The following is a 43,723-nucleotide window of genomic DNA, read 5'->3' as shown; positions in this document are numbered from 1 at the left end:
TTTTTTCTGTCGCCTTTGTCGGTTGTAAAAGATCTCTATGTATTCGGTATATCTCGTATAGCTTCCTGCCGGGTTGAGTACTGTCGATGAAATACGAGCTCTGTTTTCAAAGTGCCCCAGAAACTCTCCATGGGGGCAAGCTGTACTGGTTCAGCGGGTCAACTTGACAATTTCATCTTCAATTTCCTGCGTCAGCCGTTCCAGGATAAAGGAGTTCATGCTGTAGGGAGTATGGTCGGCAATATATTTCAATTTCATATAGAGAGGTTCCGGGATCCTGAGAGGTATATTCTTTTTTACATCCTCCCGGACATGATCCTCATTCCAGGGAAAAACTGTACCGGTTGCCTTTTCCAACGAGTCGGCACCCGCAGCAAATGCATCAAGATCGAGATCTTTTTTCCTTGCCGGGGTTGAACGGAGCGGGGTTTTCTTTTTATCAGCCACCATACACCTCTTCAAACAACTGGTTCATTTCTCGAGCCGCTTTTTTGTCCTGTTTCCACTCAACAACAGATAAACCGTCCCGGGCAGACTTGCGAAAAGCTATGCGGTCACGGACGATTGCTCCGGCAAGGGACAGGTACTGAAAATCTTCTTTCCTGAAAAAATCCCTGACCTCCTGGTCCTCATGGACTGCAGGGTTGGTGGACACCCTGTTCAAAACGACAAAGGCCTGCAGGTTTTCATTCAGACTCCGGGCCATTTGCACCAGCTCGTCCATTTGCCTGATGGTCCAAATATCAAACTGAAACGGCTGCACAGGTATATATGCTCGGTCACAGACACCAAGGGAATAACGCAGTTCCATGGAATCGCGTCCCCCGGCATCGATAATGATCTCATCGTAGCGCCGGGCAAGGTCACGGATCTGCGCTGCCAGGCCTTTGCCGAATTTCTGCACACAGGCTATCCTGGGCTCAACCTCTGTATCCTCGCGAACAGTAGCCCAGAAAGAGGCTGTTCCCTGACGATCTGTATCCAGTAAGAGCACATCCCTACCCTGCAGGGCCAACATGGCAGCCATATTGGTTGCCATGGTTGTCTTGCCTGTGCCTCCTTTTTCTCCACCGAAGAGTACCACGCTCATAAAACCATCCCGTTTCAAACTATATCATACCATATTAATCCAAATCAGATTATACTATATCATATCATATAACATAAATGTTTCAACCAGAGATGCAGGGAAAAAACGGCGCTCAACCTGTGCAGACGTACCATTCTCACAAAACGACCAGTCATCGTTTTATGCGGACACAACGATGCAAGTGTTCTATGGCACAGCAGACTTGCGCAGGTGTGTCTGACTGCTGCAGCTTACCCGGGCGGACAGGAACGACCGCTTAGACGGTGATGACGAAGCACACATGACGAGCGCGAAGCGAAACAAATACTACGAAGGCGGGGTTCCTGTGAGCTTACGTTGAGATCTGAGGCGACCAGGACGCGCCTTTCCTGATGCCAACGCGGGGACAAGGAAACCCGGGCCGTCACTGGCCGGAGTTAAAAAACAGAATAATCATCAGGGTCAGCAGGGCAACTGCCAGTGAACGCAGACCGGACCAGAGCCAAAACGTCCGGCTCACCTGACCGAGAAAAACTCCGAGCAGAAAGATAACTGCCAGCGCGATAATAATGGCTGTGACAAGAGGGGGGAAGTATAAGGAAAATCCCAGGCGGGCAAACCACAGGGGCGAGATAATGATCAGAGAGATAAGCAGCGGCGACAGGCCGTTGACCAGGGCTACCATCACCGGAACGTAGCGGCTGGCCAGACCGTAATCGCTCTCATCCAAATCCGTTAATACGGCCAGCTCCAGCTCTTTCAGCTCTTTTTTTCGTTCCGCCGATTCGCTGAGGTAGGCACTGGAAACACCGCTCACAAACAGGGCAATGGCAGCCCCCAGACAACCGCTTATGGCGACTGAAACGGGCACCGTATCACTGCTGTAAAATCCGGTCAGCATTCCCAGCATGGTCAGTGCGCCATCAAATCCATTGGTGATGAAATACCGCCTGGCAATGCCCCGCGCACGATAGAGGTGGAGCAGCAGGTGACGGGATCCTTTTCTGTTCATGCCACCACTGACTTCTAACCGGAAGCAGGACCGGTACCGCAGACCTCCACTTCATCGATGCTGTGGACCGAAGCACCCATCTGTTTGATAGCTGCCAGAATGGCCTCAAACTCTATGTCCTGACCTGTGATGACCAGCACAGTGCTCTCGGTTTTTTCATCCATTTCTGTGACAGTGAGTCGAACCCGGTAATCGGTTCCCTGTTCAGCCAGGGCAAGAGCGAACTCCAGGGCATTGGGTTGGTGGGGCTTTAACACGTCAAGAACAAGCCTGCGTATGACCGCCATGAGCTCTCCTGAAATTGGAAGTTACCACGCGTCCGCACAGACAAGACAGCCTTGCACCGGAAAAGCAGGAGTTATGTATCTGACCTGCGTTGACATAAAGGGAATCCAGTTCTCACCATCCGGCACAGGATGTTTAACCTGAACCCGTGACGGATCTGTGCTGTCTTATACGTACCGGTCTTATTTTTCGTGAGTTTTTTACAAAAAAACGCCTGAGGAACATTCACCCCGCCGCCCTGCGGGGTGCTCGATTTCCAGGCAGCTTGAATGTCATATTATGTCAATTTCCGACAACAATCAACGCAAAAAGAAAAGGCCGAAAACCCGCTACCAGCGGGCCATCGGCCTGTTTTTTCGTGGTGCCCCCGGCAGGATTCGAACCTGCGGCACCAGGATTAGGAATCCTGTGCTCTATCCTACTGAGCTACGGGGGCGCAAGAGATGTGAAAGAAATTGAAAGAGATCTGTTTTCCGGCCAGAGATATTACCCAAATCACCGTGGAAAGCAAGTGGTTATTTTTCCCCTGCTCCCTCACCCAGGGTCTCTCCGTCGGCCAGCCGTGAGATACCCTGCCATTGCTGCTCACCCGAGTCGGGCCTTATGATGCAGTTTCGCCCCACCCGGACGTTTTCCGGGACCAGGGCCTTCTTGCCCACCAGGGTAATCCCGGTATAGAGATGGGTAGGGTAGTCAACATTGGGACATCCCTTGTTGTCCCCATCACCCACCCGGGCTCCGGCTCCGATACGAACCCTCTTGTCACAGATACACAGGTCCACCACTGCGTTTCGTTCGATAACCGAATCCTGGAAGATTACCGAATCGCGGATCACAGCCCCCTTTTCCACTCGGACACCGGGCGAGATTATGGAGTTAATCACCGTGCCCTCGATAACACTGCCAGCGCAGACCATGGAGGACTCCGCCCGACAGCCGCTCAGAAAACGGGCAGGAGCCCGGTCCATGGGCAGTCCGTCGGCCTCGACGTTTGAGCGGATCCCCCAGGCTTCAGGTGTTATGTCGGAATCGGACCTGATTATGTCCATATTGGCCTCCCAGTAGGCCTGGATGGTTCCCACATCGCGCCAGTAGCCATAAAAAGGATAGGCAAACACCCGGTCCTCCTCAATGGCGCGGGGGATGATGTGCATACCGAAATCTATTTCCTTCCGGTCACGCTCAAGCACACGGAGCAGATACTCGGTATCAAAGATATAGATACCCATGGAAGCAAGATTGGTCTTGGGCTCTCTGGGTTTTTCCTCCCAGTCGATAATTCGGTTCTTCTGATCAACGATACCTGCTCCGAACTGATGTATATCGCTTTTGGGCACCACCATCATGCCGATGGTCACATCGGCCTTTTTGACCTGGTGATAGACCTGCATGGCAGCGAAATCCATCTGGTATATATGATCCCCGGACAGAATCAGGACCTGTTGAGATGGATTGGCACGAATAAAATCAATGTTCTGACGGATGGCATCGGCCGTGCCCTTGTACCAGTCAGAATCACGCTCGCCGGTGCGCGGCGGGAGGATTTTAACCCCGCGGGTCCGGCCGATAAAATCCCAGGCCTCACCGGTGCCGATATGCCGCATCAGGGAAAGGGGCTTGTACTGGGTCAGGACCCCTACCCGGGTCAGGCCGGAATTCATCACATTGGAAAGGCTGAAATCAATTATCCGGTACAGACCGCCAAACGGCACCGCCGGCTTGGCCCGGTGACCGACCAGGATGTTGAGCCGGCTACCGATTCCACCGGCAAGCAGGAGTACCAGAGCGTCGGGAACATCTCTCACTGCAGCACCTCCTTATGCTCTACCCGCCGGTTTGACGGCCATTTTACCGGATCCAGCCGGGGATAGACAGTACAGCCCCGGCCAATGACCATGGTATCGGGCACCTGATTATTCCATCCGATCACGGTGATCTCCCCGTTACCGGCATATTCATCCAGGCTGCCCACCCGGACGTCGCGGCCAAACACGGTATTCACATCACTGACCACCCGGCCGAGCCTGGCGCCCGAGCGTACCGTGTTGTTGAAAAAGAGCACGCTGTCACGCACCTCGGCACCATCCTCCACCCGGACCCCTGGGAAGAGAATGGAGTTGACCACCCGTCCCTCGATGACGCAGCCGTTATATACCATGGAGTTATCCAGCACCCCCCGGACCCCCACCTTGAGCGGCTGGCAATCGCGGATACCGCGATGTTCAAGATTGCTTCGCAATCCCCACTTCTCCATGTCAATCTTCGGCTCCGACCCGAGCAGGTCCATGGAGGTCTGCCAGTACTCATCAATGGTCCGGGTATACCCCCAGTAGCCGCGGAACTTGTAGCCGTACACCTTGTACTTCTCCCGCATCATCATGGGGATGATATCGCGGCCGAACTCATAGGAGGTTCCTTTCTGATTTTCCTCAAGCACCTCGTACATCACTTCTGGCCGGAAACAGAGTACGGTGAGCGAGGCCCAGCCGCTCCTGGGTCTGGCAGGTTTTTCCTCGTAGGAGAGCAGCCGGCCGCCCACTTCATCCCGGCCTTCGATCTCCGCCACCCCGAACCGGTGGGCCGACTCGATGGGGAGCTTGATGAAGGCCGCGGTCAGGTCGGCACCCTTGCTGTAATGGTAACGGATCATGTTTCGGTAATCCATCTGATAGATGTGATCACCGGAGAGAACGAGGATCTCAGAGGGATTATGATAGCGGACAAAGTCCAGATTCTGGTAGACCGCATCGGCGGAGCCCCGGTACCAGTGCGGGTTTTCATAATCCTTGAACGGCGGCAGGATGGAAATCCCGCGGTAGCGGCCGATCATGTCCCAGGCCGCGCCGGTACCGATATGGTTGATCAGGGAATAGGATCGGTACTGGCTGAGAATGGCCACCAGTTCGATCCCGGAGCACATCAGGTTGGAGAGCGGGAAATCGATCACCCGGGCAAAACCGCCAAAGGGAACCGCTGACTTGGGTCGATAATGGGTAAGCACACCCAGTTCATCAACCCGACCGCCCGCCAGAATCATTGCCAGAGTGGAGGGTTTATACATGCGCGCACCTTTCTGTGCTGAAGAAACAGGATTGGTACCTGTTATTCTATTGTATAACCACCTGACGCTGCAACATATTTAACCGAAAAACTCCGGCGCCAACACGAAGATAAAGCCCCTGTTGTCTCCGGGCGCTCAGCACGGCACCCGTGTATCTCTGGAAGAAAAGAGACGCGCAGATACTGATGGTGGAAGGTCCGCTACCCGGCACCGGGCGGGACCGGCAGGCCGCGACAGAGATAAAGTCCGCCGGGTGATCAGCGCATGTGGCGGGTGGCCAGGCGCATGAGAGTATGGGTGGAAAACTCGTGGTTCTCGCGCAGGGGCAGATTTTTGAGCGGCACCTCGGCCCGGGCCGCCTCCTTGTGGCCGCCGGCCGAGCCGAACTCGCCAAAGGTCTTCTGGGCGAGCTTACCGGCATTCTTGCGGTACCCGTCGCAGCGGAAAATGACGATCAGTTTCTCGCCGTGGATACCCGAGACCAGCACCCAGTCGATCTTGTCGACCCGGTTGAAAAAATCGGCTATGATCACTTGAATATCCGGGGTACCCACCCGGCCGAGATGGATGTAGGCCCTCCCCTTTGAGACCTTGAGCTCGTTCAGGGCGATCTTGAAATACTTGAGCTCCGAACGGCGCAACTCTGTGAGCTCGAACTTGCGCACCAGGTTGCGGTTGGCAAACTTGAAAACATAACGAAAGGCAATGCCGTCGGCCAGAAGCGAACTCTTTTCGAAGTTCTGGGTATCGACCTTGATCCCGTAAAACAGTGCCGTGGCCAGGGCCACCGAAGGTTTGATTCCGGCCGCGCGCAGGTACTCCACCATCATGGTCGAAACCGCGCCGTATTCGGGCCGGATATCGATAAATTTCGCGTCCCAGCCTTCGGTGACCGGATGATGGTCGATGACCGCATCAAACTCCAGTTTTTCAAAACAGGGCTGATGGGTGGGCTGGGAATCGATCAGGATGCGCTTGGAATAGTCCTTGACCGGCAGGGTATGAAGTCGCTCAATGGGGATCTTGAGCCTCTCCACCATGGTCAGGTTGTTCAGCCGCCGTATTTCATTGGGATAGCCGATAGTCACCGAACCGACGCGGTAGCTCAGCAGCCGTTTCATGGCCATGGCACTGGCCAGGGCATCGGGATCGGCGCTGATGACAATCAGCACCTCGTCGTCCCGGTCAAACAGTTCCCACAGGCCGCTCAACCGATCCCGGGCCGAGTTACGGCTGGCGCTGCGGGTAATGGTATCGGCTATCTTTTCAAGTCGTTTCTGCTGCAAATGTGTACCTGCAAAAAAAAACCACTGCAACCGCACATGCGGTCTGCAATGGCACTTGGTGTCTATCAGCCGGAGATAACAGCAGTGCCGGCCGGGATCACCCCCCGTACTCTGTTGTGGCTACCGGCATCAAAAGCGGATGAATTCTTCATGGCTGACATTTTATCCAGTTGCCTGGGAAATCGGACACGGACACAGGCAGGCAATGATTCAGGCGACTATACCATACCCCTTCCCAAAAAAGCAAGCCGGGACCCCTTGACATCTCACTCGCAGTTAAATACCGGGACTGACGGAAAAAGTGATGGATCTGTATGGGGAATAAACCGGGAGCCGGAAAAACATATCATGAAATCCTGGTTCACATTGAGTTCGATATAGGTGATCTTCTGACCGATCTCGAGGCTCCGCTGCCGCGCGCTCTCCTGAAGCAGAACCAACTCAGCCCCCTTAAGAGAACTGTTACCGATCCCCTGGTAGGTCTCCAGCGGAAGATCAGGCAGCATACCCAGGACAATGGCCTGACGGGGGTTGATGTGCTTACCAAAGGCTCCTGCCACGTAAATCCGCTCCAGATCCCCGAACCGTACCCCCACCTGGCCTGTCAGGGTGGTCAGAATGGCATACATGGCCGCTTTGGAGCGCATCATCGCATCCAGATCCACCTGGCTCAGAACCACCGGCTCACCTGTACCCGACTCGACCGCCGGGGCAATGACAAAGCAGGTCTCCCCTTTCATGGTCGTCAGGTGTTTTTCGACAAAACCGTGAAATCCGGCAGGATCCGACGGACCGCCCCGGCGGAATTTTCCGCGCAGGTCAATGACCCGGGCCAGATAGAGCTCGGCTACCAGGTCGATCATGCCGGAGCCACAGATGCCCAGTGGCGGAGCATTGTCAATGGTCCGATAGCTGAGTTCCCAGATGTCGGTATCGATATGGACATGCTCCACCGCTCCCGGACCGGCCCGCATACCCATTTTCGCCACTCCGCCCTCCAGGGCCGGACCCGCGGCCCCGGCACAGGCGATGAGCCACTCCCGGTTGCCAAGAACCACCTCGGCATTGGTACCCACATCGATAAGCATGCAGACCCGGTCCGCCTGGTCAAGGCCGGAGGCCAGAATACCGGAAATCAGGTCACCACCGAAATAGGAACCGATGCTGGGCAGGATCCAGACCGGGGCCCGGGGAGCCAGCCCGAGGCCAAGATCTTCGGCAAAAAGCGGGTCCGGAGCATTGATAAGCGGTATATAAGGCTCGCGGCAGATATGATAGGGACTGAGCCTCAGCAGCAGATGAATCATGGTGGTATTGCCGGATACCGACAGGGCCCGGATGTCACTGGTCCCAAGCCCGGCCTTGCGGGCCAGATCCGCGGCCAGGGAGGTGATGGAGCGGATCACGGCCTCCTGCAGCTCCCCAAGCCCGTTCCTGCCGTCGGGCGCGGACGAGGTGGCATAATGAATCCGGCTGAGAATGTCGGCCCCGTACCGGATCTGCCGGTTTTCCGCATGACCGTGACCAAGCCGCTCACCGGTCAGCAGGTCGATGAGGGTGGCCTCCAGGTGGGTGGTCCCCAAGTCCAGGGCCATACCAGGCAGAACCTGTGGCCGTGACGGGAGAAAATCCACCAGCTCCACCCCGTGGGGCAGGACATTGACCGCCGCGGTACCCCTGAACCCGCTCTGCCTGAACCCGGCCGCCACCGCGGCGCAGCGACCATAGGGCACGAGCAGCGGCCGCTCCCGGCAGGAGGGCGGCAGCACCAGGCTCCGGCGCAGACGGTCGATATCAGCGGTATTATCCTGCAGGCTCGGCGCCTCGGCCGTCACATCCACACATGTAACAAGGGCCTGATCATCCATGATTTGAGCGTTAATCAGTTATTCTGAAGCCGTTTTGCGGACCGGTTCTACTTGACGCAGACCGATTGAATTGATACTACATGCGCACAAACCAGACAACAAAAACCACCCAGCTTTCCAGCCCGGAACAGTTCCCCTGTACACACAGATTCAGTGAAACTCCTTGACCGGTACATACTGGCACAGTTCGCCAGAAACCTGGTAACCATCACGGCCAGCTTTATTGCCATCTATATCCTGATCGATTTTTTCGAAAAGATCGACAACTTCATGGAAAAGGGCAAACCCTTGCTCCTGGCGGTCCGGTTCTTCCTCCTCAACATTCCCTTTATCATCGAACAGCTCGGGCCGGTCTGCATTCTCCTGGCCGGAGTGGTGACCCTTGGCATCCTCAATCACTCCAACGAGCTGATAGCCCTCAAGGCCAGCGGTATTCCGCTGAAAAAAATCACAGCTCCCATTATTGCCGGCGGCCTGGCCTGTACTCTCCTCTTTCTGGCCATGTCGCAATTCATCCTGCCGCTCACCGTCGCCACCACAAACGCCATCTGGAACAAGGAGGTCCGCGACCGGGTGGCCACCGGCATCTACCGTAACGGCCGCTACTACCACCGGGGCATGGAGGGATTCTATTCCTTTGGGAGACCCGACCTGAAGGCCAACGAATTCCTGGACTTCTCCTACTCTTCCTGGAACGACTCCTATCAGCTTACCAGGCTGATCGCCGCGGAGCGGGCCCTGTGGCGGGACAAGACCTGGACTCTTTTCAATGGCCAGATTCAGACCCTGAAAGATGACGGCAGCTACCAGAGCCGTCTTTTCACCAGCCAGCGCTTCGAGTTCCCCGAGAAACCAGCGGATTTCTTTGTTCCGGAGGATCGCAATCTGGAACTTTCCCTCACCGGACTGTACCGGGAAGCGAAACAGAAGATATCGCCCGAGGAAAAAGCCCGGGCCTGGGCCGAATTTTATGGCCGCATTTCCTACACCCTGCTCGGGTTGCCCCTTCTCCTCCTGGGATTGCCGCTGCTGCTCATGGTCTACCGGAAATGGGGCCGGGACCTGTCCCTGGCCATTCCGGTATCCTGCGGCCTGGCCTTTGCCTGCTGGGGAACCTGGGGCATCCTCCAGTCCCTGGCCAGGGCCGCTTACGTGAATCCGGTACTGGCAGCCACGGTAATCCATGTCGTGGTAGGTACTGCCGGCATTGTTCTGCTTTTGCGGGAGGATGCGTAATGAAGGAGAAACGGGCGGGAATCGTCGGAGTACCACCACTTTCTGTTATTCACAATCTCCACAAAGAGCGCTTCAAGATCTTTGATCTGGACGAACCACAGGTGCGAGTCTCCCTGGACCTGACATCGCGCTACCTGCCCAGGGTTTACTGCGCCATCCTGCGCACCGTGGTGCTCAATGCCATTCACCTGAAACTCGACGTGGTCTACATCGACGTGGGCCCGGGGAAATGTGACTGCGCCCTGCACGTGGCCACCATTCTTGATGATATTCTTGACTGTCCGGTAATCCAGACCCGCAACATCGACACCACCGGCTTTGGCACTCCTGTCTGCCGGGCCCGAATGAAACTGGTGGACAAGTTCCTGGCCATCACCCGCAGTGTCCAGTCGCCCCTGCCCCATGATGATATCCCGGCCTGCACTCCTACGGCCGGTTTCTGGGGGGTGCCGCCACGGGATTTCTCCATCCTCGAACTCTTTCCCGACACCACGCATGTCTATGGCTGGACCCGGTGCATGGAAAACAAGACCCCGGCCGACCTGGAGATGGAACATCATACCAACCCCGAGGTACCCACCGTGTTCTTTGCCCAGTCGTTCTGTGCCAAAAACGCTCTGGCCCATCACCTGGCTGACCACCATCCCCGGGCCCTGTACCTGGACTGCGACGTAACGGCCTCCAGTTCGGTGCGGGCCAAGATCGAGGCCTTTCTGGAACTTTCCGGTGTCAAACCGGCAGGGAGCAGGTGAACGACATGCTACTGGCTGATTTTGGCACCTCATACTGCAAGATTCTCGATACCGAGTCCGGGAAACCGCCGACCATCCTGGCAACCCGGGACCTGGACCGGAATTTTCTCGCCGACCTGGCCACCGGCCATAATGCCCGCCGCCGGAGCCGGCGCCACGTCAACGAGCTGACCGCCCTGGCCCGGGGCGGAGAAACCCTGATCAGGGAAAAGGACTATGTTCTCCTGGACTGCGGCAGCCGTGACATCAAATTTGTCCGCTACGAGGACGGTTCGGTAACCGACATGGGCTGGAACGCCGAATGTGGTGCATCCATGGGCTTTACAATCGAGCTGCTGGCCAGCTATTATGATATCGACTACGCCACCGTACCGGTGCCGGAGAAGGGTTTTTCCATCACCTGCGGCGTGCTTGGCATGAGCCATATCTTCGATGCCGTGGTCTCGGGTTCGTCCGAGACCGAAGCCGTGGCCCGCTTTGTCCGTGGTATCGCCCTGAACGGATACCGCTTTGCCGGATCCCCCGCTCACCTCTACCTCTCGGGCGGGCTCTGTAACAACCCCCTTTTTGTCGCCAGTTTTCCCTGCTCGGTCACCCCTCTGGGCAGGTTCGTTCTCCTGGACGGCCTCAGGGCCATTGCCTCGTCATGACATGGAACGAAAAAAAAACAAAAGAGGCCGAGTCTGGACCACCGAATTTTCCGACTGGGACAAAAGCCTGTCCCTACTCCTTGAGCAGACCGGCCTGGACGAACATCTGGCTGAAACCGATCCGCCCTGTATTCTGATCAAGCCCAACCTGGTCGAAGCCATACCTCCACCGGTCACCACCCCGGTCGGCCTGGTATCCACCCTGATCGATTTTCTGCGCCAGGTAACAGGGAGGGATATCATCATCGGTGAAGGAACCGGTTCGCTCCGCTACGATACCTTCCACTGTTTCAGTGAACTTGGCTACACACGACTGGCCAGCGAGAAAAACATCCCCCTGCTCGATCTCAACAGGGAAAAGCCCATCCGCCTCACCAATCCCGACTGCCGCCGCTGGCCTGAAATATACCTGCCGGCCATTGCCCTTGAGAGTTATCTGATCTCGGTTCCGGTACTCAAAGCCCATAGCCTGGCCGGTGTGACCCTGACCATGAAGAACATGATGGGCCTGGCTCCGCCCGACCACTACTGTCAGGGTGGTTCCTGGAAAAAAGCCGCCTTCCATGAGGATATCCAGGGGGCCATTGCCGATCTGAACCGATACCGGACCCCGGATTTCACCATCCTCGACGCCACCGTCGGTATGTGCGAGGCTCATCTCTGGGGCCGCCACTGCGAGCCGCCCCCCAACCTGCTGGCCGGGGGATATGATCCCGTGGCCCTGGACAGTTTCGGCGCCGGGCTGCTGGGGCGCCACTGGCAGGACATAGGTCATATCCGGGCCGTGGATCGAGAACTCGGCCAGGCCACCCCGCTGGAGTGCCTGAAGGTGGCGCCCAGGCAGCAGAAAACGGGCTGACACCAAACAAAAAAGGCGCCCCCGAAGAGAACGCCTTTTCTTATCCACTTTCCCGGCCGTCATGCCGACCCGGCGGAAAGCTGATTATTTTTTCTTCTTTTTCTTCGTATCCTTGTTTTTCTTTTTCTTCTTCTTGTTCTTCTTGTTCAGAAAAACAGGGCAGTGCTTGCAGTGCTTACCTTTCTTGATAAACTTGCCGCAGCATTTTTTTTTGCTCTTTTTGCCTTTGGTACCCACGCTACAGCCCTCAGCCGTTATTTTTTGTCGGTAGCCGGATTTTCGATTCCCATGAGCTCCACCTGGAAGATCAGCAGCGAACCAGGCTCAATCACCGGAGGGGCACCCTGGTCACCATAGGCCAGATCAGGTGGCAGATAGACCTCATAGGTGGATCCCACATTCATCAGCCCCAAGGCTTCCTGCCATCCGGGGATGACCTGGTTGAGCTGAAAGACCATGGGCTCGTTGCGCTTGTAGGAGCTGTCGAATTCGGAGCCGTTGAGCAGCCTGCCACGGTAATGGACCTTGACTGTATCAGTGGGTTTGGGCCTGGGACCGGTGCCTTTTTCAATCACCTTGTACTGCAGCCCGGAGCTGGTGGTTTGAACGCCTTCTTTCTTTTTGTTTTCCGCTAGAAATTTTTCGGCTGCGGCCCGATTTTTCTTCGCCATTTCCATGACAAGCTTCACCTGCTTTTCCCGCTGCCTGGCTGCAAACTGATCCTGAATGGCAGCGATTTCTTCGGCAGTCAGCAGGGGTTTGTTACCATTGAAGGCATCCTCAAGTCCCTTTTTGACAAACTCCAGCTGCAGGTCTTCACCCAGGCTCTTGAAATAGGACCCCAACTCCAATCCCATGGAATAACTTAACTTCTCACTGTCGCTCTTGAGTTCAACCTTTTTCTCTCCAGCCACAGCCACTCCGACTGTCAACAGAAGGACAACAAGGCCATACACTATGTATTTCATCTGTACCGCTCCTCTGGCTATACAAAAATAAATCTGATTACCATCAGAATTCAGAAAATGGCTGCGCCAGGAGATAACATACCACTTCTCACGGAGACCGGTAACTGGCCCCTTCCTGTCTTCCCTGACAAATCGTTTCGCAAGGACAAAGCGATGTTATCTTTTACCGCACCGATACCGAGTTTCGGTGGTAATCAAACTATAAAAAATGACCCCTGCCGTGCCAACGGGGCCATCACCTGTAAGCCAGTACTGTATCCTATTTTCAAAAAAAGAAAAGCGGAAAGCGGCCCGACCACACTGCCGGGCCGGTAATCAGAGAACCACCAGGGTAATGCCTGGATTGGACCGCCCGAGATCACGATGGCGGCTGAGGGAGGGAAACCGGCGAACAAGTTGGCTGCCGGACCCGGTCCGCCGGCTGAACTCCTCCCCTTCCAGAACATCGTTGATGGCCCCGCGAATCTTGAGATACCGGAGCCGCTGACGGACCTCCTCGCGGATGACTCCTCCCTGACCGCTGGAACCGTATCCGTGGATCAGGGTCAGAACCCGGATTCCCTGCAACCTTGCTGCCTCAAGTTCCCGCTCCATCCGCACCAGGGCTTCTCTGACGGGAGGCCTGCCGCGTTCCAGGTTGACGATGCGGTGAACAGGAGACTGAGATCCAGGGAGAAGCGGAGTGCAGGCTGCCCCGCAGTAGGGACAACGCGACCCGTAACCATCAAGCTCATTGCCGCATACTTCGCAGACAAGGGAAGGTCCCATAAGATATTAATCCTGTCCGTCTTACCGGCGCCGGACCTCGATAACCACCGGCATCTGCTGCAGATGCTGTTGCAGGGTCTGGAGATGGTTAAGGTCGCGGACCTGGACCACCACTTCCATTTCCACCAGATTCTCCGCTGTGATCCGCGAGCTGAACTCAACGATCTCGGCATCATAGGCGTTGATAGTGGAAGAAATTTCGACAAGGAGATCTTTCTGGTTTTCAGCCCGGATAAGGAGGGCAGACCGATGGGTAACTTTCGGACTTCCCGACCACCGCACCGCGATCCAGCGCCGGGGATCGGTGGTTCTCAGATTGGCACAATCCGCCTTGTGGATCGAGATACCCCGACCGGTGGTGATAAAACCGACAATCTCGTCGCCGGGGACCGGTTTACAGCACTGACTCACCCGGACAAGCATGTCGTCGAGACCATCGATATCAACAATCTCGCCATCAGCGGCCGCCCCCTTGCCTGATTCCGCCTTTTTGTTCTTTTCCAGCAGTTCCTGCCGGACACGCTGTTCTTTTTCCTTCCTGGTTTCAGGCGGTTCCAGAACCTCGGTCAGGTGAGCCACGGTGATTGCCCCGGAGCCCACCTTGACAAGCATGTCATCAAGCGAATTGCAGCGCAGCTTTTTCAGAAGCATCTTGATATGGCCGCTCTTAATCAGTTTTTTCAAGGCCACATCATGTTTGCGCAGTTCCCGCTCGCAGATCTCCCGGCCCAGACGCAGAGCCTTTTCCTTTTCCTCGCGCCTCAGGTAATGACGGATACAGGTCCGGGCACGGCTGGTTTTGACATACTGAAGCCAGGCCCGCCGGGGATGCTGGTTCTTGGAGGTAATGATCTCGACGATATCGCCGTTTTGCAGCTCTTGTTTCAGGGGTACGATCTGGCCATTGACCCTGGCTCCGCTGCACTTGTCACCCACCGCACTGTGGATGGAATAGGCAAAATCGATCGGGGTCGAGCCGCGGGGCAGTTCCCGGACCTCGCCGGTGGGGGTCAGGACATAGATATCCGGATCATAGAGTTCGCCGCGGACCGACTCGAGAAACTCGCTGGGGTCTTCGACCTTTTGCAGGGCCTGGACCAGTTTTTTGAGATCCTTGAACAGTCGGGCATCGGACTGGCTGATATTCTGACCTTCCTTGTAAGCCCAGTGGGCGGCGATACCCTCCTGAGCGATCCGGTCCATCTCTTCGGTACGAATCTGTATCTCGATGAAATGATCCCGGGGACCAATGACCGTAGTGTGCAGGGACTGGTAGTTATTGGACTTGGGAGCGGAAATAAAATCCTTGATCCTCCCGTGCACCGGCGACCAGTCAGCGTGTACCGTACCCAGGGCCTCGTAACATTCCTTGACCGACTTGACGATAATCCGGAAAGCCACCTTGTCGTACACCTTGTCCAGGGGGATATTCTGGGCCACAAGCTTCTTGTAGATGGAATAGAGATGCTTGGGGCGCCCGATTATGCGAATGGGCCGGATATTGTTTTTGTGCAGTTTCTTGTACAGGGTATGGATAACCTCTTCCACATACTCCTGACGCTGGGACAGGGTACTCTCCAGCCGCCGGGTCAGATCGGCGTACTCGGCAGGAAAGAGATACTGAAAAGACAGGTCCTCCAGCTCCCGTTTCATCCAGTCGATACCCAGTCGGCTGGCCAGGGGCGCGTAGAGATCCATGGTTTCCCGGGCCACCTGTCGGCGGCGTTCAGGATCGGCCGAACCCAGGGTGATCATATCCTGAAGCCGATCGGCCAGCTTGACCAGCAGAACCCGGATATCGGCCCCCATGGCCAGGAAGAGCTTGCGGATATTTTCAGCCTGGTGGGCAAGCCGTGAACTGTAGTGGACGTTGGTTATCCGGGTGGTGCCGTCAACGATATTGGCCACATCACGACCAAAGCTTTTTTCCAGCTCCTTGAAGGTAGCCACCTCTTCCTTGAGCACCCCGTGAAGCAGACCGGCGACAATGGTATCCAAGTCCAGTTTCATTGTTGCCAGGGTAGTGGCCACCTCCAGCAGATGCTGAATGTACGGCTCACCAGAAACGTGGGTGTGATCTCTGTGCCGCTCACAGACAAACTCGTACGCCCGGGTGAGCGGTTCCAGATCCACATCGTGCAGGTAGCTCGATGCTATGGCGATAAGACCCTGAATATCAGACATGGACAGCGTATCGTGGTGTTCTGTTGAAGATAACGGCCCCCCGGTGTTCCGGCATATCCCTCCTCCACGGCCCGGGCAACAGCCCGCCCGGTTACCGGAGTCGGTTCAGTTCGTCCTCGATGAGGGAAGCAACATGGTCGGCGGCCCCGTCATAGTCGATGATAGTGGTTTTTCCGTCCCGGCGGAGTCTCAGTTCCACCCGGCCCTCCTTCTCATAGGTCTTGCCCACAGTGATCCGGTAGGGGATGCCGATCAGGTCCGCATCCTTGAACTTGGAGCCGGGGCGCTCGTCCCGATCATCATAGAGGACCTCGATACCCCGGGCCAGGAGATCCTTATAGAGGCCCTCCGCAGCCCGGGTGGTCTCCTCGTTGTTCAAGCCCAGATTGAGAAGTATCACCTGGAACGGGGCCAGGGGCAGGGGAAAGATCATTCCGTTTTTGTCATGGTTCTGCTCGATGGCCGCCGCCACCACCCGGCTGACGCCGATGCCATAACAGCCCATGACAAAGGGCTTTTCACCACCCTCCCGATCCTGGAAGGTGGCGTTCATGGCCTGGGAATAGCTGGTGCCAAGCTTGAAAATATGGCCCACCTCGATCCCGCGGGTGAGCTGCAGCCGACCACCGCAGGAAGGACAGGGATCCTCGGGGGTAATCTGGCGCAGATCGCCCACCAGGTCGGGGGTGAAATCCCGGCCCGGATTGACCCCGGTGAAGTGATACCCCTTTTCATTGGCGCCGGTGACCGCGTTGACCATGCGCATCACCTCATGGTCGGCTACGGTCCTGATCGGGATCTCCCGGGGACCGATATAGCCCACCGGCAGCCTGGTCAGCTTCCAGACCGTATCGTCATCGGCCAGCTCCACCTCGGTGGTTCCAAGGATGTTTCCGAGTTTTACCTCCTGGACTTCACGATCGCCACGCACAAGGACAGCCACAGGCTCGCCGTCCGCCAGATAGACCATGGTCTTGATGATGTCGGCCGGACTTACCCCGAGAAACTCAGCCAACCGGTCCACCTTTTTCATCCCTGGAGTTTCAACCATGGTCAGTGCGGACAGCTCTCTGTGCTCTGGAATATCGTCGGGAAAAACCACGGAAGCTTTCTCCACGTTGGCAGCGTAAGAGCACGCTTTACATATAACCAGGGTGTCCTCACCGGTATCGGCCAGGACCATGAACTCGTGCGAGAAGCTGCCGCCAATGGAGCCGGTGTCCGCCTCCACGGCGCGGAACTCCAGACCACAGCGGGCAAATATCCGCTGATAGGCATCATGCATCTTCTGGTAGGACTCGTTGGCGGCCTCGTCGCTGACATCAAAGGAATAGGCATCTTTCATGACGAATTCACGGCCACGCATGAGACCGAACCGGGGGCGGATCTCATCCCGAAACTTGGTCTGGATCTGGTACAGATTGACCGGAAGTTGCCGATAGGACTGCAACTCCCGCCGGGCAAGGTCCGTGATCACCTCCTCATGGGTCGGTCCCAGACAGTAATCACGATCGTGACGATCCTTGAAGCGAAGCAGCTCGGCCCCGTATTTCTGCCAGCGGCCGGTTTCCCGCCACAGATCCCCGGGCTGAACCATGGGCATGAGCAACTCCTGGGCTCCGGCCCGGTTCATCTCCTCCCGGACGATCCGGGAGACCTTCTGCAGGGTCATGAGTCCCAGAGGCAGGTACGTGTAGAGGCCTGAGGTCAGTTTGCGGATAAAACCAGCCCGCAGCAGCAGCTGATGACTTATCACTTCGGCCTCGGCCGGCGTTTCCTTGGTGGTCGGCAGTAATAGTTTTGAATAGCGCATGAATATTTGAAAAAAAAATGAATGGTAAATGTGAATAATGAAAAAAACGCCAGCGGCATGAATGATCAATCCCTGTTATCCCGCCGCTCCTGTTCCATCTTGTTGAGCTCGTAGAGAAAGACCGGCAGCAGCTCCTCCTCGGGCAGTTTTTTGAAGATCTCACCTTTTTTGAAGATAATCCCCACCCCGTGGCCTCCGGCGATACCGATATCGGCCTCCCGGGCTTCGCCCGGACCATTGACCACACAGCCCATGACCGCAACCTTGAGGTTGGTCTCCATGGTCTGCAGGTGTTTTTCCACAGCCTCGGCCAAAGGAAAGAGATCGATCCGGGTCCGGCCGCAGGTGGGACAGGATATCATCTCCGGACCCCGTTGGCGGATATGCAGTGAACGCAGGAGCTCGAATCCCACCCGAATCTCCTCTTCCGGATCGCGGGTGAGCGAAATACGGAAAGTATCGCCGATACCATCGAACAAAAGAATTCCCAGGGCCACACTGGACTTCACAGTGCCGGCGATCAGGCCACCGGCCTCGGTCACCCCGATATGGAGGGGATAATCTGTCTTTTCAGACAGCTTCCGATAGCTGGAGATGGTGGTGAGGGTGTCCGAAGACTTGATGGAAATTTTTATCTCGTAAAACGAGAGTTTCTCCAGTAAAGCCACATTCCGCAACGCGCTTTCGATGAGCGCGGTGGGCATTTCCGGAGTCGGATAACCATATTTCTTCAGGAGATCTTTCTCAATGGATCCAGAATTGACCCCAACACGGATGGGAACCCGGTGCTGCCGGGCCGCATCCACCACCCTGACCAGTTTATCCTCACCGCCCAGGTTGCCCGGATTGATGCGGATGGCCTGGGCGCCGTGTTCCATGGCCGCCACGGCCAGGCGTGAATCGAAATGGATATCAGCGATCAGGGGAATGGTGATCTGCTCACGGATACCACGAATGGCCACAGCTGCCTCCATGTCCGGAACCGCCACCCTGATCAGTTCACAACCCGCCTTTTCCAGGCGCCGAATCTGGGCCACAGTGGCCTCGATGTCCCGGGTATCGGTATTGGTCATGGACTGGACCGAAATCGGGGCTCCCCCGCCAATGGCCACCGAGCCAATATGAATCTGTCGTGTCTCTCTGCGCTTGATCATTGTCCCATGGAATTACGAACTGTTCCCGCACCGAAGTTGACGATGGAGGAGAAACAGATGTTTATTGCTTTCCTGAGCGGGGCCTGGCAATGCCGGCCGATGCTTTCCGCCTGGCGTTGAAATTGAGCTCCGCATCAGAGGCCCGGATATAAAGAGGAGCTGCCGCAGCCGGCTCAAGTACATCCCCCAGGGCCAGCATCCGCCCCCCCAGCAGACCGACCAAAGCCGCCCTGGGCTGACAGAGGGAGGAAGGCAGGATTTCAATCAGACCGGATCGGGAAAATACCTCGTGGTAAGCGGCGACCCCGGGTCCGGCACACACCGTGGGTCCGGTAAGTTTTGCCACCAGTTGTTCCGGACCAAGTGCCACAGGGTCCTGATTCCGAACCGGCAACCCGTCTTCTCCGGAACGGTAGATAGCCGCATACACCTCGTTTTTGCGGGCATCGAGCAGGCAGCACAAATCTTTTTCTCTGGCCACCCCCGGGGCCGAACATGCCAGGGCATCCAGGGTTGGCACACCCAGCAGAGGCACCCCGGACGCCATGGCAAGGCCCTTGGCCGCCGCCATGCCGATTCGTAAACCGGTGAAGGATCCAGGCCCAAGACTGACAGCGATACCATCCAACTGCTCCCAACTCACCCCGCCAGCACCCAGGACCCACTCCACGGAGCCAAGCAGTCGCCGGGCATGGGTCACCCTGGGCTGGGCCGTGGCCTCGGCCAGGAGTGAACCGGAGAGAGGGTCGCCGCAGGTCAGGGCCACGCTGCCGCATCCGGTGGCGGTTTCAATAGCAAGAATCAGGGGCTTGTCCACCGCTGTATAATCCTGAGTATATCATTATAAAAGACGAAAAGCATGAGTGTGCCAAGGAGCATGATACCGATCTTCTGGCTCCACTCCATGGCCTGCTCGCTGAGCGGTCGGCGGCGTATGCCCTCCAGAGTGAGAAAAACAAGGTGACCGCCGTCCAGCACCGGCACCGGCAGCAGGTTGAGGATGCCCAGATTCACGCTGAGAAGCCCCATGAAGTAGAGCAGGTTCATCCAGCCCGCCTCCAGCTGCTGACCGGCTATTTCTGCGATACGGATGGGCCCGCCGAGCTCTGTGGCCGGTACCACCCTCTGAAAGATCTTGATGATGCCCAGGACTGTGAGATAGATAAGATTCCAGGTCTGAATAAAGGCCGCCTTGATCGATTCCACCAGACCGGACTTCTTGTATACCACCTGGTCATCACGCGTGATACCGAGCATGTAGCGTTCCCCCACCTCTTCGCCAAACAGGTTTTTCACCTTTTCCATGGCCGGGACGGCAGTAATAGTCAGTTCCTCGCTGCCCCGCTTGATCCGCAGCACCACCTCCCTGCCACCACTTTCACGGATGAGCCGGGAAACATCCTGCCAGGAGGTGGTCTGCTGACCATTGATAGCAAGGACCTCGTCACCCGGCAGAATCCCTGCCCGCTCGGCAGCCGAGCCGGACGCCACCTGACCGATCCTCGTGGTATCCACGGATTCGGGCAAACCCACTGCCACAAACATGACGGCAAAGAGCAAAACCGCAAAAAGCAGATTGAAAAGCGGGCCGCCAAAGACTATGCCAAAGCGCTGCCACACGGGCTTGTGGGAAAAAGAGCGGGCGCGGTCTTCAGGTGAGATCTCTTCCCCGGGTTGTTCGCCATACATCTTGACATAGCCGCCCAGGGGAAAAGCGGAGATCAGGTATTCGGTCTCACCCCATTTTTTCCCTATGACCTTGTTACCGAAACCAAGGGAAAATTTAAGAACCCGGACCCCGAAGAGTTTGGCAAAGAGAAAATGACCCAGCTCATGGACAAAGATCAAAACACCAAGAACCAGTATAAAAGAAATCAGGGAATTCATAGATTATCAAGCGTAGCTGTTAGCGGTTGACAGGGCCTTCCGTGGCCCCGCAGCAGAATATCCCTTGCGGGATTGGCAATGTGGCTTTATACCGAACCGGCACCGATCAGACACACCTCTTTTTCGGCCACAATCCGGGCCTGTCGGTCCGCAGCCAGTATGGCATCCAGATTTCGGTCATCACCATGTTCGACCTTGCGGGTTGTCTGGGAGACAACGCGCGCAATATCGGTAAAACCGATACGCCCCTCCAGAAAGGCATCGACGGCGATCTCATTTGCGGCATTAAGGACCGCCGGCCAGGTGCCCCCCTGTTCGAGACAGTCAAAGGCCAGGCGCAGGGCTGGAAAACGATCATAATCAGGTTTTTCAAAATCCAGCCGGCCGCACTCGGAAAGGCTCAGGCGAGAGAGTCCAAGTCCGATCCTTTCAGGATAGGAAAGCGCGTAGGCAATGGGAATACGCATATCGGGAATACCGAGCTGGGCCACCACCGAGCCATCGATATATTCCACCAGTGAATGAACCACAGACTGAGGATGGACCACCACCCCTATCTGCTCGCTGGAGACATCAAAAAGCCAGCGCGCTTCAATTACTTCCAGTCCTTTGTTCATCAGGGTTGCGGAATCAATGGATATCTTACGCCCCATGTCCCAGTTTGGATGGGCCAGGGCCTGGGCCGGGGTGACGCGAACCAGCTCTTCAGGCGCCATGGCCCGGAAGGGACCGCCAGAGGCAGTAAGAATGATCCTTCCCACGTCCTGACGCCGACCGGCTTCCAGGGCCTGAAAGATGGCCGAGTGTTCGGAATCGATGGGCAGCAGCCGCACCCGGTGTTCCCGTACCGCTTCCATGATCAACCGACCGGCCATAACCAGGGTTTCCTTGTTGGCCAGACCGATATCCTTGCCGGCCATGATGGCGTCCAGGGTGGGCAGCAAACCCACGGCACCAACCACGGCAGAAACAACCATCTGGGCCTGGGGCATGGTAGCGACACGACGGTTTCCCTCCGTCCCGCAAAAAATACGGCGGCGATAACTGTCCGGCAGCAGAACGGCCAGTTCATCGACCAGCTCGGGCCGACCAATGGAAACCAGTTCGGGCTCGAATTCAAGCACCTGCCTTGCCAGCTCCCGGACACTGGACCCTGCCGACAGGCCGACGATGCGGAACCTGTCGCTGAACTGGCGCACCACAGCCAGGACATTCTGCCCGATGGAACCGGTGGAGCCAAGCAGACTGATGCACTTCATGTCAGCATACCGAAGGAAAGAAGGAGGTAAAAGACCGGCGCGGTCAACAACAGGCTGTCTATTCGATCCAGCAAGCCGCCGTGTCCGGCCAGTAGGGTGCCGGAATCCTTGACCCCGGAGCTTCGCTTGATTACCGACTCGATCAAGTCGCCCATGATACCCACCACCACCAGAACAGGCCCAAACAGAGCCAGCCGGACCAGAGATCCATCGGGAAAAATCAAACTCCCAACCAGTACCGCGGCCAGAGATCCGGAAAGGATACCACCCAGAGCCCCGACAACGGTCTTGCCGGGACTGATGGAGGGGCAGAGTTTGCGGCGACCAAAAGTCCGACCGGCATAATAGGCCCCGGTGTCGGAACCGGCAGTGATAGCGACCAGAAGCAGCAGCCAGCCGGCGCCGTTATCCAGAAATCGAATCAGAACCAGGTGAGCGCCGCAAAAAGAAATATAGGCAAGCCCCAGGACGGACAGGCTGAAAAAAGCCAGCACATCGTCGAGGCGGGAGTAACGGTGCAGTACGAGCAGAATTGTCCCGAGAAGAGCACCGACCAGACCGCTAAGGAGGGCCGCAGGGGTAGCGATAACCGTGGCCAGGACCGGGAGACCTGCCACAGTCAAGGACCCCAGGAGATCGCCTCTGGTCTGACCTGGCAGGACCATACGAAAATATTCATAGAGGCCGGTGAAAACCAGGCCAACCATAACAAGGTAAAATAGGGTCCCGGGCACACCAAAGAGCAGCAGGACCCAGACGACCAGCATACCGAGACCGGGAAGGACTCGCCCCATGGCCTACTCCTGACGCAGTTGGGCCCCGGTGCGGCCAAAACGACGCTGGCGGGTCCCATAGGTGGAAATGGCCTCGAGAAACTGTTCCTTGCGGAAGTCGGGCCACTTGATTTCAGTAAAGTAGAGTTCAGCGTAGGACAGTTGCCACAGCAGAAAGTTGGACAGTCGTTGCTCGCCACCGGTGCGGATCAACAGGTCGGGATCCGGCTGACCGGCGGTATAGAGGACATTGCTCATCTGCTCCTCATCCAGGTTCCTCCAGTCAACCCCCTCTTCCACACAGCGTCTGGCAAGCTCCCGAACGCCCTGCATGATTTCACTGCGGCTGCCATAGGAAAGGGCCAGATTGAGATACATGGTCTTGCAGCGGGCGGTTTCCTTCATCACCTCGGCCAGGACATCCTGGACGTCCGGGGGAAGCCGGCGTTGCTGACCCAGGCAGGAGAGCCTGATATCATTTTCCAGCATGCTGGACAGCTCGGCCCGGAGATAATTTTTAAGAAGCCCCATCAGCCCCTTGACTTCAAAGGAGGGGCGGCGCCAGTTTTCCGTGGAAAAGGCATACAGGGTCAGGTGACGGACCCCGATTTCCCGGGCAGCCCGAACCACAATCCGGACCGAATCAACCCCGGCCTTGTGCCCAAAGAGGCGTGGCCGACGCCGACTTTCGGCCCACCGGCCATTTCCATCCATGATAATGGCCACATGACGGGGAACCCGAAGAATTTCTGACGATTGCGAAGAAGGCATGGCATCGAAGGCGGTCAGACCTCCATGACCTCTTTTTCTTTACCGGCAGCGATCTCGTCGATCTGCTTGATAAAGGAATCGGTGGCCTTCTGCGCTTCCTCCTGAAGGCGGAACATCTCGTCCTCGGAGATCTCCTTGTCCTTTTTCATCTTTTTGAAAGTGTCGTTGGCTTCACGACGGACATTGCGGATGGCCACCCGGAACTCCTCGGCCACTTTCTTGACCTGCTTGACAAGCTCCCGGCGCCGTTCCTCGGTGAGCTGCGGGATATTGAGGCGAATAACTTTGCCGTCATTGACCGGGGTCAGTCCCAGATCCGAGGCCATGATCGCCTTTTCGATATGGGGCAGCATCTGCGGATCCCACGGCTGGATCACGATCTGCCGACTTTCGGGAATGGTGATGGTTCCCACCTGGTTAAGCGGCAGGGTGGAACCGTAGGCATCCACCTTGACATCATCCAGCAGAGACAGGGAGGCACGTCCGGTGCGGATTTTTGTCAGTTCCCGCTTAAAGGCCTCGACACTGGATTCCATCTTTGCCTTGAGTTGCTCGATAACCTCCATCTCTCCCTCCTGACCGCCGGTGGCGGAATCTTTATTTGAAACCAAGAAGCTTCAGTGCATCTCCAGCCGGTAGAAAAAACCTTTGTGATTACCTTCAAAATTCAGAAAATAGCCGAGCAGGGAGATAACATCGCCATTCTCACGGAGACCGTGAAAAAAATGGCCTCTCATTGGTACTCCCTGACAGATAGTTTTTCCAGGGCAAAGCGATGTTATCCCTTACCGAACCGGTGCTCAGTTTCAGTGGCAATAAAAAAAAACCTTTGGAACAAACAGGTCCGGTTACCGGCGTGACAACCGGTGATCAGACCGTTGAAAAACTACTGCATTTGACGATACTGCGTCAAAATTCGGCCCTGGTAAGCGAGCCCGAAGTCTGTACTTATCTGCGAGACTCTGAAATGCTCATGTACTCCACGTACACAGCGCTTTTTCGCCTCATTTTTCCTTGTCTTATCTTCGCTCGTCACGGTTTTCAACTGGCCTGTTCCTGTCGAGTAATCAGGGTGCCGATATTCTCTCCGGCGGCTGCCCGGACAATATTACCCTGTTTTTTCATATTGAAGACAAAAACAGGCAGGTCGCTGTCGCGGGCCAGAGAGATGCCGGCCGCATCCATGACCCTGAGGTTTTCCTTCAGCACCCTGGTATAACTCAGGGTGTCAAAACGCACGGCCCGGGGATCTTTTTCCGGATCCCGGTCATAGACACCATCCACCCTGGTTGCTTTCATCATCACTTCGGCATTGATTTCAAGCGCACGCAGGACGGCGGCGGTATCGGTGGTAAAATAGGGATTACCGGTTCCGGCGGCAAAAATCACCACCCGGCCCTTTTCAAGATGCCTCAAGGCCCGACGGCGGATATAAGGTTCACAAACCGTCTGCATGGGAATAGCCGACATGACCCGGGCCGGCACCGACTGCTGTTCCAGACCATCCTGCATGGCCAGGGCATTCATAACCGTGGCCAGCATGCCCATGTTATCGGCATTGGCCCGGTCCATGCCAGAAGCCGCACCGGCCATTCCACGAAAAATATTGCCGGCGCCAATGACCAGACCAAATTGAACCCCCCGGGCGTGGACCTGCTTGATTTCCGAAGCCACGAACTGGATCATTTCCGGTGAAATACCGTAACGGTCATCACCCATAAGAGCCTCACCGCTGATCTTCAACAGGATACGGCTGTATTTCATTCTGAATGCCTCCGAAATGTGCAGGGACCCAGTGGTGAACAGTCCCGGACTGTCTGGGCAGAGAAAAAAAATCAGGCGCCGATCTGGAAACGGGCAAAGCGCTTGATGGAGATGTTCTCCCCAAGCTTGGCAATAACTTCGTTGAGCAGATCCTGAATGCTGAGATCCGGGTTCTTGACGAACTTCTGATCCATCAGGCAGATTTCGGAGATATATTTCTCAATCTTGCCGGAGACAATCTTCTCGACGATGTTCTCGGGCTTACCGGACTCCAGTGCCTGCTTGGTGTAGATTTCCTTCTCGCGTTCGACGAGCTCGGCGGGAATCTCTTCCCGGCGGACTGCCACAGGATTCACCGCTGCGATATGCATGGCGATATCCTTGGCAAAATTTTTAAAATCATCGGTCTTGGCCACGAAATCGGTTTCACAGCCCACCTCAACCATGACGCCGAGTTTCCCGCCACCATGGATGTAGCATTCGATAACCCCCTCGGATGTGGCCCTGTCAGCGCGTTTGGCCGCCACTGCCAGGCCTTTTTGACGCAGCAGGTCAACGGCCTTGGCCATGTCGCCCCCTGTTTCGGTGAGGGCCCGCTTGCAGTCCATCATGCCGGCATTGGTCTTGTCACGCAGTTCCTTGACCATCTGGCTTGTAATCTTCACGGCTTGTTCTCCTCTATATCAAAACTTATCCAGACCCTGAGCCAGGTCCGGGTGTTCAAAATACCTGGTCGTCCATCACGGAAGAAGGGGACAACAGGTCCCCTTCATACCAGAAAATAAAAATCGATTCGTTACTGGGCAGCAGGCGTGGACTCTGATGCACCCTCAGCTGCCGGCTCTGCTGCGGCTTCGGTCATCGCGGCCTCCATTCCTTCAACATTGCCTTCACTGACCTCAGCTTCCTCTCCACGGCGGGCCTTACCTTCGAGTACCGCATCCGCCATCAGCGATGTGATCAACCGAATGGCTCGGATAGCGTCATCGTTACCGGGAATGACATAATCGATGGGGTCAGGATCACAGTTGGTATCAGTAAGAGCTACCACCGGGATCCCGAGCTTCCTGGACTCAGAAACCGCAATCTCCTCTTTCTTTGGATCAATCACAAAAAGGACATCGGGCAGGGTACGCATATTCTTGATGCCGCCAAGATTCCTGGTCAGCTTGACCCGCTCCTTCTCCATTTTGAGAATCTCTTTCTTGGGGAAACGGTTGATAGTCCCGTCTTCCTGCATGGCCTCGATCTTCTTCAGCCGGTCCACCGAGCGCTTGATAGTCTGAAAGTTGGTCATCATCCCGCCCAGCCAACGATGATCGACATAGAACATGCCGCAACGCGCAGCCTCTTCAGCAATAATTTCCTGGGCCTGACGCTTGGTGCCCACGAACATGACCGATCCTCCATCGGCGACGACATCGACCAGATAGGCATACGCCTTGCGAAAGAGCTTCATGGTCGCATCAAGATTGATGATGTAGATGCCGTTGCGCGGACCGTAGATGTAGGGTTTCATCTTGGGGTTCCAGCGCCGGGTCTGGTGGCCGAAGTGGAGCCCTGCTTCCAGCATCTGTCGCATGGTTACCTTAGTCATAATTCCTCCAGTACATTCAGGTTTAACCTCCATCCCATGTCTCATCCGCCAGCAGGCGGACACCTGAAGACCTGTGCGGGATGTGTGTGATACCTGGCCGGTTCATTCCGGACCAGTTGCAAACTTAGAACCTCTTTTGTTACCATGAACAAACCATATTTTCAAGATTTTATATCCAGAAACACTGCCGGCACTGGCTCGTGATTTAAGACGGTAAAACAGGAGCTTTACCTTGGTGACAATGTATTTCTGCCCCCTAGAACAACAGGCAGCCACTGAAAACCGAATTTAAGCAGCTCAACGTCGTCGCGCTCCATGCGCCGACGACGGTCACGATCAATGCGATACCTGTCAAGAAGATTGTGTCGCAACACGTAGTCACGGAAGCCGTCAATATCGTAGCAGACCATGAACGACAGCTGCTGGCGGGGACCGGCGGCTCCTTCCCCCTCCCAGGGATTAGTGGCAAAAAACGCGTCCAGTTCAGCCCACAGATCGTTCATCAGATTGTACTCAAGAAGTTTCTGGTCCCGCTCCCACTGTTTAACTGTAAAATAAGTACCTTCTTCTTCATGTCCCTTGCAGTAGGGATGCCGCACCAGGGAATAATGGGCCCTGAGCTGTGCACGCAGGCCGCACTTCTCGACGCCACGTTCCAGTGGATAGGTACGGCAGGCTGAAGGACGATCCGGATAGACCAAGCAGCCGTCTCTGGTCAGAAAGGGACAGGGATAGTTTTCCTTCTCGGCCATGTTGAGCATGAGCGAGGGGAAATAAGGATGACTGCCTTCACCAATCCGGCAGTAGGTATGGATGAACTTTGCAGAATGCATACCCAGACATTTTTTAAGCCTGACCACATCGTAGGGAAAGAGACAAAGCTCCACCTTGTGACAGCAGGTCAGATAACAGGAAACGCCTGGATGACACCGGAAAGAAAAGGTATCGTCCCCTTTGAGTGATATCCTGGGCGTGGCTTCAGGTGATGTTATTTTGTTTTCTTTCATGGGACACACAAAAAAAAAGCTGATATGACGAGCATATCAGCTTGATCGAACATTTCAGGCAATGGTCAACGGTTGATTTATTCTTCCTCGGCAGCCTCAAGCTCGGCTTCTTCGTAGGATTCTTCAAAATCAACAAGTTCGAGAATGGCCATGGGTGCTGCATCACCGTTCCTGGTACCAGTGCGGATGATACGGGTATATCCGCCCTTGCGATCCTGGTACTGGACACTGATCTCATCAAAGAGCTTGGCAACGATATCCTTGCTGCGGATATAGGCCAGAGCCTGACGCCTGGCATGCAGATCGCCCCGCTTGCCAAGGGTAATCATTTTTTCAGCAACTCTCCGGGCCTCTTTAGCCTTGGGCACAGTTGTAACGATACGCTCGTGCTCCAGAAGTGAAGTTACCATGTTGCGGAGCATGGCCTTACGATGAGCGGTAGTGCGGCCAAGTTTTCTGCCAGCTTTTCTATGTCTCATTGTCCTGTCCTTTTATCGTGATCCTGGTGACACCGTGCCGACGGGAGTTTATTTATCCTCGCCGCTATCTTCACGTTCATCCGGAGGAACCCAACCTTCGAGCTTCATCCCGAGGGTCAGATTGTGCTCGGCTAGCAGTGTCTTTATTTCATTAAGAGATTTGCGTCCAAAATTCTTGGTCTTGAGCATCTCGGCATCTGTACGCTGCACCAACTGGCCGATATACTGTATTTTGGCATTTTTAAGACAGTTGGCCGATCTGACCGAAAGCTCCAGATCTTCGACATTCTTGTCGAGGAACGGATGAAACTCCGTCACATCGCCTTCTCCTTCGGGTGCCTCGGGCGCCTTGGCAGCATCCTCATCGAAATTGACAAAAATGGTCATCTGTTCCTTGAGTATTTTGGCTGCATAGGCCAAGGCATCCTCAGGACGAACAGAGCCGTCTGTTTCTATCTCAATGGTCAGCTTGTCATAATCTGTCTGCTGACCAACCCGAGCCTGACTGACCACAAACTGACTCCGCCGAATCGGAGAGAAGGCAGCATCAACAGGGATGACCCCGATAGGTTGATCCTCTTTCTTGTTCAGCTCGGCAGGAACATAGCCCTTACCCCAGCATACCTCAAGTTCAGCCCGGAAGGTGGTATCGCTGGTAATGGTACAGATGGGCGCCTCGGGATTCATCACTTCGACATATCCCTGACCGTTGATATCACCGGCCGTAACCTCGGCCGGTCCCTTCTTCTCTATGGTTACCGTGCGCGAGTCAGGACCGTTGAGCTTCAAACGGATCTGTTTGAGGTTGAGAATAATATCGGCAACGTCCTCATGAATACCGTCGATGGTTGTAAATTCGTGCTGGGCACCATCAATCCTGACCGAAGTGATGGCAGCACCCCTGATCGACGAGAGCAGAATCCGGCGCAGTGAATTACCGATGGTGGTCGCGAAACCACGCTCAAACGGCTGGCATTCGAACTTGCCGTACCTGTCTGTATGTGTCTCGGACCTGACTTCCAGACGATCGGGAGTAATAAGATCGTGCCAATTTTTGTAAAAGGGATTGTCGTCCCTGATTTCCTGTGCCATGCAATACCTGACTTCTTAAATTTACTTGGAGTACAGCTCGACGATCAGCTGTTCCTGGATCGGCATGGTGATCTCGTCCCGGTTGGGCAGCGCCTTCACCGTACCCTTGAAATTCGCCTGATCCAATTCAAGCCAGCTTGGAATTCCACGACGTGCCGCACCCTCGATATTGTCGGTTATTACTTCATTCTTGCGGCTCTTCTCTCGCAGAACTATCTCGTCGCCCGTAGAAACCTGGAAAGAAGGAATATTGACCTTCTTGCCATTGACGAGAAAATGATTATGACGAATCAGCTGTCGCGCCTGATCACGCGAACAGGCAAACCCAAGCCTGTAGACAGTGTTGTCGAGTCGACGCTCAAGCATCACAAGCAGGTTTTCGCCGGTGACACCCTTTGCCCGGTCCGCCATGTAAAAATACCGGCGAAACTGCCCTTCAAGCATGCCGTACATGTGTTTGACCTTCTGCTTCTCGCGCAGCTGAATAGCATAGTTGGACTGTTTTCGAAACCTTGCCTGACCATGCTGACCCGGCGCGTAAGAGCGGCGCTCGAAAGAACACTTATCCGAATAACACCGGTCTCCTTTCAGAAACATCTTCAGGTTCTCACGCCTGCACATCCTGCAGGAAGCTCCTGTATATCTGGCCACCTTAATCCTCCATAAAATATACTTACGGTCTGCATTCCAGAATGGTAATCCGGAAAGGCAAACCGCTTATCCACACGCCAAGCGGAAGTATTCAGACCCTTCTGCGTTTGGGCGGCTTGCAGCCGTTGTGCGGAATAGGTGTCACATCGCTGATCTTACTGACATCAAGATCTGCGGTTGTCAGGGCACGCAGGGCAGCCTCACGACCAGGACCAGGACCCTTCACACGCACCTCGACTTTACGGATGCCATGTTCCTTGGCCTTTTTCACAGCATCACTGAGCGCATTCTGAGCTGCAAAGGGCGTCGACTTACGAGACCCCTTAAAGCCAATAACACCGGCGCTGGACCAGGAAATCACATTGCCCTGGCGGTCTGAGATAGTTATGATCGTGTTGTTAAACGTGGAGTAGATAAAGACTATCCCCTCGGGGATGTTCTTTTTCTCGCGGCGCTTGCTTCTGACAGCACCTTTCTTTGCCTTAGCCATGTCTGCTCCGTTTTGTATCATCCGGCTTATTACCGGATATCTCATAAGAACTTATTTTTTCCGTACTGCTGCCCCGCGCCGCGGTCCTTTCCTGGTCCTGGCGTTGGTCTTTGTACGCTGTCCACGACAAGGCAGGCTCATACGATGCCTGCGCCCTCGGTAGCAGCCGATGTCCATAAGGCGCTTGATGTCCATGGACACCTTGCGCCGGCGATCACCTTCGACCTCGTAATCCGCCTCAATGATCTTCCTGATCCGGGTAACGTCGTCTCCGGAAAGATCATCCGAATTCATCTGGTAGGGCAGATCCGCCTTGTCCAGAATCTCACGTGCCGTGCTGAGGCCAATCCCATAAATATAGGTCAGCGCCCGATCCATATGCTTGTTTCGTGGTAAGTCTACACCTGCTATACGTGCCAAGATCCTACTCCTCTCGTGATGCCTTTAGCGCGGATGAACTTAACCCTGCCGCTGCTTATGCTTCTTGTTCTTGCAGGTTACCCGTACAATTCCGTTACGCTTAATGACTTTACAGTCTGCGCACATCTTTTTTACCGATGCCCGAACCTTCATGCTCAGATCTCCTCAATCAGTACCTGGCTACTTTTTATTCCTTCCGCCCTTTGAGCGAAAAGTTACCCTGCCCCGGGTCAAATCGTACGGCGAAAGCTCTACTGTTACCCGATCGCCAGGTAGAATCTTGATGTAATGCATCCGCATTTTACCCGAAATATGGGCAAGAACCTTGTGACCGTTATCCAGTTCCACACGAAACATGGCGTTCGGCAACGGCTCTATGATAGTTCCTTCTACTTCAATGGCGTCTTCTTTGGCCATACTACCTTCCTGTGATTAAATAATCAGCGCAAAAAAGATTAATATATCGCACTCTTTGTTTTTTTCAAGATATTTTCACGGTTACTGCCAAAAGGTTCCGATAAATTTTATCTTTCTGTCTTTTCACGTGCACTGAGCACCAGCGGACCTTCTTTGGTCGCAGCCACCGAGTGCTCGAAATGGGCCGAAGGCTTGTGGTCAGCGGTCACCACTGTCCAACGGTCTTTAAGAACCTTTACCTTGTGGGTACCGACATTGACCATGGGCTCAATGGCAAGCACCATACCTTCAAGGATCCGAGGAGATGGCTGTTTCTGCACATAGTTCGGAACCTCAGGCCCCTCATGCAGACTGGTACCAATACCGTGACCAACAAAGTGACGAACCACTGAAAACCCATGCTTTTCCGCATGCACCTGGACTGCCCTGGAGATATCGGTAATCCGCTTGCCGACCTTGACCTGGGCAATGGCCTTTTCAAGGGACTCCCTGGTCACCTCGAGCAGTTTTCTCTTAAGCTGACCGATTTCTCCAACTGGGATGGTCACGGCTGAATCGCCATAAAATCCCTGATAAAGAACCCCGAAATCAACTGAAACAATATCTCCCTCGCGTACAACAACCTTCCGGGAGGGTATACCGTGAACAACCTGTTCGTTGATGGAGACACAAAGGCTGCCCGGGAAACCACGATACCCTTTGAAGGCCGGTACAGCGCCCAGATCACGACAATACTCTTCGGCCCAACGATCAAGCTTGAGTGTAGTCAATCCAGGTCGTATGCGTTCCTCAAGCAGGCTCAGTACTCCGGCAACAATCTGATTCGCCCGGTACATGATCTCGATCTCTTCGGGCGTCTTGACGATAATCGTCTTGCTCTGATCTGTCTCGCTCACAGCTTGTTAACGGCGTCCCTTGATCCGGCCAGCCTTCATGAATCCTTCATAGTTTCGCATGACCAGATGTGACTCGATCTGCGATATGGTGTCAATGGAGACGCCGACGACGATGAGCAATGCAGTGCCGCCAAAGAAAAACGGTACATTGAACTTGTTGATCAACAATGTCGGCATAACACATACCGCGCTGAGATAGATGGCTCCGATCACGGTCAGTCGTGTCAGAACCTTGTCGATGAATTCCGCTGTCTTTCTCCCGGGTCGAATTCCAGGAATAAACCCGCCGTTCTTCTTAAGATTTTCCGCTACATCATCAGGATTAAAGGTGACCGCAGTATAAAAAAAGCAGAAAAAGACGATCATTCCAATGTACATCAGATAGTACCAGACTGTTCCCGGAGAAAGGGCTGCCGAGACCTGCTGGACCCAGTCGATCTTGACAAAACTCCCTATGGTGGCGGGAAACATCATGATCGACGAGGCAAATATCGGTGGAATGACGCCGGATATATTAATTTTCAGTGGCAGATGAGACGCCTGCCCTCCATAGACCCGTCTTCCGACCACCCGTTTAGCATACTGGATGGGAATTCGACGCTGAGCAGTCTCCACGAAAATGATAAAGGCGACCACCCCTAGCATCAGCACGATAAGAAACGGTATAAATATGACCTGGAGTTCTCCGGCCTTGACCAGTTGAATGGTATTTACGGCTGCTGCGGGCATCCTGGCAACAATACCTGCGAAAATGATCAGCGAAATACCGTTCCCTATCCCTCGCTCGGTCATCTGCTCACCAAGCCACATGATAAAGGCGGTTCCAGAAGTCAGGGTCAGGATAGTCATCAGCTTGAATCCCCAACCAGGATCCATGACAATAGCCTCGCCCCCTGGCCCGGCCATACCTTCGAGACCACTGGCGATAAACAGACTCTGAACCAGTGCCAGGGCCACGGTGCCGTAGCGGGTATACTGGGTGATCTTGCGTCGTCCGGCTTCGCCTTCCTTGGAGAGCGCTTCGAGCTGGGGAATGACTACAGTCAGCAGCTGGATAATGATGGAAGCACTGATGTAGGGCATGATTCCAAGAGCAAAAATGGAAAAATTCTCAAGTGCTCCACCAGAAAACATATTGAACATGCCAAAGAGTGTGGAGGCATTCTTGGCAAAGAAGGCGGAAAGTGCCTCCCCATTGATCCCTGGCGTTGGAATCTGTACACCCATCCTGTACACCAGGAGCATGAGCAGCGTAAAGACAATCCGCCGTCTCAGTTCAGGTATGTTCGCTGCGCTGGCCAGTCCGCTCATTTAGTCTACCTTTACCGTACCACCGGCAGCTTCGATTTTAGCCCGGGCCGAACCACTGATCTTGTCCACTTCAAGAGTGATGGATTTGGTAATCTCGCCATTGGCAAGCACCTTGACCAAATTGTCCTTTTTCTTGATCACTCCTGCTTCCAGCAAGGCCTGACGGTTAACCACACTGCCTGCCTCGAAACGGTCCAGGTCGGACAACGACACCAAGGCATATTCTTTCTTGAATATATTGGTGAAGCCACGTTTGGGCAACCGCCGATGCAGTGGCATCTGGCCGCCCTCGAAACCTGGCTTTGCAGTGTAGCCTGAACGGGAACGGGCTCCCTTGTGCCCACGGCCGGCGGTTTTGCCAAGACCTGATCCCTGGCCGCGACCAACTCGCTTTTTGTTCTTCCTGGCTCCCTCACTGGGGGAGAGCGTATTGAGTTTCAGCATCGTCTATTCCTCCACCCGGATCAGATGGCGTACTTTGTTAACCATGCCACGAATCTCAGGTGTGTTCTTTCTGGTTACAGTCTTGTGCATCTTTGTCAATCCCAGACCAACCAGGGTAGCGCGAATTTTTCTCGTTGAACCAATCTCGCTTTTTATCTGGGTAATGGTAATGGTATCACTCATCTCTACAGTCCCTCGTTATCACATTTCTATCAGACAGATTCTGCGTAACGAATAATGAAAGGTTCGCTCCAGCCCGCAATGGCGGAAAGTTGCGCTATTCTAACCAAAATCAGGCAACCATGTCTTCGACTTTCAAACCGCGCAACCGGGCAATCTGCTCTGCACTGCGAAGCCGTACCAGTCCGTCGATAGTGGCCTTGACCAGGTTGTGAGGATTATTGGATCCAAGGCACTTGGTCAAAATATTCTGAACCCCGGCTGCTTCCAGAACCGCACGTACAGCGCCACCTGCGATAACACCGGTACCGTCGGATGCAGGCTTGAGCATCACCGAACCGGATTTAAACTTACCGTAGATCTCATGCGGGATCGACACGTCGGTCAGAGCAACAGTTCGCATATCTTTGCGTGCACGCTCGATACCCTTACGGATAGCTTCCGGTACCTGGTTAGCCTTACCCAGACCGTATCCGACCTTGCCCTTTCCGTCGCCGACAACGACAATAGCGGAGAAGCTGAAGCGACGGCCACCCTTGACAACCTTGGCAACCCTGTTGATATAGACGATCTTCTCTATGAGCTCTTCCTGGTTGCCGTCTTTAGCCCGTTTATAATCAGCCAAGAAACACCCCCGTAGCTAAATGTATTTCCACGTTTTCAGTTGTGATACGAATCATTAAAATTTCAAACCGCCCTCTCGGGCCCCCTCAGATAAAGCCTTGACCCGACCGTGGTACAGATTGCCACCACGGTCAAAGACAACCCTGGTGATTCCTGCGTTTCTGGCCCGCTCGGCAACCAGTTGTCCGACCCTCTTTGCCTGGGCACATTTGCCTTTCAGGTCTTCACCATTGAATTCCTTGTCCTTGGTGGACATGGCGACAATGGTCGCATGCCTGGTGTCATCAATGATCTGCACATAGATGTGTTTGTTACTGCGAAATACTCGCATCCGCGGTTTCTCTGCAGTACCGAATATCCGTTTCCTTATACGGCGTATCCGTTTCTTGCGTGCAGTAAGTTTCTGACTTGTCTTTGCCATAATGCCACCCGTTTGTATTAGCTCACACCGCCGGCTTTGCCGACCTTGCGAACAATATGCTCGTCGAAATAACGTATACCCTTACCCTTGTACGGTTCCGGCTTACGCACGGCCCTTATCCTGGCAGCAGTCAGTCCGACCAGTTCCTTGTCAACACCTTCAAGGGTAATGGAGTTGTCCTTGCCGACCTCTGCCTTGATACCTTCGGGTAGCTGAAATTCAACAGGATTGGAGTAACCGACGTTGAGAGTCAGCACGGAGCCACTCACACTGGCCCGATATCCGACCCCTTCGACAATCAGTTTCTTCTGAAATCCCTTGTCCACACCAACAACCATGTTGTTGACCAGTGAGCGGAACAGTCCCCAGAATGCCAGCACCCTTTTTGATCGGCCTTTAGGAGTGACGACGATATGATCACCGTCCATCTTCAGCTCGATTTCCGGCCGGATATTTCTTTCAAGCGTACCCCTGGGACCACTCACCACAACGTGGGTTCCATTTATCTGAACCTTGACCCCGCTTGGTACTGGAATCGGTTCTTTACCAATTCTGGACATACTTACCTCCTCTCCTCAGACCGCTAGCGGTTACCAGACTTCACACAGAAGCTCGCCACCGATGTTCCGCCTGCGGGCCTCACGATCGGTAATGATTCCCTGGGACGTTGTGAGAATTCCAATTCCCAGACCACTCATGACCTTGGGAATACGGTCTGCTTTTTTGTACTGTCGAAGTCCAGGTTTGGAAACCCGGCGCAGTCCGGTGATGATTTTCTCGTTGTTAGGACCGTATTTAAGGTCGATCCTCAAGGTACCCTGCACATCAGCTTCAATGATGTGATAATCCCTGATGTATCCTTCCTGCTTCAGTACCCTGGCAACACCGACCTTGAGTTTTGACAGCGGTATATCGACTGAATCAAAACCAGCCATATTGCCGTTTCTGATTCTTGTCAGCATATCCGCCAGCGGATCACTCATAGACATCGAATTCTTCCTCTTTGTAATAGATAAAGTGACCGGTAGCGCCTGACGCTGGCCTTTTATCCTTTATTTGGTGACCGCAGTATTCCCTCTCGAGGGAACGCTCTATCTCCAAAGTAGTTCAGCAACACTATTGGTTGCTGAACTGGTGCACATCTTTTCTACCAGCTCGACTTGGTTACACCGGTAATCTCGCCCTGGGATGCGAGTTTCCTGAAACAGAGCCTGCAACAGCCGAATTTTCTGAAAAAGGCTCTCGGACGTCCGCAGAGCGGGCATCGATTGTAGGCACGAACCTTGAACTTAGGCTTCCGTTTTGCCTTGGCAATGAGTGATTTTTTTGCCACTGCTTCCTCCTGATAATCAGTTCGCAATTCTTAACCTTTGCGGGGTCAAGAAGTTATTTCTTTTTAAAAGGCATGCCCAGGTTCTTGAGCAGAGCCCTCCCTTCGTCATCACTTTCCGCAGTGGTGACAATGGTGATATTAAGTCCGCGGATCTTGTCGATCTTGTCGTAATCGATCTCAGGAAAAATTATGTGTTCCCTGATCCCAAGCGAGTAGTTACCGCGGCCATCAAAGCCTTTGGGAGAAACACCCCGGAAATCGCGGACCCGCGGCAGAGCCACATTGATGAGCTTGGATAGAAAATCGTACATCTTATCCTTGCGGAGAGTGACCCTGGCACCAATGGGCATTCCTTCACGGAGTTTGAATCCGGCAATGGACTTTTTGGCCCTGGTGACCACGGCCTTCTGGCCGGCAATCAGGGTGAGCTCCTGGGCTGCCTTTTCGATAATTTTTGGATTCTGCACAGCTTCCCCGAGCCCCATGTTCAAGACCACTTTTTCAACGCGGGGAATCTCCATGACATTTCTATAATCGAACTCTTTCTGGAGCTGCGGTCTGCACTCGCGCTCATATATATCTTTCAGCGTTCCCATTCTGTACTCCTAAAGCCCAGACAGTAACTATTTCTTCTGGTTTTCTATGGTGGCACCGCAGCTCTTGCAGAAGCGAACCTTGGTTCCATCTTCAAGAAACTTCTTTCCAATACGCACGGTCTTGGCACATTCAGGGCAGACCAGCATGAGATTGGAAATGTGAATAGGTGCTTCCCGTTCGATTATCTGACCTGGTTGGGTGGCGTCCACCGGTTTCTGGTGTTTCTTGATCATGTTGATCCGTTCCACCACAGCCCGGTTTTTCTTTCTGTCAATTTTAAGAATCTTGCCGACACGACCCTTGTCCCTGCCGGCGATTACCTCAACCTGATCGTTTGTCCGCAGACTTGTTGTTCCCTGCCGCATTATTCTGTCCTCGTATCGCTCTTTGGTCTGTAGTTCTCACTGCCTGGCAATGGCTACAGAACCTCCGGTGCGAGAGAAATAATCTTCATAAAACCAAGGGAGCGCAACTCCCGGGCAACAGGCCCGAAAATACGCGTGCCGATAGGTTCACCGGAGTTGGCCAGGAGCACAGCAGCATTCTCGTCAAACCGCACAGTGGTATCCTCGGGACGCTTGATTTCCTTGGCCGTCCGAACGACAACAGCATCGAGCACGTCGCCCTTCTTAACCTTGGCATGGGGAATTGCCTCCTTGACCGTTACAACAATAACATCACCGATGGAAGCGTATCGACGCCTGGTGCCGCCAAGTACTCTTATACAGAGCACCTTTTTGGCGCCGGAATTATCGGCAACATTGAGTATAGTTTCAGTTTGAATCATGGCCTCACCTGATATATTTGCCTGTTTTCGACCCGGTCATAAGCCGCCTGGCAGCGATTACACAGCCCGCTCAACAATGGAGCGTACCCGCCAGCGTTTATTTTTCGATAGCGGCCGACACTCCTCAATGAGCACGGTATCACCAATGTTGCAGGCATTTTCCGGATCATGGGCCATGTATTTCACCCGGCGCCGGATATATTTGCCATACAGCTTATGGCGAACTTTTCGCTCGACAAGGACAACAATGCTCTTATCCATCTTATTGGAAATAACAGAACCCTGTTGCGTCTTTCTGGTCTTGTTTGTATCACTCATTCTTACAGTCCAGTACAATTTGTAATTTCGCCAAGCCCTGTCAGCTCCGGGCCATCTCGTTCATCACGGTTTTCACCCTCGCAATATCCTTGCGGAGCTGGGCTAACCGGTCCGGATTTTCAAGCCGGCGGATACCGTGCTGGAATTGCAGCTTGAAGAGATCTTCACGAAGGTCCATTTCCTTCTTGCGAAGATCTTCCAGGCTCATATCACGAAGTTCTTTCGCCTTCATATCGTTGTGCTCCTGGTGATCACCTTGGTCGGGAACGGTAACTTGTAGCCGGCAAGCTTAAGCGCCTCAACTGCGAGATCTTCGGGTACTCCGGAAAGCTCGTAGAGGACCTTACCCGGCTTGATGGTTGCAACCCAGTATTCCGGTGAACCCTTACCTTTACCCATCCTGGTTTCCGCTGGTTTCTTGGTGATGGGTTTGTCAGGGAAAACCCGGATCCACATCTTACCACCACGCTTAATCTTACGGTTGATGGTAATACGTGCAGCTTCAATCTGCTGCGCGGTCATACGCCCACAGCCTACAGCCTTGAGAGCATAGTCACCAAAGCTGATGGACGATCCGCGATGGGCGGTTCCCTTCATCCTGCCCTTGTGCTGTTTCCTGTGCTTTACCTTGCGTGGACTTAACATTGTACTAACTCCTGCTCACGACTGTATATTGAAATGCCTGTGGGCACATTCAACGTGTTTATCACATGTTTATCCTTACTGAGCGACAACGGTCAGATCGGATTCCTGAAGAACTTCGCCTTTGAAGATCCAGACCTTGACTCCGATAATACCATAGGTTGTTTTAGCCTCGGCCGTACCATAATCGATGTCGGCTCTCAGGGTGTGCAGAGGCACGCGTCCTTCCTTAAACCATTCTGTACGCGACATCTCCGCCCCTCCAAGGCGACCGGCACAGGAAATTTTGATACCCTTGACGCCAAAACGCAGCGCAGAGTTGATCGATTTTTTCATGGCCCGTCGGAAGGCGATACGCCGCTCGAGCTGTGTGGCGATATTTTCTGCTACCAGTTGGGCATCAGCCTCAGGACGGCGCACTTCCTGAATATCAATCAGACAGGGATGGCTGAACTTCTTCTCAAGGTCCTTTTTCAGGACTTCGATCTCTGACCCCTTCTTGCCGATGACAATACCCGGTCGGGCTGTGAACAGCTTGATCCTGATCTTAGCACCGGTCCGTTCGATAACGATACGGGAAATACCTGCGTGATACAGACGTTTTTTCAGATACTTCCGAATTTCCTGATCCTCATGCAGGTTGCGGGCATATTCCTTATCCGCATACCAGATTGATTCCCATGTGCGGGTTATTCCCAGCCGCAGTCCTATGGGATTGACTTTCTGCCCCAAGGTTATCCTCCGTTGCCTCTTGAACTTTTAATTAGGGATATGACCAGACCCTCAGGCCTCGTCTACAACCACGGTGATGTGGCTTGTCCGTTTTAAAATCCTGGTTGCCCGACCCATGGCCCTGGGGCGATATCTTTTCAGCATCGGCCCGCCATTGATCTGAATCGACTTGATGTACAGAGTGTCGACATCAATTGTTTCGGTCTGCTCGGCATTGGCCACAGCAGACTCGATTACCTTGCGAAGAATGCGCGCTGCCTTTTTGGGCATGAACTTCAGGGTGGTAATGGCTGTTTCCACATCCTTTCCCCGGACCACGTCAGCAACCAGTCGCGCCTTCTGCGGCGAGATACGAATATATTTTGCGACGGCTTTCGTTTCCATCTTTCAACTCCTATCGCGTGTCAGCCAGGCGGTCTTTTTATTAATTAAGGTTCCGTCCGGCCAACCAGAAAATACGTAGCTTCTATGGTTCATTACAGAACCAGGCAAAGCGTTTTGGTTATCGCTTCTTGCCTTTTTTATCGGCAGCGTGACCATAGTAGGTTCGAGTGGGAGAAAATTCGCCAAGCTTGTGACCCACCATGTTCTCGGTGACATATACCGGGATAAACTTTTTTCCGTTATGCACGGCAAAGGTCAGACCTACCATTTCAGGAATGATATCGGATCGACGTGACCAGGTTTTTATTACCCTGCGATCACCCGATTCCTGGGCCCTGACCACCTTTTTCAAGAGATGATCATCAACGAAAGGACCCTTTTTGACAGAACGAGCCATATCAAAATACTCCAGATTGTTCTTTGAAAGTCATGCCTCAGTTGCACTGAAACCGGCTTTACATCATTTCCAGGCAGGCCTGCTTGTCCTGCTTGATCTTACTTGCGTTTGGTGACAATATCTCGATCAGAGGCTTTGCGCTTCCGGGTCTTATATCCCTTGGTTGGGACGCCCCAGGGTGTACAGGGATGCCGACCACCGGAACTCTTACCCTCACCGCCACCCATGGGATGATCGATGGGATTCATGGCCACACCACGGACATGGGGTCTGCGACCTTTCCACCGGTTTCGCCCTGCCTTGCCAAGTTTTTCGCTGCCATGTTCGGTATTACCAACCTGACCTATGCAGGCCCGGCAGAGTTTGTTGAACTTGCGGACTTCACCTGAAGGCAGTTTGACAAGGACATAGTTCCCTTCCTTGGCCATCAGCTGCGCCGCTGCACCGGCAGAGCGCACCATCTGCGCTCCCTTGCCAATCTTCATCTCCACATTATGGATGATGGTCCCAAGGGGAATTTTGACCATGGGCAGACAGTTGCCCGGCTTAATATCCACATCGTCACCAGCTATAACCACATCACCTACCGAGATGCCATTGGGAGCAAGTATGTAACTCTTCTCTCCATCCGTATAGACAATCAGCGCGATGTTTGCGGAACGGTTGGGATCATATTCAATGGCCACAACCTTTGCTGCCACCCCGGTTTTATTCCTTTTCCAATCGATAACACGGTATTTGCGTTTATGCCCTCCGCCCCGGTGCCGTGATGTAATTCTACCGTACGCGTTGCGCCCACCACTCTTTTTGAGCGGGCGGAGCAAACTCTTTTCGGGGGCTTTATTCGAAAGCTCGGGCTGCAGAACAGATACCTGATGCCGCTTACCCGGTGATGTCGGTTTATGGGTCTTTATTGCCATTGCTCTTCCTGCTACTTAAGCCTTAGGATACTTTCTTCCTCTGCCAGTTACTGTGTCAGGTCAATCTCCAGCCTACAGCTCATCGAGGAAATTGATCTCACCCTCTGACAAGGTTATATAGGCCTTTTTCCAGTCACTGGTACGCCCGACGGATTTGATGCCGACCCTTTTCTTTTTGCCGCGCATCTTAGCTGTCCGGACACTTGATACCTTGACGCCAAACAACTGTTCGACAGCACGTTTGATCTCGATCTTGTTGGCCTCAGGATGGACCTTAAAAACCACCTTGCCATGCAGTTCCTGAGCGAGGCTTGCTTTCTCGGTCAGGCAGGGGCTCTTGACTACATCATAGAGAACCTTCATACCATCAACCTCTCTTCAAGCTGCGCCAGGGTGGACTGCTCCAGCATCAGCTTGGAATATTTCAATATGTCATAGACGTTGAGTCCGGCAACCGGAAGTACCTTGTAGCCAACGGCATTGCGGGCCGAAAGCCTGACATTGGCATTCTCCTCCTGAGCGACGACGAGACAATCATCAAACTTGAAATTGTTCATCACCTTGACAAACTCCCTGGTTTTGGGAACCTCCATCTTGAAGTCGTCCACAACCACGAGGTTGCCCTCACTCAGCCTGGCACTCAATGCCATACGGAGAGCAAGACGACGGACCTTTTTCGGGAGCTTGTAGCTGTAATCCCTTGGTTTAGGCCCGAAAGTTGTGCCCCCCCCTCGCCAGATCGGCGAACGCCTGGATCCGGCACGTGCGCGACCTGTGCCCTTCTGCCGCCAGGGCTTCGCCCCCCCTCCGCGCACCTCTCCACGGGTTTTGGTACATGCAGTACCAGCCCGCCTGTTGGCACGCTGCATACAGACGACCTCGTGCAGGACCCCTGGATTGACCTCGACGCTGAACAGTTTGTCGCTCAGCTCGACTTCTCCGACTTTTTCACCGGAGGTATTGACAACATCACAAACTGCCATGAGTTTCTCCTATAAAGCAGCCCAGACGCTTACACTGCAGTAAAGATACTGATCAGACCATTTTTTGCTCCGGGCACTGCGCCCTTGAGCAAAACAACATTCTCGTCTTCGCGAATGTCCACGACGGTCAGATTCTTCATCGTAACTTTATTGGTTCCCATATGCCCGGGCAGTTTTTTCCCTTTGATGACACGGCTTGGCCAGGCACTGCAGCCAATGGACCCTGGTGCGCGGTGAAACATGGAACCATGAGTGGCACGTCCACCTGCAAATCCGTGCCTCTTCACAACACCCTGGAAGCCGCGTCCCTTACTTCTTCCTGTAACATGAACAGTGTCGCCAATCTTCAGAATCTCACTCACGGAAATGTTCTGTCCAAGCTCGAAGGCTTCGGGATCAGCTACCCGGAATTCACGGATATGGTAAAACCCCTTGCCGCCAGAACGCTTGAAATGGCCGCTCAGTGGCTTGTTAATCCTTGATTCCTTTTTCTCAAGAAACCCGACCTGGATGGCATTGTATCCATCCTTGTCCTCTGTTTTTTTCTGCAGTACCGTACAGGGGCCCGCCTCGATGACGGTCACAGGAATCGAACGACCATGCTCGTTGTATACCCTGGTCATTCCGATTTTCCTCCCCAGTATTCCCATTGTTTTCGGCATTTCTCTACCCATCAGGTGTTTAAGTCGAATATATGAACCAAACCGTCAGAACTTATCTGATCTGTGCCTAGGGAAGCTTGATTTCCACATCCACCCCGGCCGAAAGCTCCAGCTTCATCAACGAATCAATGGTCTGCTGGGTAGGTTCCAGGATGTCAAGCAACCGGCGATGGGTCCGCATTTCAAACTGCTCCCGCGACTTTTTGTCCACGTGGGGTGAACGGAGCACCGTATACTTGTTGATCGTGGTCGGCAGCGGTATAGGGCCCGCAACCGTCGCGCCAGTCCGTCGTGCCGTCTCAACTATCTCACGGGTAGACTGATCAAGCAGTTTGTGGTCGTACCCCTTGAGGCGGATACGAATCTTGTCTGTCGGGATCATTGTATTCCTCTTACTCGATAATTTCGCTGACCACGCCGGCACCTACGGTCCGCCCACCCTCGCGAATTGCAAAACGAAGTCCCTCTTCCATTGCAATCGGGGTAATCAGCTCCGCTGTAATGTGCACATTGTCACCAG

At 54.3% G+C, this 43,723-nt stretch carries 58 protein-coding genes, 1 tRNA gene and 1 pseudogene; 4 read left to right on the top strand and 56 right to left on the bottom strand.

The window, feature by feature from the left end; all coding sequences use genetic code 11:
• From ACXJJY_RS04985 to ACXJJY_RS04940, 10 genes and pseudogenes are all read right to left on the bottom strand, one after another.
• Positions 1-137 (bottom strand): annotated as a pseudogene (locus ACXJJY_RS04985) (IS3 family transposase); the annotation flags it as partial.
• Between the two features lie 13 nt (positions 138-150).
• Positions 151-450 (bottom strand): hypothetical protein, encoded by a 300-nt coding sequence (locus tag ACXJJY_RS04980; protein WP_456385622.1) that lies wholly within the window; start codon positions 448-450, stop codon positions 151-153.
• Complete coding sequence (locus ACXJJY_RS04975; protein WP_456385620.1) at positions 440-1,090, bottom strand: nucleotide-binding protein; 651 nt, start codon at positions 1,088-1,090, stop codon at positions 440-442. Before ACXJJY_RS04975 ends, ACXJJY_RS04980 begins: the two co-directional genes overlap by 11 nt.
• 403 nt (positions 1,091-1,493) lie before the next feature.
• The gene (locus tag ACXJJY_RS04970; RefSeq protein WP_456385618.1) at positions 1,494-2,081 is read right to left on the bottom strand and encodes a VIT1/CCC1 transporter family protein; all 588 of its coding nucleotides are present in this window, start codon (positions 2,079-2,081) and stop codon (positions 1,494-1,496) included.
• 14 nt (positions 2,082-2,095) lie between these two features.
• The gene (locus tag ACXJJY_RS04965) at positions 2,096-2,368 is read right to left on the bottom strand and encodes a DUF211 domain-containing protein (RefSeq protein ID WP_456385616.1); all 273 of its coding nucleotides are present in this window, start codon (positions 2,366-2,368) and stop codon (positions 2,096-2,098) included.
• 357 nt (positions 2,369-2,725) lie between these two features.
• Positions 2,726-2,802: transfer RNA gene (locus ACXJJY_RS04960), tRNA-Arg, on the bottom strand.
• A 79-nt stretch (positions 2,803-2,881) separates the two neighbouring features.
• A complete protein-coding gene (locus tag ACXJJY_RS04955; protein ID WP_456385614.1) occupies positions 2,882-4,171 on the bottom strand; it encodes a glucose-1-phosphate adenylyltransferase family protein in 1,290 nt (429 codons plus the stop codon).
• The gene (locus ACXJJY_RS04950; RefSeq protein WP_456385612.1) at positions 4,168-5,427 is read right to left on the bottom strand and encodes a glucose-1-phosphate adenylyltransferase family protein; all 1,260 of its coding nucleotides are present in this window, start codon (positions 5,425-5,427) and stop codon (positions 4,168-4,170) included. The genes ACXJJY_RS04955 and ACXJJY_RS04950 overlap by 4 nt, the downstream gene beginning before the upstream one ends.
• Before the next feature lie 257 nt (positions 5,428-5,684).
• Complete coding sequence (locus ACXJJY_RS04945; RefSeq protein WP_456385610.1) at positions 5,685-6,713, bottom strand: DHH family phosphoesterase; 1,029 nt, start codon at positions 6,711-6,713, stop codon at positions 5,685-5,687.
• Positions 6,714-6,979: 266 nt separating this feature from the next.
• Positions 6,980-8,581, bottom strand: coding sequence for an ASKHA domain-containing protein (locus ACXJJY_RS04940; protein WP_456385608.1), 1,602 nt, complete (start codon positions 8,579-8,581; stop codon positions 6,980-6,982).
• Positions 8,582-8,734: 153 nt separating this feature from the next.
• Between ACXJJY_RS04940 and ACXJJY_RS04935 the strand changes: the two genes are divergently transcribed.
• From ACXJJY_RS04935 to ACXJJY_RS04920, 4 genes are read left to right on the top strand one after another with little or no spacing between them, the layout of a single operon-like run.
• A complete protein-coding gene (locus tag ACXJJY_RS04935) occupies positions 8,735-9,817 on the top strand; it encodes an LptF/LptG family permease (RefSeq protein WP_456385606.1) in 1,083 nt (360 codons plus the stop codon).
• Complete coding sequence (locus tag ACXJJY_RS04930; RefSeq protein ID WP_456385604.1) at positions 9,817-10,569, top strand: hypothetical protein; 753 nt, start codon at positions 9,817-9,819, stop codon at positions 10,567-10,569. Before ACXJJY_RS04935 ends, ACXJJY_RS04930 begins: the two co-directional genes overlap by 1 nt.
• A gap of 5 nt (positions 10,570-10,574) precedes the next feature.
• Complete coding sequence (locus ACXJJY_RS04925; RefSeq protein ID WP_456385632.1) at positions 10,575-11,219, top strand: ATPase; 645 nt, start codon at positions 10,575-10,577, stop codon at positions 11,217-11,219.
• Between the two features lies 1 nt (position 11,220).
• The gene (locus tag ACXJJY_RS04920) at positions 11,221-12,078 is read left to right on the top strand and encodes a DUF362 domain-containing protein (protein ID WP_456385602.1); all 858 of its coding nucleotides are present in this window, start codon (positions 11,221-11,223) and stop codon (positions 12,076-12,078) included.
• Positions 12,079-12,332: 254 nt separating this feature from the next.
• Here ACXJJY_RS04920 and bamJ read toward each other — a convergent pair whose 3' ends face one another.
• The 46 genes from bamJ to ACXJJY_RS04690 form a co-directional block, all read right to left on the bottom strand.
• Positions 12,333-13,046 carry a BamJ family beta-barrel-assembly machinery protein gene (gene bamJ, locus ACXJJY_RS04915; RefSeq protein WP_456385600.1) on the bottom strand — a complete coding sequence of 238 codons (714 nt, stop codon included), beginning with the start codon at positions 13,044-13,046 and terminating at the stop codon, positions 12,333-12,335.
• Between the two features lie 315 nt (positions 13,047-13,361).
• The gene (locus ACXJJY_RS04910; protein ID WP_456385598.1) at positions 13,362-13,814 is read right to left on the bottom strand and encodes a Smr/MutS family protein; all 453 of its coding nucleotides are present in this window, start codon (positions 13,812-13,814) and stop codon (positions 13,362-13,364) included.
• Positions 13,815-13,835: 21 nt separating this feature from the next.
• Complete coding sequence (locus ACXJJY_RS04905; protein ID WP_456385596.1) at positions 13,836-15,998, bottom strand: RelA/SpoT family protein; 2,163 nt, start codon at positions 15,996-15,998, stop codon at positions 13,836-13,838.
• 91 nt (positions 15,999-16,089) lie between these two features.
• Entirely contained in the window at positions 16,090-17,811 is a 1,722-nt protein-coding gene (locus ACXJJY_RS04900) for a proline--tRNA ligase (RefSeq protein WP_456385594.1), read from the bottom strand.
• 65 nt (positions 17,812-17,876) lie between these two features.
• Positions 17,877-18,965 carry a flavodoxin-dependent (E)-4-hydroxy-3-methylbut-2-enyl-diphosphate synthase gene (gene ispG, locus ACXJJY_RS04895; RefSeq protein WP_456385592.1) on the bottom strand — a complete coding sequence of 363 codons (1,089 nt, stop codon included), beginning with the start codon at positions 18,963-18,965 and terminating at the stop codon, positions 17,877-17,879.
• Between the two features lie 61 nt (positions 18,966-19,026).
• On the bottom strand, positions 19,027-19,782 hold the full coding sequence (tsaB, locus tag ACXJJY_RS04890; protein ID WP_456385590.1) for a tRNA (adenosine(37)-N6)-threonylcarbamoyltransferase complex dimerization subunit type 1 TsaB: 756 nt from the start codon (positions 19,780-19,782) through the stop codon (positions 19,027-19,029).
• A complete protein-coding gene (gene rseP, locus ACXJJY_RS04885; protein ID WP_456385588.1) occupies positions 19,767-20,852 on the bottom strand; it encodes an RIP metalloprotease RseP in 1,086 nt (361 codons plus the stop codon). The genes tsaB and rseP overlap by 16 nt, the downstream gene beginning before the upstream one ends.
• Before the next feature lie 86 nt (positions 20,853-20,938).
• Positions 20,939-22,111 (bottom strand): 1-deoxy-D-xylulose-5-phosphate reductoisomerase, encoded by a 1,173-nt coding sequence (locus tag ACXJJY_RS04880; protein ID WP_456385586.1) that lies wholly within the window; start codon positions 22,109-22,111, stop codon positions 20,939-20,941.
• Positions 22,108-22,905: a phosphatidate cytidylyltransferase gene (locus tag ACXJJY_RS04875; protein WP_456385584.1), complete on the bottom strand. Its 798-nt coding sequence runs from the start codon at positions 22,903-22,905 to the stop codon at positions 22,108-22,110. The genes ACXJJY_RS04880 and ACXJJY_RS04875 overlap by 4 nt, the downstream gene beginning before the upstream one ends.
• A 3-nt stretch (positions 22,906-22,908) precedes the next feature.
• On the bottom strand, positions 22,909-23,655 hold the full coding sequence (gene uppS / locus ACXJJY_RS04870) for an undecaprenyl pyrophosphate synthase (RefSeq protein WP_456385582.1): 747 nt from the start codon (positions 23,653-23,655) through the stop codon (positions 22,909-22,911).
• A 14-nt stretch (positions 23,656-23,669) separates the two neighbouring features.
• Positions 23,670-24,221, bottom strand: a complete 552-nt coding sequence (gene frr, locus ACXJJY_RS04865; RefSeq protein WP_456385630.1) for a ribosome recycling factor — start codon at positions 24,219-24,221, stop codon at positions 23,670-23,672.
• Positions 24,222-24,696: 475 nt separating this feature from the next.
• Entirely contained in the window at positions 24,697-25,419 is a 723-nt protein-coding gene (gene pyrH, locus ACXJJY_RS04860; protein ID WP_456385580.1) for a UMP kinase, read from the bottom strand.
• 71 nt (positions 25,420-25,490) lie between these two features.
• Positions 25,491-26,084, bottom strand: a complete 594-nt coding sequence (gene tsf, locus ACXJJY_RS04855; protein ID WP_456385578.1) for a translation elongation factor Ts — start codon at positions 26,082-26,084, stop codon at positions 25,491-25,493.
• Positions 26,085-26,215: 131 nt separating this feature from the next.
• A complete protein-coding gene (gene rpsB, locus ACXJJY_RS04850; protein ID WP_456385576.1) occupies positions 26,216-27,016 on the bottom strand; it encodes a 30S ribosomal protein S2 in 801 nt (266 codons plus the stop codon).
• Positions 27,017-27,243: 227 nt separating this feature from the next.
• Entirely contained in the window at positions 27,244-28,023 is a 780-nt protein-coding gene (locus ACXJJY_RS04845; RefSeq protein ID WP_456385574.1) for a YkgJ family cysteine cluster protein, read from the bottom strand.
• 77 nt (positions 28,024-28,100) lie between these two features.
• Positions 28,101-28,502: a 50S ribosomal protein L17 gene (rplQ, locus tag ACXJJY_RS04840; RefSeq protein WP_456385572.1), complete on the bottom strand. Its 402-nt coding sequence runs from the start codon at positions 28,500-28,502 to the stop codon at positions 28,101-28,103.
• A 48-nt stretch (positions 28,503-28,550) separates the two neighbouring features.
• Positions 28,551-29,594 (bottom strand): DNA-directed RNA polymerase subunit alpha, encoded by a 1,044-nt coding sequence (locus ACXJJY_RS04835; protein ID WP_456385570.1) that lies wholly within the window; start codon positions 29,592-29,594, stop codon positions 28,551-28,553.
• 21 nt (positions 29,595-29,615) lie between these two features.
• Entirely contained in the window at positions 29,616-30,245 is a 630-nt protein-coding gene (gene rpsD / locus ACXJJY_RS04830; RefSeq protein WP_456385568.1) for a 30S ribosomal protein S4, read from the bottom strand.
• Positions 30,246-30,336: 91 nt separating this feature from the next.
• Entirely contained in the window at positions 30,337-30,735 is a 399-nt protein-coding gene (rpsK, locus tag ACXJJY_RS04825; protein WP_456385567.1) for a 30S ribosomal protein S11, read from the bottom strand.
• A 51-nt stretch (positions 30,736-30,786) separates the two neighbouring features.
• Entirely contained in the window at positions 30,787-31,155 is a 369-nt protein-coding gene (rpsM, locus tag ACXJJY_RS04820; protein WP_267926688.1) for a 30S ribosomal protein S13, read from the bottom strand.
• Between the two features lie 39 nt (positions 31,156-31,194).
• Complete coding sequence (gene rpmJ, locus ACXJJY_RS04815; protein ID WP_267926689.1) at positions 31,195-31,308, bottom strand: 50S ribosomal protein L36; 114 nt, start codon at positions 31,306-31,308, stop codon at positions 31,195-31,197.
• 27 nt (positions 31,309-31,335) lie between these two features.
• A complete protein-coding gene (gene infA, locus ACXJJY_RS04810) occupies positions 31,336-31,572 on the bottom strand; it encodes a translation initiation factor IF-1 (protein ID WP_267926690.1) in 237 nt (78 codons plus the stop codon).
• 107 nt (positions 31,573-31,679) lie between these two features.
• Complete coding sequence (gene map / locus ACXJJY_RS04805; protein WP_456385566.1) at positions 31,680-32,468, bottom strand: type I methionyl aminopeptidase; 789 nt, start codon at positions 32,466-32,468, stop codon at positions 31,680-31,682.
• 6 nt (positions 32,469-32,474) lie between these two features.
• The gene (secY, locus tag ACXJJY_RS04800) at positions 32,475-33,779 is read right to left on the bottom strand and encodes a preprotein translocase subunit SecY (RefSeq protein WP_456385565.1); all 1,305 of its coding nucleotides are present in this window, start codon (positions 33,777-33,779) and stop codon (positions 32,475-32,477) included.
• Positions 33,780-34,220, bottom strand: a complete 441-nt coding sequence (gene rplO, locus ACXJJY_RS04795; protein ID WP_456385628.1) for a 50S ribosomal protein L15 — start codon at positions 34,218-34,220, stop codon at positions 33,780-33,782.
• Positions 34,221-34,226: 6 nt separating this feature from the next.
• Positions 34,227-34,406 (bottom strand): 50S ribosomal protein L30, encoded by a 180-nt coding sequence (rpmD, locus tag ACXJJY_RS04790; protein WP_456385564.1) that lies wholly within the window; start codon positions 34,404-34,406, stop codon positions 34,227-34,229.
• A 109-nt stretch (positions 34,407-34,515) separates the two neighbouring features.
• Positions 34,516-35,028 (bottom strand): 30S ribosomal protein S5, encoded by a 513-nt coding sequence (gene rpsE, locus ACXJJY_RS04785; RefSeq protein WP_267926697.1) that lies wholly within the window; start codon positions 35,026-35,028, stop codon positions 34,516-34,518.
• A gap of 54 nt (positions 35,029-35,082) precedes the next feature.
• The gene (rplR, locus tag ACXJJY_RS04780) at positions 35,083-35,448 is read right to left on the bottom strand and encodes a 50S ribosomal protein L18 (RefSeq protein WP_456385563.1); all 366 of its coding nucleotides are present in this window, start codon (positions 35,446-35,448) and stop codon (positions 35,083-35,085) included.
• Between the two features lie 17 nt (positions 35,449-35,465).
• The gene (gene rplF / locus ACXJJY_RS04775) at positions 35,466-36,008 is read right to left on the bottom strand and encodes a 50S ribosomal protein L6 (RefSeq protein WP_456385562.1); all 543 of its coding nucleotides are present in this window, start codon (positions 36,006-36,008) and stop codon (positions 35,466-35,468) included.
• A 30-nt stretch (positions 36,009-36,038) separates the two neighbouring features.
• Positions 36,039-36,437 carry a 30S ribosomal protein S8 gene (gene rpsH, locus ACXJJY_RS04770; protein ID WP_456385561.1) on the bottom strand — a complete coding sequence of 133 codons (399 nt, stop codon included), beginning with the start codon at positions 36,435-36,437 and terminating at the stop codon, positions 36,039-36,041.
• Positions 36,438-36,595: 158 nt separating this feature from the next.
• The gene (locus ACXJJY_RS04765) at positions 36,596-36,781 is read right to left on the bottom strand and encodes a type Z 30S ribosomal protein S14 (RefSeq protein WP_267926701.1); all 186 of its coding nucleotides are present in this window, start codon (positions 36,779-36,781) and stop codon (positions 36,596-36,598) included.
• Between the two features lie 53 nt (positions 36,782-36,834).
• Positions 36,835-37,377, bottom strand: a complete 543-nt coding sequence (gene rplE / locus ACXJJY_RS04760; RefSeq protein ID WP_456385560.1) for a 50S ribosomal protein L5 — start codon at positions 37,375-37,377, stop codon at positions 36,835-36,837.
• A gap of 27 nt (positions 37,378-37,404) precedes the next feature.
• Positions 37,405-37,743, bottom strand: coding sequence for a 50S ribosomal protein L24 (gene rplX, locus ACXJJY_RS04755; RefSeq protein ID WP_456385559.1), 339 nt, complete (start codon positions 37,741-37,743; stop codon positions 37,405-37,407).
• A 53-nt stretch (positions 37,744-37,796) separates the two neighbouring features.
• Positions 37,797-38,165 (bottom strand): 50S ribosomal protein L14, encoded by a 369-nt coding sequence (gene rplN / locus ACXJJY_RS04750; RefSeq protein WP_267926704.1) that lies wholly within the window; start codon positions 38,163-38,165, stop codon positions 37,797-37,799.
• Between the two features lie 57 nt (positions 38,166-38,222).
• Complete coding sequence (gene rpsQ / locus ACXJJY_RS04745; RefSeq protein ID WP_267926705.1) at positions 38,223-38,483, bottom strand: 30S ribosomal protein S17; 261 nt, start codon at positions 38,481-38,483, stop codon at positions 38,223-38,225.
• 40 nt (positions 38,484-38,523) lie between these two features.
• Positions 38,524-38,715: a 50S ribosomal protein L29 gene (gene rpmC, locus ACXJJY_RS04740; protein WP_456385558.1), complete on the bottom strand. Its 192-nt coding sequence runs from the start codon at positions 38,713-38,715 to the stop codon at positions 38,524-38,526.
• Complete coding sequence (gene rplP / locus ACXJJY_RS04735) at positions 38,712-39,128, bottom strand: 50S ribosomal protein L16 (protein ID WP_456385557.1); 417 nt, start codon at positions 39,126-39,128, stop codon at positions 38,712-38,714. Before rplP ends, rpmC begins: the two co-directional genes overlap by 4 nt.
• A 75-nt stretch (positions 39,129-39,203) precedes the next feature.
• Complete coding sequence (gene rpsC / locus ACXJJY_RS04730; protein ID WP_456385556.1) at positions 39,204-39,857, bottom strand: 30S ribosomal protein S3; 654 nt, start codon at positions 39,855-39,857, stop codon at positions 39,204-39,206.
• Positions 39,858-39,908: 51 nt separating this feature from the next.
• A complete protein-coding gene (gene rplV / locus ACXJJY_RS04725) occupies positions 39,909-40,241 on the bottom strand; it encodes a 50S ribosomal protein L22 (protein WP_456385555.1) in 333 nt (110 codons plus the stop codon).
• Positions 40,242-40,359: 118 nt separating this feature from the next.
• On the bottom strand, positions 40,360-40,638 hold the full coding sequence (rpsS, locus tag ACXJJY_RS04720; RefSeq protein WP_456385554.1) for a 30S ribosomal protein S19: 279 nt from the start codon (positions 40,636-40,638) through the stop codon (positions 40,360-40,362).
• A 98-nt stretch (positions 40,639-40,736) separates the two neighbouring features.
• A complete protein-coding gene (rplB, locus tag ACXJJY_RS04715) occupies positions 40,737-41,558 on the bottom strand; it encodes a 50S ribosomal protein L2 (RefSeq protein WP_456385553.1) in 822 nt (273 codons plus the stop codon).
• Positions 41,559-41,630: 72 nt separating this feature from the next.
• Positions 41,631-41,921, bottom strand: a complete 291-nt coding sequence (locus ACXJJY_RS04710; RefSeq protein WP_456385552.1) for a 50S ribosomal protein L23 — start codon at positions 41,919-41,921, stop codon at positions 41,631-41,633.
• Positions 41,918-42,541 carry a 50S ribosomal protein L4 gene (gene rplD / locus ACXJJY_RS04705; protein WP_456385551.1) on the bottom strand — a complete coding sequence of 208 codons (624 nt, stop codon included), beginning with the start codon at positions 42,539-42,541 and terminating at the stop codon, positions 41,918-41,920. The genes ACXJJY_RS04710 and rplD overlap by 4 nt, the downstream gene beginning before the upstream one ends.
• Positions 42,542-42,570: 29 nt before the next feature.
• Positions 42,571-43,203 carry a 50S ribosomal protein L3 gene (rplC, locus tag ACXJJY_RS04700; protein ID WP_456385550.1) on the bottom strand — a complete coding sequence of 211 codons (633 nt, stop codon included), beginning with the start codon at positions 43,201-43,203 and terminating at the stop codon, positions 42,571-42,573.
• Between the two features lie 67 nt (positions 43,204-43,270).
• Entirely contained in the window at positions 43,271-43,582 is a 312-nt protein-coding gene (gene rpsJ / locus ACXJJY_RS04695) for a 30S ribosomal protein S10 (protein ID WP_456385626.1), read from the bottom strand.
• Positions 43,583-43,595: 13 nt separating this feature from the next.
• On the bottom strand, positions 43,596-43,723 hold a 128-nt coding region (locus ACXJJY_RS04690), incomplete at its 5' end, for an EF-Tu C-terminal domain-related protein (protein ID WP_456385624.1).

Source organism: Desulfolithobacter sp., assembly GCF_054025815.1.
The sequence above is the reverse complement of the archived record's forward strand: the minus strand, read 5'-3'. Positions and strand labels throughout refer to the sequence as shown.

Excerpts from the sequence above, each read along its gene's own strand:
- pyrH (WP_456385580.1), bottom strand. The coding sequence starts at position 25,419 with ATGAAATACAGCCGTATCCTGTTGAAGATCAGCGGTGAGGCTCTTATG.
- rplV (WP_456385555.1), bottom strand. The coding sequence starts at position 40,241 with ATGGAAACGAAAGCCGTCGCAAAATATATTCGTATCTCGCCGCAGAAG.
- ACXJJY_RS04905 (WP_456385596.1), bottom strand. The coding sequence starts at position 15,998 with ATGTCTGATATTCAGGGTCTTATCGCCATAGCATCGAGCTACCTGCAC.
- frr (WP_456385630.1), bottom strand. The coding sequence starts at position 24,221 with ATGGAGGTTATCGAGCAACTCAAGGCAAAGATGGAATCCAGTGTCGAG.
- rpsB (WP_456385576.1), bottom strand. The coding sequence starts at position 27,016 with ATGACTAAGGTAACCATGCGACAGATGCTGGAAGCAGGGCTCCACTTC.
- rplD (WP_456385551.1), bottom strand. The coding sequence starts at position 42,541 with ATGGCAGTTTGTGATGTTGTCAATACCTCCGGTGAAAAAGTCGGAGAA.
- ACXJJY_RS04970 (WP_456385618.1), bottom strand. The coding sequence starts at position 2,081 with ATGAACAGAAAAGGATCCCGTCACCTGCTGCTCCACCTCTATCGTGCG.
- ACXJJY_RS04975 (WP_456385620.1), bottom strand. The coding sequence starts at position 1,090 with ATGAGCGTGGTACTCTTCGGTGGAGAAAAAGGAGGCACAGGCAAGACA.
- ACXJJY_RS04710 (WP_456385552.1), bottom strand. The coding sequence starts at position 41,921 with ATGAAGGTTCTCTATGATGTAGTCAAGAGCCCCTGCCTGACCGAGAAA.
- ispG (WP_456385592.1), bottom strand. The coding sequence starts at position 18,965 with ATGATCAAGCGCAGAGAGACACGACAGATTCATATTGGCTCGGTGGCC.
- rplC (WP_456385550.1), bottom strand. The coding sequence starts at position 43,203 with ATGCCGAAAACAATGGGAATACTGGGGAGGAAAATCGGAATGACCAGG.
- rplF (WP_456385562.1), bottom strand. The coding sequence starts at position 36,008 with ATGTCCAGAATTGGTAAAGAACCGATTCCAGTACCAAGCGGGGTCAAG.
- secY (WP_456385565.1), bottom strand. The coding sequence starts at position 33,779 with ATGAGCGGACTGGCCAGCGCAGCGAACATACCTGAACTGAGACGGCGG.
- ACXJJY_RS04965 (WP_456385616.1), bottom strand. The coding sequence starts at position 2,368 with ATGGCGGTCATACGCAGGCTTGTTCTTGACGTGTTAAAGCCCCACCAA.
- rplR (WP_456385563.1), bottom strand. The coding sequence starts at position 35,448 with ATGGCAAAGACAAGTCAGAAACTTACTGCACGCAAGAAACGGATACGC.
- rpmD (WP_456385564.1), bottom strand. The coding sequence starts at position 34,406 with ATGAGTGATACCATTACCATTACCCAGATAAAAAGCGAGATTGGTTCA.
- ACXJJY_RS04845 (WP_456385574.1), bottom strand. The coding sequence starts at position 28,023 with ATGAAAGAAAACAAAATAACATCACCTGAAGCCACGCCCAGGATATCA.
- ACXJJY_RS04940 (WP_456385608.1), bottom strand. The coding sequence starts at position 8,581 with ATGGATGATCAGGCCCTTGTTACATGTGTGGATGTGACGGCCGAGGCG.
- rpsQ (WP_267926705.1), bottom strand. The coding sequence starts at position 38,483 with ATGAGTGATACAAACAAGACCAGAAAGACGCAACAGGGTTCTGTTATT.
- rplX (WP_456385559.1), bottom strand. The coding sequence starts at position 37,743 with ATGCGGCAGGGAACAACAAGTCTGCGGACAAACGATCAGGTTGAGGTA.
- rseP (WP_456385588.1), bottom strand. The coding sequence starts at position 20,852 with ATGAATTCCCTGATTTCTTTTATACTGGTTCTTGGTGTTTTGATCTTT.
- rplN (WP_267926704.1), bottom strand. The coding sequence starts at position 38,165 with ATGATTCAAACTGAAACTATACTCAATGTTGCCGATAATTCCGGCGCC.
- ACXJJY_RS04950 (WP_456385612.1), bottom strand. The coding sequence starts at position 5,427 with ATGTATAAACCCTCCACTCTGGCAATGATTCTGGCGGGCGGTCGGGTT.
- ACXJJY_RS04925 (WP_456385632.1), top strand. The coding sequence starts at position 10,575 with ATGCTACTGGCTGATTTTGGCACCTCATACTGCAAGATTCTCGATACC.
- bamJ (WP_456385600.1), bottom strand. The coding sequence starts at position 13,046 with ATGAAATACATAGTGTATGGCCTTGTTGTCCTTCTGTTGACAGTCGGA.
- ACXJJY_RS04880 (WP_456385586.1), bottom strand. The coding sequence starts at position 22,111 with ATGAAGTGCATCAGTCTGCTTGGCTCCACCGGTTCCATCGGGCAGAAT.
- ACXJJY_RS04980 (WP_456385622.1), bottom strand. The coding sequence starts at position 450 with ATGGTGGCTGATAAAAAGAAAACCCCGCTCCGTTCAACCCCGGCAAGG.
- ACXJJY_RS04900 (WP_456385594.1), bottom strand. The coding sequence starts at position 17,811 with ATGCGCTATTCAAAACTATTACTGCCGACCACCAAGGAAACGCCGGCC.
- ACXJJY_RS04835 (WP_456385570.1), bottom strand. The coding sequence starts at position 29,594 with ATGGCACAGGAAATCAGGGACGACAATCCCTTTTACAAAAATTGGCAC.
- rpsK (WP_456385567.1), bottom strand. The coding sequence starts at position 30,735 with ATGGCTAAGGCAAAGAAAGGTGCTGTCAGAAGCAAGCGCCGCGAGAAA.
- rpmJ (WP_267926689.1), bottom strand. The coding sequence starts at position 31,308 with ATGAAGGTTCGGGCATCGGTAAAAAAGATGTGCGCAGACTGTAAAGTC.
- rplQ (WP_456385572.1), bottom strand. The coding sequence starts at position 28,502 with ATGAGACATAGAAAAGCTGGCAGAAAACTTGGCCGCACTACCGCTCAT.
- uppS (WP_456385582.1), bottom strand. The coding sequence starts at position 23,655 with ATGCCTTCTTCGCAATCGTCAGAAATTCTTCGGGTTCCCCGTCATGTG.
- ACXJJY_RS04910 (WP_456385598.1), bottom strand. The coding sequence starts at position 13,814 with ATGGGACCTTCCCTTGTCTGCGAAGTATGCGGCAATGAGCTTGATGGT.
- rplE (WP_456385560.1), bottom strand. The coding sequence starts at position 37,377 with ATGGGAACGCTGAAAGATATATATGAGCGCGAGTGCAGACCGCAGCTC.
- rpsS (WP_456385554.1), bottom strand. The coding sequence starts at position 40,638 with ATGGCTCGTTCTGTCAAAAAGGGTCCTTTCGTTGATGATCATCTCTTG.
- ACXJJY_RS04920 (WP_456385602.1), top strand. The coding sequence starts at position 11,221 with ATGGAACGAAAAAAAAACAAAAGAGGCCGAGTCTGGACCACCGAATTT.
- rpsH (WP_456385561.1), bottom strand. The coding sequence starts at position 36,437 with ATGTCTATGAGTGATCCGCTGGCGGATATGCTGACAAGAATCAGAAAC.
- rpmC (WP_456385558.1), bottom strand. The coding sequence starts at position 38,715 with ATGAAGGCGAAAGAACTTCGTGATATGAGCCTGGAAGATCTTCGCAAG.
- ACXJJY_RS04875 (WP_456385584.1), bottom strand. The coding sequence starts at position 22,905 with ATGGGGCGAGTCCTTCCCGGTCTCGGTATGCTGGTCGTCTGGGTCCTG.
- ACXJJY_RS04930 (WP_456385604.1), top strand. The coding sequence starts at position 9,817 with ATGAAGGAGAAACGGGCGGGAATCGTCGGAGTACCACCACTTTCTGTT.
- rplB (WP_456385553.1), bottom strand. The coding sequence starts at position 41,558 with ATGGCAATAAAGACCCATAAACCGACATCACCGGGTAAGCGGCATCAG.
- rplP (WP_456385557.1), bottom strand. The coding sequence starts at position 39,128 with ATGTTAAGTCCACGCAAGGTAAAGCACAGGAAACAGCACAAGGGCAGG.
- infA (WP_267926690.1), bottom strand. The coding sequence starts at position 31,572 with ATGGCCAAAGAAGACGCCATTGAAGTAGAAGGAACTATCATAGAGCCG.